Origin of the sequence: Pseudomonas sp. TREG-RG-20F-10-E-6-01 (assembly GCF_022662455.1) — a bacterium.
In the GTDB taxonomy this organism is placed as follows: Bacteria; Pseudomonadota; Gammaproteobacteria; order Pseudomonadales; family Pseudomonadaceae; genus Aquipseudomonas.
In genome coordinates, this window is the sequence record NZ_JAKNQP010000003.1 from 745,735 (window position 1) to 799,759 (window position 54,025).

The 54,025-nt window shown below is 60.1% G+C and carries 62 protein-coding genes and 1 pseudogene (1 of these 63 cut by a window edge); 38 read left to right on the forward strand and 25 right to left on the reverse strand.

Going from position 1 to position 54,025, the window contains the following annotated elements; all coding sequences use genetic code 11:
- Positions 1–326, forward strand: the end of a protein-coding gene (locus L8K08_RS13570) for a DeoR/GlpR family DNA-binding transcription regulator (protein ID WP_242197690.1). 460 nt of this gene lie to the left of the window's left edge; the window shows 326 of its 786 coding nt (coding positions 461–786); the start codon falls outside the window, past its left edge; its stop codon occupies positions 324–326.
- Here L8K08_RS13570 and L8K08_RS13575 read toward each other — a convergent pair.
- Genes L8K08_RS13575 through L8K08_RS13585 form a run of 3 tightly spaced genes read right to left on the reverse strand, consistent with a single transcriptional unit; the run spans position 291 to position 1,662 of the window.
- Positions 291–1,019, reverse strand: a complete 729-nt coding sequence (locus tag L8K08_RS13575) for a DUF72 domain-containing protein (protein WP_242197693.1) — start codon at positions 1,017–1,019, stop codon at positions 291–293. The two genes, L8K08_RS13570 and L8K08_RS13575, sit on opposite strands and share 36 nt — an antisense overlap.
- On the reverse strand, positions 1,016–1,447 hold the full coding sequence (locus L8K08_RS13580) for a DNA methylase (protein ID WP_145165764.1): 432 nt from the start codon (positions 1,445–1,447) through the stop codon (positions 1,016–1,018). The genes L8K08_RS13575 and L8K08_RS13580 overlap by 4 nt, the downstream gene beginning before the upstream one ends.
- A gap of 2 nt (positions 1,448–1,449) precedes the next feature.
- A complete protein-coding gene (locus tag L8K08_RS13585) occupies positions 1,450–1,662 on the reverse strand; it encodes a hypothetical protein (protein ID WP_119735379.1) in 213 nt (70 codons plus the stop codon).
- A gap of 202 nt (positions 1,663–1,864) precedes the next feature.
- On the opposite strand from L8K08_RS13585, the gene L8K08_RS13590 reads away from it, so the two are divergent.
- Together L8K08_RS13590 and L8K08_RS13595 are read left to right on the forward strand one after the other, a co-directional pair.
- Positions 1,865–2,368: a DUF4142 domain-containing protein gene (locus tag L8K08_RS13590; protein WP_106580144.1), complete on the forward strand. Its 504-nt coding sequence runs from the start codon at positions 1,865–1,867 to the stop codon at positions 2,366–2,368.
- Positions 2,369–2,398: 30 nt separating this feature from the next.
- Positions 2,399–2,959: a type 1 glutamine amidotransferase domain-containing protein gene (locus tag L8K08_RS13595; protein WP_242197696.1), complete on the forward strand. Its 561-nt coding sequence runs from the start codon at positions 2,399–2,401 to the stop codon at positions 2,957–2,959.
- A gap of 60 nt (positions 2,960–3,019) precedes the next feature.
- On the opposite strand, the gene L8K08_RS13600 is transcribed toward L8K08_RS13595, so the two are convergent.
- Complete coding sequence (locus L8K08_RS13600; protein WP_106580146.1) at positions 3,020–3,226, reverse strand: PLD nuclease N-terminal domain-containing protein; 207 nt, start codon at positions 3,224–3,226, stop codon at positions 3,020–3,022.
- A gap of 161 nt (positions 3,227–3,387) precedes the next feature.
- On the opposite strand from L8K08_RS13600, the gene L8K08_RS13605 reads away from it, so the two are divergent.
- The 4 genes from L8K08_RS13605 to L8K08_RS13620 all read left to right on the forward strand — a co-directional run bounded on the left by L8K08_RS13605 (position 3,388) and on the right by L8K08_RS13620 (position 5,245).
- Positions 3,388–3,945, forward strand: a complete 558-nt coding sequence (locus L8K08_RS13605; RefSeq protein ID WP_145165767.1) for an ATP-dependent Clp protease proteolytic subunit — start codon at positions 3,388–3,390, stop codon at positions 3,943–3,945.
- Positions 3,946–4,134: 189 nt separating this feature from the next.
- Positions 4,135–4,611, forward strand: coding sequence for a hemerythrin domain-containing protein (locus L8K08_RS13610; RefSeq protein WP_242197699.1), 477 nt, complete (start codon positions 4,135–4,137; stop codon positions 4,609–4,611).
- 104 nt (positions 4,612–4,715) lie between these two features.
- On the forward strand, positions 4,716–4,892 hold the full coding sequence (locus L8K08_RS13615; protein ID WP_106580149.1) for a KGG domain-containing protein: 177 nt from the start codon (positions 4,716–4,718) through the stop codon (positions 4,890–4,892).
- Between the two features lie 59 nt (positions 4,893–4,951).
- Entirely contained in the window at positions 4,952–5,245 is a 294-nt protein-coding gene (locus tag L8K08_RS13620) for a hypothetical protein (protein WP_242197702.1), read from the forward strand.
- Between the two features lie 92 nt (positions 5,246–5,337).
- Here the strand turns inward: L8K08_RS13620 and L8K08_RS13625 are convergent, their stop codons facing one another.
- On the reverse strand, positions 5,338–5,883 hold the full coding sequence (locus L8K08_RS13625; protein ID WP_242197705.1) for a putative natural product biosynthesis protein: 546 nt from the start codon (positions 5,881–5,883) through the stop codon (positions 5,338–5,340).
- A 62-nt stretch (positions 5,884–5,945) separates the two neighbouring features.
- A complete protein-coding gene (locus tag L8K08_RS13630; RefSeq protein ID WP_242197707.1) occupies positions 5,946–6,329 on the reverse strand; it encodes a DUF2946 domain-containing protein in 384 nt (127 codons plus the stop codon).
- A 179-nt stretch (positions 6,330–6,508) separates the two neighbouring features.
- Here L8K08_RS13630 and L8K08_RS13635 point away from each other — a divergent pair, with 179 nt between their 5' ends.
- The 3 genes from L8K08_RS13635 (at position 6,509) to L8K08_RS13645 (ending at position 7,994) form a co-directional block, all read left to right on the forward strand.
- Positions 6,509–7,117: an SCO family protein gene (locus L8K08_RS13635; RefSeq protein ID WP_119735385.1), complete on the forward strand. Its 609-nt coding sequence runs from the start codon at positions 6,509–6,511 to the stop codon at positions 7,115–7,117.
- Positions 7,117–7,584: a copper chaperone PCu(A)C gene (locus tag L8K08_RS13640; RefSeq protein ID WP_145165772.1), complete on the forward strand. Its 468-nt coding sequence runs from the start codon at positions 7,117–7,119 to the stop codon at positions 7,582–7,584. The genes L8K08_RS13635 and L8K08_RS13640 overlap by 1 nt, the downstream gene beginning before the upstream one ends.
- Positions 7,585–7,850: 266 nt before the next feature.
- Positions 7,851–7,994: a hypothetical protein gene (locus L8K08_RS13645; RefSeq protein ID WP_242197710.1), complete on the forward strand. Its 144-nt coding sequence runs from the start codon at positions 7,851–7,853 to the stop codon at positions 7,992–7,994.
- A 3-nt stretch (positions 7,995–7,997) separates the two neighbouring features.
- Here the strand turns inward: L8K08_RS13645 and L8K08_RS13650 are convergent, their stop codons facing one another.
- Complete coding sequence (locus tag L8K08_RS13650; RefSeq protein WP_242197713.1) at positions 7,998–8,327, reverse strand: DHCW motif cupin fold protein; 330 nt, start codon at positions 8,325–8,327, stop codon at positions 7,998–8,000.
- 140 nt (positions 8,328–8,467) lie between these two features.
- Between L8K08_RS13650 and L8K08_RS13655 the strand changes: the two genes are divergently transcribed.
- A complete protein-coding gene (locus L8K08_RS13655) occupies positions 8,468–8,953 on the forward strand; it encodes an HIT family protein (protein ID WP_242197716.1) in 486 nt (161 codons plus the stop codon).
- 899 nt (positions 8,954–9,852) lie between these two features.
- Here the strand turns inward: L8K08_RS13655 and L8K08_RS13660 are convergent.
- Positions 9,853–10,344, reverse strand: a complete 492-nt coding sequence (locus L8K08_RS13660) for a GNAT family N-acetyltransferase (RefSeq protein WP_242197719.1) — start codon at positions 10,342–10,344, stop codon at positions 9,853–9,855.
- A gap of 176 nt (positions 10,345–10,520) precedes the next feature.
- Between L8K08_RS13660 and L8K08_RS13665 the strand changes: the two genes are divergently transcribed.
- Positions 10,521–10,856: a hypothetical protein gene (locus tag L8K08_RS13665; RefSeq protein ID WP_242197722.1), complete on the forward strand. Its 336-nt coding sequence runs from the start codon at positions 10,521–10,523 to the stop codon at positions 10,854–10,856.
- Here L8K08_RS13665 and L8K08_RS13670 read toward each other — a convergent pair.
- A complete protein-coding gene (locus L8K08_RS13670; RefSeq protein ID WP_242197725.1) occupies positions 10,846–12,459 on the reverse strand; it encodes a hybrid sensor histidine kinase/response regulator in 1,614 nt (537 codons plus the stop codon). The two genes, L8K08_RS13665 and L8K08_RS13670, sit on opposite strands and share 11 nt — an antisense overlap.
- Before the next feature lie 114 nt (positions 12,460–12,573).
- Here L8K08_RS13670 and L8K08_RS13675 point away from each other — a divergent pair, with 114 nt between their 5' ends.
- Positions 12,574–13,176, forward strand: coding sequence for a response regulator transcription factor (locus L8K08_RS13675; RefSeq protein ID WP_242197728.1), 603 nt, complete (start codon positions 12,574–12,576; stop codon positions 13,174–13,176).
- On the opposite strand, the gene L8K08_RS13680 is transcribed toward L8K08_RS13675, so the two are convergent.
- A complete protein-coding gene (locus L8K08_RS13680) occupies positions 13,173–13,607 on the reverse strand; it encodes a GNAT family N-acetyltransferase (protein WP_242197731.1) in 435 nt (144 codons plus the stop codon). The genes L8K08_RS13675 and L8K08_RS13680 overlap by 4 nt on opposite strands.
- Positions 13,608–13,854: 247 nt before the next feature.
- Between L8K08_RS13680 and L8K08_RS13685 the strand changes: the two genes are divergently transcribed.
- The 4 genes from L8K08_RS13685 to argE are packed head-to-tail and all read left to right on the forward strand — an operon-like array spanning position 13,855 to position 17,408.
- Positions 13,855–15,144, forward strand: a complete 1,290-nt coding sequence (locus L8K08_RS13685) for an NAD(P)/FAD-dependent oxidoreductase (RefSeq protein WP_242197734.1) — start codon at positions 13,855–13,857, stop codon at positions 15,142–15,144.
- A 23-nt stretch (positions 15,145–15,167) separates the two neighbouring features.
- Entirely contained in the window at positions 15,168–15,578 is a 411-nt protein-coding gene (locus tag L8K08_RS13690; protein ID WP_010171793.1) for a RidA family protein, read from the forward strand.
- Positions 15,579–15,588: 10 nt separating this feature from the next.
- The gene (locus tag L8K08_RS13695) at positions 15,589–16,266 is read left to right on the forward strand and encodes a DUF1028 domain-containing protein (protein ID WP_242197738.1); all 678 of its coding nucleotides are present in this window, start codon (positions 15,589–15,591) and stop codon (positions 16,264–16,266) included.
- Entirely contained in the window at positions 16,263–17,408 is a 1,146-nt protein-coding gene (gene argE, locus L8K08_RS13700) for an acetylornithine deacetylase (protein ID WP_242197741.1), read from the forward strand. Before L8K08_RS13695 ends, argE begins: the two co-directional genes overlap by 4 nt.
- A gap of 71 nt (positions 17,409–17,479) precedes the next feature.
- On the opposite strand, the gene L8K08_RS13705 is transcribed toward argE, so the two are convergent.
- Positions 17,480–18,559 (reverse strand): LacI family DNA-binding transcriptional regulator, encoded by a 1,080-nt coding sequence (locus L8K08_RS13705; protein WP_242197744.1) that lies wholly within the window; start codon positions 18,557–18,559, stop codon positions 17,480–17,482.
- Between the two features lie 321 nt (positions 18,560–18,880).
- On the opposite strand from L8K08_RS13705, the gene L8K08_RS13710 reads away from it, so the two are divergent.
- From L8K08_RS13710 to L8K08_RS13720, 3 genes are read left to right on the forward strand one after another with little or no spacing between them, the layout of a single operon-like run.
- Positions 18,881–20,203: an MFS transporter gene (locus tag L8K08_RS13710; protein WP_242197747.1), complete on the forward strand. Its 1,323-nt coding sequence runs from the start codon at positions 18,881–18,883 to the stop codon at positions 20,201–20,203.
- 23 nt (positions 20,204–20,226) lie between these two features.
- Positions 20,227–21,213, forward strand: coding sequence for a dihydrodipicolinate synthase family protein (locus L8K08_RS13715; protein ID WP_242197750.1), 987 nt, complete (start codon positions 20,227–20,229; stop codon positions 21,211–21,213).
- On the forward strand, positions 21,203–22,132 hold the full coding sequence (locus L8K08_RS13720; protein ID WP_242197752.1) for a PfkB family carbohydrate kinase: 930 nt from the start codon (positions 21,203–21,205) through the stop codon (positions 22,130–22,132). Before L8K08_RS13715 ends, L8K08_RS13720 begins: the two co-directional genes overlap by 11 nt.
- On the opposite strand, the gene L8K08_RS13725 is transcribed toward L8K08_RS13720, so the two are convergent.
- Entirely contained in the window at positions 22,129–23,040 is a 912-nt protein-coding gene (locus L8K08_RS13725; RefSeq protein ID WP_145165787.1) for a LysR substrate-binding domain-containing protein, read from the reverse strand. The two genes, L8K08_RS13720 and L8K08_RS13725, sit on opposite strands and share 4 nt — an antisense overlap.
- A 250-nt stretch (positions 23,041–23,290) precedes the next feature.
- Between L8K08_RS13725 and L8K08_RS13730 the strand changes: the two genes are divergently transcribed.
- The 3 genes from L8K08_RS13730 (at position 23,291) to L8K08_RS13740 (ending at position 26,950) form a co-directional block, all read left to right on the forward strand.
- A complete protein-coding gene (locus L8K08_RS13730; protein ID WP_242197755.1) occupies positions 23,291–24,706 on the forward strand; it encodes a cytosine permease in 1,416 nt (471 codons plus the stop codon).
- Positions 24,707–25,109: 403 nt separating this feature from the next.
- Positions 25,110–26,549: an ATPase domain-containing protein gene (locus tag L8K08_RS13735; RefSeq protein ID WP_242197758.1), complete on the forward strand. Its 1,440-nt coding sequence runs from the start codon at positions 25,110–25,112 to the stop codon at positions 26,547–26,549.
- A gap of 23 nt (positions 26,550–26,572) precedes the next feature.
- Complete coding sequence (locus L8K08_RS13740) at positions 26,573–26,950, forward strand: response regulator (protein WP_145165790.1); 378 nt, start codon at positions 26,573–26,575, stop codon at positions 26,948–26,950.
- Between the two features lie 169 nt (positions 26,951–27,119).
- On the opposite strand, the gene L8K08_RS13745 is transcribed toward L8K08_RS13740, so the two are convergent.
- The 4 genes from L8K08_RS13745 to L8K08_RS13760 all read right to left on the reverse strand — a co-directional run bounded on the left by L8K08_RS13745 (position 27,120) and on the right by L8K08_RS13760 (position 31,168).
- Positions 27,120–27,524 (reverse strand): hypothetical protein, encoded by a 405-nt coding sequence (locus L8K08_RS13745; protein ID WP_242197761.1) that lies wholly within the window; start codon positions 27,522–27,524, stop codon positions 27,120–27,122.
- 321 nt (positions 27,525–27,845) lie between these two features.
- Positions 27,846–28,178: a hypothetical protein gene (locus L8K08_RS13750; protein ID WP_242197764.1), complete on the reverse strand. Its 333-nt coding sequence runs from the start codon at positions 28,176–28,178 to the stop codon at positions 27,846–27,848.
- A 307-nt stretch (positions 28,179–28,485) separates the two neighbouring features.
- Positions 28,486–29,181, reverse strand: a complete 696-nt coding sequence (locus tag L8K08_RS13755; RefSeq protein ID WP_242197767.1) for a hypothetical protein — start codon at positions 29,179–29,181, stop codon at positions 28,486–28,488.
- 1,063 nt (positions 29,182–30,244) lie between these two features.
- Positions 30,245–31,168, reverse strand: a complete 924-nt coding sequence (locus tag L8K08_RS13760) for a LysR substrate-binding domain-containing protein (protein WP_242197770.1) — start codon at positions 31,166–31,168, stop codon at positions 30,245–30,247.
- A 111-nt stretch (positions 31,169–31,279) separates the two neighbouring features.
- Between L8K08_RS13760 and L8K08_RS13765 the strand changes: the two genes are divergently transcribed.
- From L8K08_RS13765 to L8K08_RS13775, 3 genes are read left to right on the forward strand one after another with little or no spacing between them, the layout of a single operon-like run.
- A complete protein-coding gene (locus tag L8K08_RS13765) occupies positions 31,280–31,768 on the forward strand; it encodes a heme-binding protein (protein ID WP_242197774.1) in 489 nt (162 codons plus the stop codon).
- A gap of 57 nt (positions 31,769–31,825) precedes the next feature.
- Complete coding sequence (locus L8K08_RS13770) at positions 31,826–33,340, forward strand: MFS transporter (protein ID WP_242197777.1); 1,515 nt, start codon at positions 31,826–31,828, stop codon at positions 33,338–33,340.
- A 31-nt stretch (positions 33,341–33,371) separates the two neighbouring features.
- Complete coding sequence (locus tag L8K08_RS13775) at positions 33,372–34,055, forward strand: HAD hydrolase-like protein (RefSeq protein ID WP_242197780.1); 684 nt, start codon at positions 33,372–33,374, stop codon at positions 34,053–34,055.
- Positions 34,056–34,291: 236 nt separating this feature from the next.
- Here L8K08_RS13775 and L8K08_RS13780 read toward each other — a convergent pair whose 3' ends face one another.
- Positions 34,292–35,188, reverse strand: coding sequence for an AraC family transcriptional regulator (locus L8K08_RS13780; RefSeq protein WP_242197783.1), 897 nt, complete (start codon positions 35,186–35,188; stop codon positions 34,292–34,294).
- Positions 35,189–35,326: 138 nt separating this feature from the next.
- On the opposite strand from L8K08_RS13780, the pseudogene L8K08_RS13785 reads away from it, so the two are divergent.
- The 6 genes and pseudogenes from L8K08_RS13785 (at position 35,327) to L8K08_RS13810 (ending at position 39,651) form a co-directional block, all read left to right on the forward strand.
- A pseudogene (locus L8K08_RS13785) lies at positions 35,327–36,070 on the forward strand (SDR family oxidoreductase).
- Positions 36,071–36,088: 18 nt separating this feature from the next.
- Positions 36,089–36,490: a VOC family protein gene (locus tag L8K08_RS13790; RefSeq protein ID WP_242197786.1), complete on the forward strand. Its 402-nt coding sequence runs from the start codon at positions 36,089–36,091 to the stop codon at positions 36,488–36,490.
- The gene (locus L8K08_RS13795) at positions 36,487–37,464 is read left to right on the forward strand and encodes a saccharopine dehydrogenase NADP-binding domain-containing protein (protein ID WP_242197789.1); all 978 of its coding nucleotides are present in this window, start codon (positions 36,487–36,489) and stop codon (positions 37,462–37,464) included. The genes L8K08_RS13790 and L8K08_RS13795 overlap by 4 nt, the downstream gene beginning before the upstream one ends.
- 681 nt (positions 37,465–38,145) lie before the next feature.
- A complete protein-coding gene (locus L8K08_RS13800; protein ID WP_242197792.1) occupies positions 38,146–38,439 on the forward strand; it encodes a fructose-bisphosphate aldolase in 294 nt (97 codons plus the stop codon).
- Positions 38,440–38,715: 276 nt separating this feature from the next.
- Positions 38,716–39,207: a GNAT family N-acetyltransferase gene (locus tag L8K08_RS13805; protein ID WP_242197795.1), complete on the forward strand. Its 492-nt coding sequence runs from the start codon at positions 38,716–38,718 to the stop codon at positions 39,205–39,207.
- Between the two features lie 18 nt (positions 39,208–39,225).
- A complete protein-coding gene (locus tag L8K08_RS13810) occupies positions 39,226–39,651 on the forward strand; it encodes a GNAT family N-acetyltransferase (RefSeq protein WP_242197798.1) in 426 nt (141 codons plus the stop codon).
- On the opposite strand, the gene L8K08_RS13815 is transcribed toward L8K08_RS13810, so the two are convergent.
- On the reverse strand, positions 39,638–40,135 hold the full coding sequence (locus L8K08_RS13815; RefSeq protein ID WP_242197801.1) for a hypothetical protein: 498 nt from the start codon (positions 40,133–40,135) through the stop codon (positions 39,638–39,640). The genes L8K08_RS13810 and L8K08_RS13815 overlap by 14 nt on opposite strands.
- 3 nt (positions 40,136–40,138) lie before the next feature.
- Complete coding sequence (locus L8K08_RS13820; protein WP_178119754.1) at positions 40,139–40,678, reverse strand: GNAT family N-acetyltransferase; 540 nt, start codon at positions 40,676–40,678, stop codon at positions 40,139–40,141.
- 154 nt (positions 40,679–40,832) lie between these two features.
- Between L8K08_RS13820 and L8K08_RS13825 the strand changes: the two genes are divergently transcribed.
- Positions 40,833–41,726 carry an AraC family transcriptional regulator gene (locus L8K08_RS13825; RefSeq protein ID WP_242197804.1) on the forward strand — a complete coding sequence of 298 codons (894 nt, stop codon included), beginning with the start codon at positions 40,833–40,835 and terminating at the stop codon, positions 41,724–41,726.
- Here the strand turns inward: L8K08_RS13825 and L8K08_RS13830 are convergent.
- A complete protein-coding gene (locus L8K08_RS13830) occupies positions 41,668–42,255 on the reverse strand; it encodes a LysE family translocator (protein ID WP_145165802.1) in 588 nt (195 codons plus the stop codon). The two genes, L8K08_RS13825 and L8K08_RS13830, sit on opposite strands and share 59 nt — an antisense overlap.
- Positions 42,256–42,487: 232 nt before the next feature.
- On the opposite strand from L8K08_RS13830, the gene L8K08_RS13835 reads away from it, so the two are divergent.
- Complete coding sequence (locus L8K08_RS13835; protein WP_242197807.1) at positions 42,488–43,075, forward strand: TetR/AcrR family transcriptional regulator; 588 nt, start codon at positions 42,488–42,490, stop codon at positions 43,073–43,075.
- A gap of 45 nt (positions 43,076–43,120) precedes the next feature.
- On the opposite strand, the gene L8K08_RS30350 is transcribed toward L8K08_RS13835, so the two are convergent.
- Together L8K08_RS30350 and L8K08_RS13845 are read right to left on the reverse strand one after the other, a co-directional pair.
- Positions 43,121–43,246, reverse strand: a complete 126-nt coding sequence (locus L8K08_RS30350; RefSeq protein WP_242197810.1) for a winged helix-turn-helix transcriptional regulator — start codon at positions 43,244–43,246, stop codon at positions 43,121–43,123.
- Positions 43,243–44,127, reverse strand: a complete 885-nt coding sequence (locus L8K08_RS13845) for an NAD(P)/FAD-dependent oxidoreductase (RefSeq protein WP_242197813.1) — start codon at positions 44,125–44,127, stop codon at positions 43,243–43,245. Before L8K08_RS13845 ends, L8K08_RS30350 begins: the two co-directional genes overlap by 4 nt.
- 144 nt (positions 44,128–44,271) lie before the next feature.
- Between L8K08_RS13845 and L8K08_RS13850 the strand changes: the two genes are divergently transcribed.
- Entirely contained in the window at positions 44,272–44,709 is a 438-nt protein-coding gene (locus tag L8K08_RS13850; RefSeq protein ID WP_119735419.1) for an Rrf2 family transcriptional regulator, read from the forward strand.
- 4 nt (positions 44,710–44,713) lie between these two features.
- Here L8K08_RS13850 and L8K08_RS13855 read toward each other — a convergent pair whose 3' ends face one another.
- The 3 genes from L8K08_RS13855 to L8K08_RS13865 all read right to left on the reverse strand — a co-directional run bounded on the left by L8K08_RS13855 (position 44,714) and on the right by L8K08_RS13865 (position 48,444).
- Positions 44,714–46,159 (reverse strand): mechanosensitive ion channel family protein, encoded by a 1,446-nt coding sequence (locus L8K08_RS13855; protein ID WP_242197815.1) that lies wholly within the window; start codon positions 46,157–46,159, stop codon positions 44,714–44,716.
- 136 nt (positions 46,160–46,295) lie between these two features.
- Positions 46,296–47,162, reverse strand: a complete 867-nt coding sequence (locus L8K08_RS13860) for a pirin family protein (protein ID WP_242197819.1) — start codon at positions 47,160–47,162, stop codon at positions 46,296–46,298.
- A gap of 76 nt (positions 47,163–47,238) precedes the next feature.
- Positions 47,239–48,444 (reverse strand): multidrug effflux MFS transporter, encoded by a 1,206-nt coding sequence (locus L8K08_RS13865; protein ID WP_242197822.1) that lies wholly within the window; start codon positions 48,442–48,444, stop codon positions 47,239–47,241.
- Between the two features lie 101 nt (positions 48,445–48,545).
- On the opposite strand from L8K08_RS13865, the gene L8K08_RS13870 reads away from it, so the two are divergent.
- The 3 genes from L8K08_RS13870 (at position 48,546) to L8K08_RS13880 (ending at position 53,196) form a co-directional block, all read left to right on the forward strand.
- A complete protein-coding gene (locus tag L8K08_RS13870) occupies positions 48,546–49,652 on the forward strand; it encodes an efflux RND transporter periplasmic adaptor subunit (protein WP_242197825.1) in 1,107 nt (368 codons plus the stop codon).
- Positions 49,653–49,654: 2 nt separating this feature from the next.
- Positions 49,655–52,738: an efflux RND transporter permease subunit gene (locus L8K08_RS13875; protein WP_242197828.1), complete on the forward strand. Its 3,084-nt coding sequence runs from the start codon at positions 49,655–49,657 to the stop codon at positions 52,736–52,738.
- Positions 52,739–52,848: 110 nt separating this feature from the next.
- Positions 52,849–53,196 carry a hypothetical protein gene (locus L8K08_RS13880; RefSeq protein WP_242197831.1) on the forward strand — a complete coding sequence of 116 codons (348 nt, stop codon included), beginning with the start codon at positions 52,849–52,851 and terminating at the stop codon, positions 53,194–53,196.
- Positions 53,197–54,025: the final 829 nt, after the last annotated feature.

Consider the following 54,025-nt stretch of genomic DNA (forward strand, 5'->3'; position numbering starts at 1 on the left):
CTGCCACCTTGTCCACCAGCGGCCACGAAGCCGTACGGCTGATCCAGAGCATCAAGGCCGACCTGCTGTTTACCGGCGTGTGCGCGTTGCATCCGCAAGTGGGCATCAGCTCGTTGCATTTCGACGAAGTGGCGGTCAAGCAAGCCTTGCTCGACAGTGCCTCCCACGTGGTGGCGGTGACCATGGCCGACAAGCTCGGCGCGGTGGAGCCCTTTGTGGTGGGCCCGTGCAGCCGCATCCATACGCTGATCACCGAGTGGCACGTACCGAGTGTCGAAGCCTATGAGCAGTTAGGGCTGGAAGTGCTGCGCGTGGAGGTTGAGTAAGTACAAGGCATCGGCAGTGGCATGACCGCTGGCGGTGTTGTCGAAGATGCACCAGGTGGGAGTGCCTGCTGCAACGGACTGGCTCAGTTGCTGCGAGAATGCCTGCACGCGCTCCGGCCCATACGCGCTGTGATAGATGCGCGGCGAGCCGTGCAGTCGCCAATACTGCACGCCCTGCCAGCCGGTGCCCGCGTCGATGACCGGTGGGTCGGCGACCACACGGCCTATGTGTAAATCCTGCAATAACGCCTCGGCTTCAAGCCAGCTGGCGTGGCGCGGTTCCAAAACCACGGCACCCGCAAATCGTTGGCGTAACGCCGTGAAAAACGGTGCAGCAATCGCCGCGTCATAGCCAAAAGACGGTGGCAATTGAATCAGCAGGCAGCCCAGTTTTTCACCCAATCTGAGGCACTGCTCGACGAATTCATCCAGCGCGGTTTCGCAGCGTTGCAAGCGCAATTCATGGGTGATGCGCTTGGGCACCTTGACCGAAAAACGAAACGCCGGCGGTACCGATTGCGCCCAGCGCTCATAGGTCTTGGGCAGGTGCGGGCGATAAAACGAACTGTTGATTTCCACTGCGTTGAAACGCGACGCGTAACGTTGCAGGTGTGTACCCTCGCCCGCAAAAGCCGGCCACTGTTCACGCGGCAAACTCCACCCCGCGCAGCCCACATACAGCGCTGCCTTCAAAACAGCACCTTGGCGGCGTCGCGCATAAAAATCTCGATGGTCTTGGGCCCGACGCCTGCAAATTCACCCAAGCGTTTTTCGAAGGCCTGACGGTCTTCGCTGGCGCTGCGAATATGGCTGATCTTGCCGCCATACTCGGCATTCAATTTGGCACTCAGGTCGAGCAAACGCTGCGCCGTGGTTTCGTCATAGCGCACGTAATGCGCGCGTCCAAGCATCGACACCAACTCCCTGGAGGTGCAGTGCTGCAACTTGCGCGCGGTATCGCGGCCTTGCTCTTCGACAATCACCTTGTACGCCTGCGCAGCAATTGGCGCCTGAATGCGCTTGCCCATCAGGAAGCTGGCGATAAACCACTTGAACAGGCTGGCGTCGTCTTCAGGCCTTAACTCAATGCCCAACTGCGCAGCGGTAATCGACCTGGCCATGCTCAGTGGCCCAACTTGCGCTCAGCCTTGGCGGCTTGCTCGTTGATGGCGTCGGTCTGGCGTTCGATGTCCTTGATCGACGTGGGCGTGAGTACCTTGTCGACACTTTCGGTTTTCGGGTTCGGGCGTTCCAGCGTGTGGCCCTTGTCGGCTTTGTCGGTGCCTTTCTGGGCGTCTTCGGAACTGATCGGGGTTGGGGTTTTATCGGCAGTCACAGTTTGTCTCCAAGCAGTTGAAGGCCCACAAAAAATAGCGGGCGCTTATGCAGCAGAGCCTGTCGAATTTCGATAGTTCAAGGAAATTGGCGTGCATGACCACCGGAGAAAAAACCGCGAATTAATTTAAACCTTTTGCCGAGGCTCCCCCTCAACAGTCAGGTACGGCATCACGCCACTGTTGATTTCAAGGAGATCCACCATGACTACTCTGCTGATGAAACAAATGGGCCTGACCTTTGTGCTGGTTGCAGGCTCGATTTCCACGGCCATGGCCGCAACGTCCAACAGCTTTGTCGACGACGCCGCCCAAGGCGGTATCACCGAGGTGGAAGCCGGCAAGCTGGCCCTGGAAAAAAGCAGCTCGGCCGACGTAAAGACTTTTGCTCAGCACATGGTCACCGACCACACCAAAGCCAATCAGGAACTGACGGCATTGGCGAAAAAGCTGGATATCGAAGTACCCGATGACGCCGCCCTGACCGACAAGGCCAAAAAAGCCATCCTCGAAATGCGCGACGAGTCGTTCGACAAGGCCTACGCCAACAACCAGGTCGCCGCTCATGAAAAAACCGTCGAATTGTTCCAGAAAGAAGCCGCTTCCTCGGACAACGCCGAGCTGAAAGCCTTCGCCGCCAAGACCCTGCCGACCCTTGAAGCCCACCTGAAAATGGCCAAGGAGCTGCAAGCCAAACACGACCACTAAACCATCCCCTGACCCAGGAGACACTCGACCATGAGTTCGCAACTCAACGGCAAGAAAATCCTCATCATCACCTCCAATACCGGTATCGAACGCGATGAGCTGGTCAAGCCACTGGAAGCGCTGCGCGGTTATGGCGCCACGGTGACTCACGCGTCCAGCAAAGGCGGTACCACCCAGACCTTCGTCGGTGACACCGAGAAGGACAAAACCGTGGAATCCAACGTGCAATTGTCGGACGTGGCAAGCAGCGACTTCGACGCTTTGGTCATCCCTGGCGGCACCGTCAACGCTGACACCTTGCGTCAGGATGCCGACGCGCTGCGCTTGATCAACGACTTCGTCAAGGCGGGCAAAACCATCGCGGCGATCTGCCACGGGCCATGGACGCTGATCGATGCAGGCGTGATCAAGGGCAAAACCCTGACCTCGTACAAAAGCGTGCGGATCGACCTTGAAAACGCCGGCGCCGCCGGCTGGGTGGATGCCCAGGTCAAGGAATGCAAGGCCAATGGCTGGACCTTGATCACTTCGCGTACTCCGGATGACTTGCCGGCGTTCAACGAAGCAATTGCCAAAGCTGTTGCGGGCTAAACCACCCGCTTGAACGTAAACAGGCGCCCAATGGGCGCCTGTTTACGGTCTTGAATGGGCTCAGCTTTTACGCTGTTCAGCCATCTCACGTTTTGGCCCGAACAAGGCCCAGACGATCAGCCCGAACAGCGGCACGAAAATCAGAATGATCAACCACAGCCCTTTGGTCTCCCAGCCACCGGTGCTGCGTAATACGACGTTGATCGCCCATAATTCCAAGATCAGCAGAATCACGGCCAGAATGATCCAGATAGTTTCCAATTGCATAGCTCACCTCCTGAGGTCTATGCATTAGGTCAAGCAGATGGCCTGAGGGTTCCATTCGATTTTCAGCAAGGGCTCACGCCCAACGGTTGCAGCTAATCCTGCGCGACCTTCTAGACTCAACACTGAATCACCTCGCCTGCACTGAATTAAGGAGGTTCAGGATGACCGAGCACGTTATCCACTTTCACTGCCAGATCGACCAGAGCACCACCGAGCGCTTTCGCGACTGTTGCCTGGACGCTATCGGCGAAGGCGCCAGTTCCCTGCTGCTGAACCTGTCGACCACCGGTGGCAGCACCAATTTCGGCTTTACCCTCTACACCTTTCTCAAGGCGTTGCCGGTGCCCTTGTGCGCGATCAACGCGGGCAACATCGAGTCCATGGGCATCATTATGTTCCTGGCGGCGAACCGACGCATCACCACGCCGCACTCACGGTTTTTGATTCACCCGATGAACTGGTATTTCAGCCAGAGTTCAGTGGACCACCAGCGTCTGCGTGAATACCTGTCGAGCCTGGATAACGACCTGGCGCGCTACGTGAAAATCTATGAATTGGAGACCACTCAAGCCGAGACCCAGCTGGATATTTTCAAGTGCCTGTCGGCTGAGGAAAAAGTCATCGCCGCGCATGAATCGCTGGCCTATGGCATTGCCCACGAGGTGCAGCAGGTGGTGTTTGCCGAAGACATCAAGCATTGGAAAGTCAGCGGCGCCTAGAAGCGGCGTATTGCAATCTGCTGCCTGGCAAACCATGCAAGGTGCACGAATGCGCGGCCTTGCAGGTTTCCCTATCTCATTGATTAATATGGTTTTATTAAAGTTATCCAAGTTGGTACAACTGATGCAACCTCCAAGTAACGAGGCGTGCACTTCGACACGCCCGAATGCTATCCGTGAGGTTCCACCATGAATGCAATCGACCTTCTCAAGGCTGACCACGAACGCGTCAAGGCGCTGCTGACCCAACTGAGCGAGTCCACCGAGCGTGGCGTCAAGAAACGCACTGAATTGCTGGCCAAACTCGAGATGGAGATCAGCCTGCATACCCGCCTCGAGGAAGAGATCCTTTACCCCGCGTTCCGCAAGGCCGGCGGTAAAGAGCAGGACATCATGTACCACGAGGCCAAGGAAGAGCACCGCACCGTCGACGCCCTGGTGCTGCCCGACCTGAAACAGACCGAGCCTTCGACCACTGAATTTTCCGGGCGCGTCAAAGTGGTCAAGGAACTGTTGGAGCACCACATCGAAGAAGAGGAATCCGAGATGTTCCCGCAGGCCAAGAAGCTGTTGGGCAAGACCGTGCTCGAAGCCCTTGGTGCAGAAATGGAAGCGATGAAAGCCGCGCACAAGAAAGCCCTGGGCGCCAAGCCGATCGCGGCCTGATGCCCGTTCGTCGCATGCCCGCGAACTATTTCAAACTTTGATTTCGATTGAGCATTCCCAATTAAGCGACACCGTTGATTCATTCATCGAAGAGGGATTTTGAAATGGCTACCAGCGGAAAAACCACGACAGGTGCAGGCGGTAAAGCCAAGCCAGATACTGCCAAGAAAAGTGGCGGTCAAGGCTCCGGCGGCAATTTTGCCAACGACCGTGAGAAAGCTTCTGAAGCCGGCAAAAAAGGCGGAGCCCACAGCTCCGGCGGCGGCGCCAAGAAGTCTTGATTGAAGCACCACCGGGGCCCGGGTTTCCCGGGCTTCGGCCCACGCAAGGGGATTGAGTCATGAAGACCAGTATTTCCCACAGGATGTTGCTCATCGTCGGCTTTTCAGCGTTGCTGGCAAGCCCTGCTTTCGCCGCCTTTGGCGATGCCATCGCCCCCGCCGCCAATTCGCTGAGCGGCAGCAGCGCAGCAGGTTCCGCGCTGCCGCCAGGCACCTATCCGAGCAGCCCCTCCGACAGTGACAAAAAGGCTGAAACGCCGCCCAAAGAGAAGGCCTCGACGAGCGGGAATTCACACAAGCAACCCGACGCGAAAAAGACTCAGAAAAAGATTCCGCGCAGCAGCAGCAACTAGCTGCTTAACAAGGGCCAGGCGAAACGCCTTGCCGCTTGCCTTTCGCCCATGGCCACGGCGTGGCCTGGGACCCGCCGTGGCCTCTCAAGGACTCAGGGCACTGGCAACCAACCGCTGAAATCACCCTGACGGTTCAACGGGCACCAGCCGAAGTCGTCCAACGGGGCTGGCAATGGCTGATGTTCGACGCTTGCCAACGCACTGCCCTTCCAATCGAAAATCCTCGCCCCTCGCCATCCCACGACCACGCCCTGCGCCTGGCTTCGATCGGTAGTGATCCAGCGCGCCGCCGCGGCCGCCATGAAAGCCTCGATGGGCTCCTCATCAATCTGTGATCGATACCCCGAGGCGAGCAGCCAGCGGCAAACGTTAAGGTGGTACGTCCAGTCCAGCGGCGGCTGGTTGTGATAGGCCCAGGTCATGAAGCTGCGAAACAGGTTCAACCCTTCCGGTGGATCCAGCTTGAGCAAGGCCGGGCAGATATCGAACAAGGTGTGCCAATACGGCAATAAACGCGCATCCAGGTGCACGAAGCAGCGCGAATTGCTCGGGTAATCAGCCAGTGTCGGTTCGGCGCGCATACGCCGAGATGCCTTGCTGACCAGGCGGCTGGCGCCTGCAGGCAATACAGAGATCATGAAATACACTCACAGTCGTGACGATAGAACGCCTCCTGAACACAGGAAGCCCAAGGCACACGTCAGAATGCGGGGGAAGCGCGGGGGTTGGCCGAGGGCCAGGAATAACGCGGCGGCGCCTTGTTGCGCCGCTCATGGGCAGGACGTGGGGTGTGTCCGAGGCCCAACAGCCAGGCCAGCCCGATGAGGAACACGATGGCCACGGTCACGGCAGCGCATACCGGGCAGGCAAAGTAGTTCGAGATGTTGCCAGACGCCGGGTTACCCAACCCTTTGTCGGAAAGTGGCGCCTGGCTACCGTCCACCGAGCAGAACGCACCACCGATGCCGTTGAGTTGCTCGCCAAGCATCTGCCCATGGCCCAAACCGCAGACGAACAGGTTCATCAGCACGCAGAAGTACAGGGCCCAGGCGATCAGCGAACGGTCGGGGTGGCTCAATTTCATGGCGGCGACTCTACCACTGAAGCCCCAAAGGGATGAAGCACGGCGCGCCCTGTGGCAGAACGTCGCAGATTACGTGGGCTGGCCTGGGTTGGTAGACTGTGCACCCGCATCATTACTCCTTTTCAAAGCCTGCCATGCCGTTGCAGAGTCATCCAGGCGTTTCACAGGATGCACAGTTGATGAGTACGTTATTCACCCGCCGCAAAGTGCTGACCGGTATGGGCCTGTTGGGCCTGGGCAGCCTGCTGGGCGGCTGTGATTACAGCCCCAAGCTGAACTTCAAGTACGGCAAGGACCTCAGTGACAAGATCATGGGCCGCACCTTCAAGCTCAAGAACACCGACGGCGAAACCGTCACCCTTAGCTCGTTCCGTGGCCTGATGCCGGTGGTGTTCTTCGGCTTTACGCAGTGCCCGGCCGTGTGCCCGACCACCCTCGCCCGCGCCGCCCAGGCCAAGAAGCTGATGGGCCGCGACGGCGAGATCATGCAAGTGGTGTTCATCACCCTCGACCCCGAGCGCGACACCCCGGCGATTCTCGACAAGTACGTCAAGGCCTTCGACCCAAGCTTCGAAGCGCTCTACGGCACCCCGGAAGAAATCGCCGTGGCCGCCAAGGAGTTCGGGATCTTTTATGAAAAGATCCCCGCCGGCGACACCTACACCCTGTCGCACACGGCCACCAGTTTCGTCTTCGACACCCGCGGCAACCTGCGCCTGGGCCTGTCGGCATCCCTTACCGCTAAAGAGTGCGCAGAAGACCTGCTCACCGTCATGGAGGTCTGCTAATGACTGCTGTTCAACACCTCAAGCGCACCCTGATCGGCCTGTCCCTGCTGGGCCTTGCGGCGCACGCCAGTGCCCAGGTGCTGGTGACCGACGCGTGGGTTCGCGCCTCGGTGCCGGGCCAGCCGTCCAGCGGCGCGTTCATGACCGTCACCGCCGACACCGACAGCAAACTGCTCAGCGTGGCAACGCCGGTGGCCAAGGACGTGCAGATCCATGAGATGAGCATGAAGGACGATGTAATGCGCATGGGTCCGGTGGACTCGGTCGCGCTGCCGGCAGGCAAAGCGGTCAAGCTCGACCCCAACGGTTACCACGTGATGCTGATGGGCCTGACCGGGCAGATCAAGGAAGGCGACCAAGTGCCGCTGACCCTGACGGTGGAGAACGCCAAGGGCGAGAAACAGTCGATTGAAGTCAAAGCGCCGGCCCGTGGACTGGACGGTATGGACCACAGCACGATGCACTAAGCCACTGCGTGGCGAATGAGCTTGTTGTGGCGAGCGGGCTTGCCCCGCGTTGGGCTGCGCAGCGGCCCCAGTCAATCCACCACAGTACATCAGTGAGCGCGCGGCGCCTGGTTTCAGGGCCGCTTCGCGCCCCAACGCGGGGCAAGCCCGCTCGCCACAACCGGCCCCTGCCAGCCCCCGCCAACGCCATATCCAAAAGATCTGCCCTCATCACTTTCTCTATATCTGCAAACACACCCGATAGCCTGATTCTGCGCCGCGAAAGCGTGGCGTACTGCCGGATCAGCAACGCCAGGCCCAAGCTGCTGGCGCCGATCACCCTGGTGCGGCGCGCGTTCAACCCGTCGGCGCCGCTGCAGAACATTATTGACCTGGCGCGGGCGTCTGCTCAGGTGTATCGCAAAGGGTGAGGCTCAATCCACGATAAACAGCTTCGCGCCGGTGAGGGTGGATGAGCGATGCCCTTCCATGTCATTGCCCACCTGGTAACTCATCCCGGCCGTCAGGGTGAACTCGCGGCCGTCTTCCAATTGCGTGTGCAACTCGCCTTCCAGACACAGCAACACATGCCCGCGCCAGCACCAGTGATCGGCCAGGTAACCGGGCGTGTATTCGACCATGCGCACGCGGGTGGTGCCGAAGTGGCAGGTGCGCCACAGGGCACTGCCGGTGACGCCTGGGTGCAGTTCGGGTTCAAGGGTGGACCAGTCGGTGATGGCAAACGGGACAGCGGTCAGTTGCATGGTGGGCTCGGTCGTCAGTTAACGTGGCTCGACCCTATCCGCCCGCCACGCGCAGCGATAGACACAGATCGCCGGCTTTTGTGGGATACAGGGGCTCGCGCTTGTTATCCTGCCCGCCCGGCTCTCATGGATGCGTGCTTATGCCGATCGACCCCGCTTTCATCCTTCACGACACCGAGCACTGGCGGCTCAACCATCACCTGGCGTCAACGCTGCCGGGCTACCTGATGCTGGGTGCCAAGGCACCAATCGACTCGCTCGCCGACATGCCGGAAGCCGCGCTGACTGAGCTGGGCGGCTTGCTGGCTAAAACCCAACGGGTGATCGAGGCGCAGCTGCAGCCCAAATGGCTGTACATCAGCCGCTATGGGCACATGCCCGGCTTCCCGCTGCACTTTCACTTCATCCCGGTGTACGACTGGGTCGAGCAGGCGTTTTGGCAGGACCCGCGCTACCGCGTGCTGCAAGGTTTTGGCGCACAGGCGCCAGCGCAGACGCTGACCGACGGCGCCGAGTTGACGCTGTTTGTGTGGCGCGAGTTTGGCGAAAGCCCAACGCCGCCGGCGGTTCAGGGGGACTCGGTTAAGCAGGTTATCGAGCGACTGCGCACGGCCTTCCAAGCCTGACCCCAATCCCCTGTGGGAGCTGTCGAGCTTTAGCGAGGCTGCGAAGGCGGCGGCACTGCCGAAATAATTGTTACCTGAACCTCCGCTTTCGCAGCCTCGCCGGGGCTCGACAGCTCCCACAGGGACCGCGCCCATGCCCAGACGCCACCGAGGCTTCGTTTGATCCGCTGCGCACGCCCCTTCAAGCCCGCCCCCGTTCCCCTGTGGGAGCTGTCGAGCTTTAGCGAGGCTGCGAAGGCGGCGGCACTGCCGAAACAACGGTCGCCTGCCCCACCGCTTTCGCAGCCTCGCCGGGGCTCGACAGCTCCCACACGGACCGCGCCCATGCTCAGACGCCGCCGAGGCTTCGGCTGATCGGCTGCGCACGGCCTTCCAAGCCTGCCCCCGATCCCCTGTGGGAGCTGTCGAGCTTTAGCGAGGCTGCGAACGCGGCGGCACTGCCGAAATAATTGTTGCCTGAACCACCGCTTTCGCAGCCTCGCCGGGGCTCGACAGCTCCCACAAGGAGCGCGCCCATGCCCAGACGCCGCCGAGGCTTCCGCTGATCGGCTGCGCACGCTCCTTTCAAGCCCGCCCCCAATCCCCTGTGGGAGCTGTCGAGCTTTAGCGAGGCTGCGAAGGCGGCGGCACTGCCGAAATAATTGTTGCCTGAACCACCGCTTTCGCAGCCTCGCCGGGGCTCGACAGCTCCCACACGGACCGCGCCCATGCCCGGACGCCGCCGAGGCCTCAGTTGATCGGCTGCGCACGCCCCTTCAAGCCCGCCCCCGTTCCCCTGTGGGAGCTGTCGAGCTTTAGCGAGGCTGCGAAGGCGGCGGGACTGCCGAAACAACGGTCGCCTGACCCACCGCTTTCGCAGCCTCGCCGGAGCTCGACAGCTCCCACAGGAATTGCCTGTGTTAGCCGGAGCTAGTCGCGTCTTCAGCAATCAGTCGCTTGGTCATCGGTATACACGCCAGGGTCAGCCCCGACGGCGAGTGATACACCGCTTGTTTGTCGCCCACATAACCGCATGCTCTGTAGAAGCTCGCCGCGTTGAGCGTCGAATCCAGCACCACGTGCTCAATGGCCAGTTCCCGCGCAACGTTTTCCAAGTGATCAAGCATCGCCTTGCCATACCCGCGTCCGGCGAATTCAGGGAGCACAAACAGCGCGCCCACTTCGTGGTTATCCGGGTCGAGCATCCCGGTGACCACGGGCTCGCCATTCACCCAGCCCAGGTAAAACGGTTTGTCCATCAGCGCGCTGTAGCCGTCTTCGGCGCGGCCGCGGGTCCACAGCAGCATCTGTTCGCGGCTGTAGACGCCGATGCATTGGCTGCGGATGGCCAACAGGCGAATGTCGAACGCCGCCTGGGCGTCCGCTTGGGTGGCGCGTTTAATCTGCAGCATGCTTCTCTCCGTCCATGACCTCATCGTGCCATTAGCACACTTGTGCTAATCGACCCCTTTGCCCGTCGGCGCTATATTCCACGGCACTTCCACCGCTCCCCCCGGCACCGCACGCCTGTTGCGCGAGGGTGCCTTGCGCGCTGGAAAAACCCTGACAATCCCAAGGAAGAAGCCTCATGAACCTGCACGCCTGCGTTACCCGTCTCACCCTGCTTGGCGCCCTGATCATCGGCATAGCCGGTTGCAGCAACGTCAAGCCCAATGAAGACCATCTCAAGACGCTGTCGGAAACCAACCTCGGTGAGCCGGTCAAGCGTATCTCCAACGTGCGCAATGACTCCATGACCACCTACTACATCGCCAGTACCGCGTCCGGTGATTACAACTGCACCGTGCCCAGTGGTGCCAGCGGCGGCTTGTTCACCGTGGCCAGCTTTGGCCTGATGAAACCCAGCGCCTGGTGCATGCCCAAAGGCGCCAAAGGCGGTCAAGCCGCACCGTTCATGCAGTGACGGTTGGCTGGCTGAGGTCACGCAGCGTGCCGCGTAGCTCTGCAGGCCGCACCGGTTTGGACAGAATCGCGATCTTGCGGTCATGCAGGGCAGCGTGGATTTTTTCCACGTCGTGCCCGGTCAAAATCAGCGCCGGCACCGCCCAGCCGCGTTGCCGGCGCAGGGCATCGATGCACTCGATGCCGGTGGCGTGGTTGCCCAGGTCATAGTCGGCGACGATGATGTCGCAGTCGCTGACCAGGCCCTGCCCGCTGGATTCGGCCTGCACCTCGCAACCCCAGCGTTCCAGCAAGGCCTGGGTGGCCAACAGCACGTTGTGGTCATCTTCCACCAGGCAGACTTTCAGACCCGTCAGCAAGCCGGCCTGGCGCGGGTCGTCTCGCGCAGCCGGTTGGCGCGGCGCCGTCGCCAGTGCCAGGCCGTACAGGCTCACGGAAGTGCCATGGCCCAGCCGCGAACGCAGGCTCACGTGCACGCCCATCAACTGCCCCAACCGCTTGACGATGGACAGCCCCAGGCCCACGCCTTCGACGTCCTTGTCACGCAGTTGGCGCACCCGATAAAACTCTTCGAAGACCTTCGCCTGATGTTCCTCGGCAATGCCCCGCCCCTGGTCATGCACCTGCACCGACACGCCGCCGTCGCGAACGCGCGCGCCAATCAGTACCGGGCGCTGCGCGCCATATTTGAAGCAATTGGAGAGCAGGTTTTGCACCATCGTCGCCAACATCGCGGGGTCGACCTGCACCCAATACGCACACGGCCGCAGGCGCAGTTCCACGCCGGCCCAGTGCGCCGCCTCGGCGTGCTGGTGCACCAGGTCGGCGAGGAATTCGCCCAGGTGAATCACTTGGTATTTGGGCAACAGCCTGCCGTTGTCGAGGGTGTAGAGGTCGAGAATCGAACGGAACAGCTGCGACACGTTGAGCAGCGAGCGGTCGATATTGTCCACCAACCGCTGTTCGTCATGCCCAAGCTTTGCCTCACGCAAACACGCCGTGAACAAACCGATGGAGTGGATCGGCTGGCGCAGATCGTGACTGGCCTGGGCCAGGAACCGCGATTTTTCGAGGTTGGCCGCGATGGCTTCTTCAGAAGCCTTGCGCGTGCGTTCGAGCAAAATATGCGCGTACACCGGGATCACCGTGCTGGTGATCATCAGCATCAGCACCATGAACGGTTGCGCCTGCCACAGGGGAGTCAGCCGGTACACGATCAGCAGCGCGAGCAACGCCAGCCCCGTGGCAATCGCCAGGTAGCGCGAGCCGTAGCGCATGCCGTTGCCCAGGTTGACCCACACCATCACGGCATACAGCGGCAATGCCGCTTCACCGCCCACCACCAGCCCGAACGAGGTGCCGGTGTAGTCGTGGATCATGCCCAGCACCCGCCGCGTCGGGTAATGCCCGGGCCAGCGCGCGATGACCTGGCGCAGCGCGATGGAGGCCAGCAGGAACGCCACGATGTACAGGATCACCGGCACGTAGGTGTCCACCGACTGACCGGGAAAGAACCCCAGCGCGCCGATGTAAACAATCGCGATGGCGGCCACCACGATGCGCAGGTTGGCCTGATCGAGTTCGGAGTTGGTCTCATGACTCATGGATGACGTCCTTGTGCGGCAATCGATCTGTCCGGTACGTGCCAGCAGCGTCCCTGTGGCGCGGTGCTAAAGTAGCATGTCACAGCACTCTCTTGCCCAAGGAAGGCGCACACCATGACTGGCCGAATCATCATAGCCGACGACCACCCGATGTTTCGCGAAGGCATGCTGCGCACCGTGCAGCGCCTGCTGCCCGAGGCCGTGGTGCAAGAGGCCGGCGACCTGGACGCGGTGCATGCCTTGACCCGCGACGGCAGCGATATCGACACACTGATCCTCGACCTGCGCTTTCCCGGCCTGACCTGCATGAGCCAGCTGGCCGAGCTGCGCCAGCACTTGCGGCGCACCACCTTGATCGTGGTGTCGATGGTGGATGACCCGGCGCTGATCGAGCAGGTGATGGCGCTGGGTGCCGATGGTTTTATCGGCAAGAACATCACCCCGGACGAAATCGGCCAGGCCCTCCTGGCGATTCGCGACGGCGAAGTGCTGGTCAAGTTCGCGCCCTCCGGCCTGCTGCCCCTGGGCACGCACACCCTCACCGCGCGCCAGCAAGAAGTGCTGCGCCTGATCGCCCAGGGCAAGACCAACAAGGAAATCGCCAAAGCCCTGGCGATCTCGCCGTTCACAGTGCGCATTCACGTGTCGTCGCTGCTGCGCAGCTTGAAGGTGCCCTCGCGCGCGGCGGCGGCCGTTAAGTACTCAGCAGAACTCTAGGCGTTTTCGTTGCCGGGGCGCGTGAAGGAGTAACGGTCGATGTCCGTTCGCAGCGTCCAGCCCTGCCCTTGCCAATACGCGGCGGCATGGGTGTTGGTCTTGAACACGTCGAGGTGGCATTTGCCGATGCCCAGTTGCTCCAGCGCACCGAGGCAGCGCTCGACCAGTGCCTGGGCGATGCCTTGGCGGCGATAGTCCGGCAGCACCAGCAGGTGTTGCAGGTAGCCACGCCGGCCATCATGGCCGCACATCACGCAGGCGATCACCCGGCCGTCAGCTTCAGCGACAAAACTCATCTCAGGGTTGCGCGCCAGGTAGCGTTCGGTAGCCTCGCGGGAGTCGGCATCGCGCAGGGAAATGCCAGGGGTGTTTTGCATGAGGGCGAGGACGGCGTCGTAGTCGGAAGGGGTCATTGCGCGAAGCGCGGGCATGGCATAAACCTTGTGGGAGCGGGCTTGCCCGCGATGGCGTTGGGTCAGATATGACGCCATCACCCGGCAGATTGCAATCTCGGGCAAGCCCGCTCCCACATTTGATCTGTGGGGTTACGCACACCGCTCTGCATCCGATATTTATGCTCTGTTCCCAGCTTAATAATATTTTATTAAAAATCGCCCTCCCCCTAGCCTTGACGCCATGCCCAAGCTGAATCCAACTGCATTACGCAAGGACAGACACATGACGCAAGCAATAACAAAAACAGACACCCTGGTCGTGGGAGCCGGTCAAGCTGGCGTGGCCATGAGCGAGCACCTGAGCAAGCACGGTGTGCCGCACCTGGTGCTGGAGCGCAGCCGTATTGCCGAGCGCTGGCGCACCGGGCGGTGGGATTCGCTGGTGGCCAATGGGCCGGCCTGGCATGACCGTTTTCCAGGCCTTGAATTTGATGACGTCGCCGCCGATGGCTTCGCGCCTAAAGAGCGCGTGGCCGATTACTTTGAAGCCTATGCGCGCAAATTCAACGCGCCGATCCGCACCGGCGTGGAGGTGAGCGCTGTGGTGCGCAATGTCGGCCGTCCGGGCTTTACCGTGCACACCAGCGAAGGCGTGATCGAAGCCAACCGCGTCGTCGCCGCCACCGGACCGTTCCAGAAACCGGTGATTCCAGCGATTGCGCCCAAAGACACCGCGCTGCACCAGATTCATTCCGCCGACTATCGCAACCCTGCGCAACTGCCCGCCGGTGCCGTGCTGGTCGTGGGTGCCGGCTCGTCCGGCGTGCAGATCGCCGATGAATTGCAACGCTCCGGCCGCCAGGTGTACCTGTCGGTCGGCGCCCACGACCGTCCGCCGCGTGCCTACCGCAACCGCGATTTCTGCTGGTGGCTAGGCGTGTTGGGCGAATGGGATCAAGCCGCGATGAAGCCTGGCCGCGAGCACGTGACCATTGCAGTGAGCGGCGCCCACGGCGGCAAGACCATCGATTTTCGCGAGCTGGCCCAGCAAGGCATGACCCTCGTCGGCCTGACCCAATCCTTCAATGGCAGCACCGCCACCTTCCAGGCGAACCTGGTGGAAAACCTGGCACGCGGTGATGAGAACTACCTGGCCCTGCTGGATGCGGCGGATGCCTACATCGAGCGCAATGGCCTCGACCTGCCGGTGGAACCCGAAGCACGCCGCGTATTCCCCGACGCCGAATGCATCAAACAGCCGATCCTGGAACTGGACCTGGCAGAGGCCGGTATCACCTCGATCATCTGGGCCACCGGCTTTGCCGTGGATTACAGCTGGCTGAAGGTCGATGCCTTTGACGCCGCCGGCAAGCCGCAGCACCAGCGCGGCGTGGCCCCCGTGTCGGGGATCTACTTCCTCGGTTTGCCTTGGCAATCGCGCCGTGGCTCGTCGTTTATCTGGGGCGTTTGGCATGACGCCAAGTACGTGGCCGACCACATCGCCATCCAGCGCCAATACCTTGAGTACCGTGAACCCGCACCGGTTGTTCAACCGTCATTTGTCAGCGCCTGATCACTTTTTTTTGGAGTTTTTTGATGCCTACTCACACGCGTATCCGCATGTTCAACACCAAGGAAACCTACCCCAACCAGAGCCTGGACAACGACCTGTGCCAGGCCGTGCGCGCCGGCAATACGGTGTACGTGCGCGGCCAGGTGGGCACTGATTTTGACGGCAACCTGGTTGGCCTCGGCGACCCGCGCGCGCAAGCCGAGCAAGCCATGCGCAACGTCAAGCAACTGCTTGAAGAAGCCGGTTCCGACCTGAGCCACATCGTCAAGACCACCACCTACCTGATCGACCCGCGCTACCGCGAGCCGGTGTACCAGGAAGTCGGCAAGTGGCTCAAAGGCGTGTTCCCGATTTCCACCGGGTTGGTGGTGTCGGCCCTGGGCCAGCCGCAGTGGCTGATGGAAATTGACGTGATCGCCGTCATCCCCGAATAAGGAGCCGCACATGACCTTTTCAATCGTCGCGCGCTGCGCAGACACCGGCCAGCTGGGCATCGCCATCAGCTCATCGAGCATCGCCGTGGGCGCGCGTTGCCCGTGGCTGCGGCCCGGTGTGGGCGCGGTCTCGACCCAGAACATCACGCTGCCGGCCCTGGGCCCGGACGTGCTCGACCTGCTCGAACAAGGCCTCGCGCCGGCCGAGGCCGTCGACCAGGCCCTGACCCGCAACGGCTACAGCCAGTACCGGCAATTGACGGCGATTGATCACCTGGGCCGCAGCGTGCATTTCAGCGGCAGCGAAACCCTCGGCACGCACCACGCGGTGGCGGGCGAACAATGCGTGGCGGCGGGCAATATGCTCGCTGACCGCGTGGTGATCGAGGCGATGGTCACAGCCTTCGAGCAAGGCGAAGGCCAACTCGCCGACCGCCTGCTGGCCGCCATGCACGCGGCCATCGCCGCCGGTGGCGAAGCCGGCCCGGTGCACTCTGCCGCGTTGGTAGTGGTGGGCGAACTGACGTGGCCGATCATCAACTTGCGGGTGGACTGGGCCGATGCACAGCCGATCGGCGAACTGCAAAAACTGTGGGACGCCTACCGCCCACAAGTGCAGGACTACATCGACCGCGCGCTCGCCCCCGACCGCTCGCCCGGCTACGGCGTGGCCGGGGACGAGCGATGAGCCCCAGCCGCCAATTGCTGCAGACGCTGGTGGGCTTTGACACCACCAGCCGCGAATCGAACTTGCAGTTGATCGCGTTCGTGCGCGATTACCTGGCCGAATTCGGGGTGACCAGCGAACTGGTCTACAACGCGCAGCGCAGCAAGGCCAACCTGTTTGCCAGTGTCGGCCCCACGCAACTGCCGGGCATTGTGCTGTCGGGGCACACCGATGTAGTGCCGGTGGATGGCCAGCCGTGGACCGTGCCGGCGTTTGAGTTGACCGAGCGCGACGGCAAGCTGTTTGGTCGCGGCACGGCGGACATGAAGGGGTACATCGCCTGTGTGCTGGCGCTGGTGCCGGCGTTGGTGGAAGCCGACTTGCGCCTGCCGGTGCATATCGCCCTGTCTTATGACGAGGAAGTCGGCTGCCTGGGCGTGCGCTCCTTGCTGGCGGTGCTGGAGCAGCGGCCGGTGAAGCCGATGCTGTGCATCATCGGCGAGCCCACCGAACTCAAACCGGTGCTCGGCCACAAGGGCAAATTGGCGATGCGTTGTGATGTGCATGGCGAGGCCTGCCATTCGGCGTATGCGCCGTCTGGCGTGAATGCGATTGAGCATGCCGCCGAGTTGATCGGTGAGCTGGGGCGAATAGGCCAGCGACTGCGCGAGCAGCAGGACCCGCGCTTTGATCCGCCGTTCAGCACGGTGCAAACCGGGGTGATTTCGGGTGGCAAGGCGCTGAATATCGTGCCGGCAGACTGTCGGTTTGATTTTGAGATTCGCGCCTTGCCGTCGCAGGACCCAGGCGACGTGGCGTCAGCGCTGCGGGCCTACGCCGAACAGCAGGTGCTGCCCCGTATGCAAGCGGTGAGTGCGCAGAGTGCGATTCGGTTTACCGAGTTGTCGGCGTATCCGGGGCTGGTGACCGATGAGCGCAGCCAGGCAGCAGAGCTGATCGCCGCGTTCAGCGGTTCGCGGGATTTCGGCACCGTGGCGTTCGGCACCGAGGGCGGATTGTTTGATGCGGTGGGTATTCCCACGGTGGTGTGTGGGCCCGGGAGCATGGACCAGGGGCACAAGCCGGATGAGTTTGTCAGTGTGGCGCAGTTGCAAGGCTGCGACGCCATGCTGCAACGGATGCTGGACTCGATTCGCGCCTGAGCCGCCGGGCTGTCAAACCCGCACCTCAACGGTGAGGGGGAGCCCTTCCCCTCTCACCCTCAAGGGTGTGTTCAATCCTGGCGTGGCGCTGCGCCCGTCGACTCGCGCTCAATGAGTTGCACCTCCAGCATCGGCGGCGCCTCACAGGCAAGCCCGGCAAGACGATCAATCAGGTACTGCGCGGCCATTTCGCCGATCTGCCGGTCGGGCACCTGAACGGTGGTCAAGGCAGGCCGACTGTGGGCCGCGATCTCGATGTCGTCGAACCCGCAAATGGACAATTGACCAGGCACCGCAATGCCCAGCGCCTGGGCTTCCAGCAATGCGCCGATGGCAAGCATGTCGTTACCGCAAATGATCGCGGTGGGCGCCGGTTGTTGGCTCATGATGTGTTGAAGGCTGGCCCGGGCAAACGCGACGCGCCCCTCGTTCAGGCTCTGGGCGCGAATGGCCTGATGCTGAGGCCGCAGGGCCAGCCCTTGCTCGGCCAGGGTGGCGTGCACGGCCTGCAGCCGGGCCTGGATGCGGCCGTTGTCGGTGACCGACTGGAAAATGATGCCAAACCGCTGATGCCCCAGCGCCAGCAGGCGCCGGGTAATCATTGCGTAGGCCTGCCCATGGTCAAACCCGGCGCAAGGGTGCCGCGCACCGGCGCGCTTGCCAAAGGTGACCACATACGGCGTGCCTTTGGCATCCAGCTGATCAAATAACGCATCGGGGTAATCATCCCCAAGCAGTGCCAGCGCATCGACGCCACGCGCCAGCATGCCTCTGGCCTGACGATAACCTTCGCCCGGGTCATACGCCGAGCAGGCGACAAACACCGCCAGCCCGTGAGCGCCCAAACGGTTCTGGAACGCCTGCAACTGCTGGTGAAATTTCTCGTGCTCCAGGGTCGGCACGATCACACCGATGGTGTACGAGCGCCTGGAAACCAACGAACGCGCCGCCGCGTTGGGCACCCAGTCCAGTTGATCGATGGCCGCGCGTACCTTGGCGCGGGTTTTCTCACTGACGCGTTGCGGCTCATTCAAATAGCGCGAAACGGTTGCGGTGGACACATTGGCGATCCGGGCGACATCGGCGAGCACCGGTTCCTGGGTACTGTGCGCATGAGGCGTGTCGCGGGGCGTGGTGGTTGCGGCGGGCATAGGTGGCTTCATGTCAAAAAGTAAGCGTTACGCACAACCTAAGCGGGCACCTCGGCACAGTCAATGAATCGTTGACAGCCAGCAAACTGAAAACCTAGGATGTAAGCGCTAGACAAAAAATAAACATTCTAAACATCAGTGTTTATATTGGGCACTCCGCGTTAACGATTCGAGGGCCCAGAGACGATTTTTGTCAGGATGACAAACGATTACATAATGCCATGTGCTGCCACGTCAGCCGGGAAGGCGGGAAGCCGGGAAGCCGGGCCAACGTGCCGGGTCAGCGCACGCTGTCAAAAACAATAAAAAGAGACATCCATCATGATTCAGACACCTGCACACCCGGTTGCGCCACCGCGCATTCGGCGCCAGCAAACCCTCGCCCTCAGCCTGCTGGTGCTCAGCGGCATCATCAACTACCTGGACCGCGGCACGCTGGCCGTTGCCAATGAGTTCGTGCGCGCCGACCTTGATCTGTCGCTGGGCGAAATGGGCATCCTGCTCTCGGCTTTTTCCTGGAGCTATGCGCTTTGCCAACTGCCCGTCGGCGCCCTGGTTGACCGCGTCGGGCCACGCTGGTTGCTGGGCGGCGGCCTGGTGCTGTGGTCCCTGGCCCAGGCGGCTGGCGGCCTGATGTCGAGCTTCGGCTGGTTCTTGCTCGCCCGCGTGCTGCTGGGGATCGGTGAGTCGCCGCAATTCCCGTCTGCCGCGCGGGTGGTGAGCAACTGGTTTCCACTGCGCTCACGCGGCACGCCCACCGGCATCTTCAACTCAGCCTCGCCGCTGGGTATCGCACTGGCCCCGCTGTGCCTTTCGGCGCTGATCGCGGCACTCGACTGGCGCTGGGCGTTCTACCTCACCGGCGCCGCCGGGCTGTTGGTCGCCGTGGTGTGGCTGGTGGTCTATCGCGACCCGGTCAAAGACACGCTCACCGAAGAGGAGCGTCGCTACCTGTACAGCGATGAACCCCACGTCACCACCCCCAAGGTCACGTTTGCTGACTGGCGCGCACTGTTCTGCCACGCGACAACCTGGGGCATGATGCTCGGCTTCATGGGCTCGGTGTACTTGAACTGGGTCTACCTGACCTGGCTGCCCGGCTACCTGCGCAGCGCCCGGCACATGAGCCTGGAGATGAGCGGCGTGGCCGCTGCCATTCCGTTCCTCTGCGGGTTTATCGGCGCGCTGGTCGCCGGCTGGGTGTCCGACCGCATCACCCGACGCAGCGAGACGGCGGTGCTGGGACGCCGCAACGCGATGGTCGTCGCGATGGTGGGCATGGTGATCTTCACCATCCCGGCGGCGCTGGTGGAGAGTAATGTCATCGCCGTGGCCTGCATTTGCGTGGTGATCTTTTTGGCCAACGCGTCATCGGCGTGCGCCTGGTCTTTGGCCACCGCCGTCGCGCCAGCCAATCGCGTGGCTTCACTGGGGGCGATCCAGAACTTCGGTGGCTTCCTGGGCGGCGCACTCGCGCCGATCATGACCGGCTATATCGCCCAGACCTGGTCGTTCGTGCCCGCACTGCTGACCGGCGCCGCCATCGCCATGATCGGCGCCCTGTCGTACCTGTTCCTGGTACGCCACCCCATCCCCGATACCCCGCCAGTCTGCGCGGTCACCGCCGTGGCGGCTCACCCATGAACATTCATCCAGAGGACGCCTCTATGCCCCGCCCTGCCCAACCTGTCATCGAAGGCATCGTGCCGGTGATGCTCACGCCCTTTGACGAGACTGGCCACATTGACTTCCCCGGCGTCGACCGCTTGATCGAGTGGTACCTGGGCCTTGGTTGCGACGCGTTGTTCGCCGTGGCGCAGTCCAGTGAGATGCAATGGCTCAGCCTCGACGAGCGCACCCAACTTGCCCGGCATGTGGTTGAGCGAGTGGCCGGGCGAGTGCCGGTGGCGGTGTCCGGCCATATCAGCGACTGCCTCGACACCCAGGTGCACGAGCTTAATGCGATGGCCGCCAGTGGCGCCGACGCAGTGGTGCTGGTGACCAACCACCTTGACCCGCAACGCCAGGGCAGCAAGGTGTTTCTCGATAACCTGCACACCCTGCTCGAACGCCTGCCCGCTGACGTGCCCCTGGGCCTCTACGAGTGCCCGGCGCCCTACCGGCGCTTGCTCAGTGACGAGGAGCTGCAGGCCTGTATCGACAGCCAGCGCTTCATCATGCTCAAGGACGTGAGCTGCGACCTGCAAGTGGTCAAGCGGCGCGTTGCCTTGGCGCAGGGCTCGTCGCTGCGCATTCTCAACGCCAATGCGGCGATCGCCTGGGACGCCATGCAAGCCGGGGCTGCGGGCTTCAATGGCGTGTTCACCAACTTCCACCCCGACCTGTATCGGTGGCTGCGCCTGCATGGCGCCCAACACCCGCCACTGGCTGAAGAACTCGCGACCTTTCTGGTGCTGGCGGCCACCACAGAAGGCATGGGCTACCCGGCCCTGGCGAAAATCTACCACCAGCGGATCGGCACCTTTGCGTCCATACGTTGCCGGGTGATCGACTACGACGTGCGCGAACGCCATTGGGCCTTGGACGCCGTGCTCGATAAAATCGTCGCGGGCACCGAACACTTTCGCGCCCGAATCCGCGCCCTCGATACCCCGCAGGCGAGACTGCCGGGAGAACCGCGCCATGGTGGATAACCGTGTCATCTGCGTGGGTTGCGCGCTGTGGGACACCATTTTCAGCGTCGATCACATCCCGTCGCGCGGTACCAAGATTCTCCCCCGCCAGGCGGTCCAGGCCGCGTCAGGCATGGCCACCGCCGCCGCGGTGAGCATCGCGCGCCTGGGTGGCCCGGTTGCCCTGTGGGCGCGTATCGGCGACGACGCCACCGGCACAATGCTCATCGAGGACCTGAGCCAGTCCGGCGTCTGCACCGCATGGATTCGCCAGGTGCCTGGAGGGCGCACGCCGTTCTCGACCATCCTGGTGGACCGTGATGGCGAGCGTCTCGTCGTGCCGTTCATCGACCCCACACTGGAAGCCGACGCCGCCTGGCTGCCACTCGAGGACATCGCGGGCGCGGCGGCGGTAATGGCCGACATGCGCTGGCTGCAAGGGGCTCACGCAGCCTTCAGCGCCGCCCGGCGGCTGGGCGTGCCGACCCTGCTGGATGCCGATGTCGCCGCCGTGGAAGACCTCAACGCGCTGATTCCCCTGGCAGATCATGTGCTGTTTTCCGAGCCGGCCTTGCAGTTGCTGGCTGGCAACGTCCCGCCCGAAGAGGCATTATTGGCCCTGGCGTCGCGCTGCGAAGCCAAGGTGATCGGCGTCACCCTGGGCGAACGCGGCTCGCTGATCTGGCAGCGCGAAGGGTCGAGCACTGCGGTGCAGCACTTCACGACACCCCACATTCGCGCAATCGACACGCTCAACGCCGGGGATGTCTGGCATGGCACCTATGCGTACGGCCTGGCGCACGGCTGGACGCTGGCCGAGCGCGTGCGCGCCGCGAGCGTTGCCGCGGCGATCAAATGCGAAGTGTTTGGCGGGCACCGGGGCGCGCCGACCCTGGCGCAACTGGAGGCGCGCCTGGGCGCAGAAACGTCGCCGTACTAAGCCAGCAACCGCGCGAGCTCTTCGCGGCAGTAGTCGACGAACAGTTGCACCGGTTTGGTCAGCGGCGCGCGACGCAACCAGACTGCCGATAACCCTGAGCCGGTCACCGTCTCCGCCAACGGCACACACACCACCTTCTGGCCATCGTAGGTGTATTCGGTAAAGGGTTTGGTCACCAGAATCGAAAACCCGAACCCCCTGCCCACCATGCCCCGCACCATCTCGATCGACGGCGAGCTGAACACGATATTGGGCGTCAGCCCGCGCTCTTCAAAGATGCTCACGAAGTAGGTACGGCTGGGCAGCACATCCAGCAAGATCATGGGCTCCAGCACCAGGTCCGCCAGCGATACCCTGGCCTGCTGCGCAAAACGGTGATCCGCCGGCAGCAAGGCATACGGCTGTTGCGGCGGCATCAGCGGCGTGGTTTCAATCGTGCCGCCCAGGTCATGCTCGAACAGCATCGCCACATCGATACTGCCGGCCGTCAGGGCCTGCACCAGCTCTTGCTGCTCGCCATCACGAATACGGATTTCCACCCCGGGCCAGCGCGCCTTGAAGCCCGCGATCAAACGCGGCAAATACAACGGCGCCACCGTTTCAAAGCAGCCGATATCGATCTGCCCCGCCACCACATCATTGTCGGCCAAGGCGTTCTGCTCGAACTCATGCGCGACCCGCAACAGCTCCAGCGCCTTGCGATAAAACCGCGCGCCGCTGGGCGTGAGTGAAACACCCTGGGCGTGATGGCGAATAAACAACTGCACGCCAAAGCTGTCTTCCAGCTGCTTGATCGCGGTGGAGACCGACGGCTGCGCGATATACAGCTTGCGCGAGGCCTCGGCGACGCTGCCGCACTCGGCCGTGGTCACAAAATATCTGAGCTGGCGCAGGTTATAGGCAGCCATCGGGACCTCCAGAAACGTGGGACTTCACCCCAAACAAGTGCGCGAAAATCGGCTTTTTCGCACGGCTTCAAGCCCCTGCAACATACCCGAGCAAAAAATCCGGCGAGATACTTTTTTTAAGGTCTATAGCAACAAACTTACTAATTTACCTCCCTGCGCCCATTGCAGATGATCACTCCAACAACAAAGCGTCGCCCACGCGTCGCACAGCGAAGTACGTCAACGTACTCACCTTGCCTTGGAGCTCGTCATGGTTACCACTGCAGCATCCTGCGCCCCGCTTATCGAAAAACACACGATTGGATACGTGCCTCCGGAAGATCGCCATGGAAAGGTAAGAGACCTGTTCACCCTGTGGTTCGGCGGCAACATCGCGCCGTTGCCCATCGTCACCGGCGCGTTGGGTGTGCAACTGTTCCACTTGAACCTGGTGTGGGGCATCGTCGCCATCCTCGTCGGCCACCTGGTCGGCGGCGTGCTGATGGCGTTGCACTCAGCCCAAGGCCCGCAGATGGGCATCCCGCAAATGATTCAGAGCCGCGCCCAGTTCGGCTCCCTCGGCGCGCTGCTGGTGGTGGTGATCGCCGGCGTCATGTACATCGGCTTCTTCGCCTCCAACATCGTGCTGGCCGGTAAATCCCTGCACGGCGTGGTCGACAGCGTGCCCGTGCCGGTCGGCATCGTCATCGGCGCCATCGGTTCCGGGATCATCGGCATCATCGGCTACCGCTTCATCCACGTGCTCAACCGCATCGGCACCTGGGTGCTCGGCGCCGGCATCGTGCTGGGCTTCGGCTACACCTTCACCCACGTGCAAACCACGGACTTTCTGACCCGTGGCAGCTTCAACATCTCTGGCTGGCTGGCCACCGTGTCCCTCGCGGCGCTTTGGCAAATCGCCTTCGCACCCTACGTGTCGGATTACTCCCGCTACCTGCCGGCCGACGTCCCCGTGGCGTCCACCTTCTGGACCACCTACCTGGGCTCTGCCCTTGGCTCCAGCCTGGCCTTCATCTTCGGCGCCGTCGCCGTGCTCGCCACCCCGGTCGGCATGGACACCATGGACGCCGTCAAACTCGCCACCGGCGCCATCGGCCCACTGATGCTGGTGCTGTTTTTGCTCAGCGTGATCAGCCACAACGCTCTTAACCTCTACGGCGCGGTGCTGTCGATCATCACCTTGGTGCAGACCTTTGCGTATCGCTGGATTCCTACCGCCAAAAGCCGTGCGGTGATCTCGATTCTCGTGCTCGCTGCCTGCGCGATGGCGGCGGTGTTTGCCTCCAAAGACTTCATCGGCCACTTTGTCGACATGGTGCTGGTGTTGCTGGTGGTACTGGTGCCGTGGACAGCGATCAACCTGATCGACTTCTATGCGATTCACAAAGGCAAGTACGACATCGCCTCGATCTTCCGCGTGGATGGCGGGATCTACGGCAAGTACAACCCACAGGCGCTGCTGGCGTATGCCATCGGGATTGCAGTGCAGATTCCGTTTATGAATACGCCGCTGTATGTAGGACCGATTTCCGCACACATCAATGGCGCGGATTTGTCCTGGGTGGTGGGGTTGGTGGTGACGTCGCCGTTGTATTTTTGGTTGGCGAGTCGCGACAGTGCGTATAAGCGACGCATGGAGGGGGGCAAGTTGGTGGGTGGGGTTTGAGGTAACAGGCTGAAGTATTTTTAGAGCACTGAATGGACCATCCCTATCGTGGCTTTGCGGCTGCGGTATGGGTGGTTTTTTCGTTTGGGCTGGGGTTGCAGGAATGAAGGCTGTGCGAGCGCGCTTGCGTGGCGTTTGATTAGCCCGTTGAGGGGTGGTGGCCAACGATGACCTTAGTTCGATCCGATGGGTGGTTCAGTCTGGCAACGCCGCTGAAACGCAGCCGGCTGCTTAGTCTGCTTTGGGCCATAAGTTGCCACTCGTGAGGGGTTCTTTCGACATAACAACGGCGACTGGCGCGACAACTTTCCATTTAACCCTAATGGCTCCCGAGCCGAAATGGAGTAGCATTCCCTCCATCAGCTTGGTTTAAACAGATTGTTTTTCGGATCAGGGTCGCATTGTGGAAAAGCTAAAACGCCTTCAAAGCGGAATAGAAGGGCTCGATGCTCTGCTCAAGGGCGGATTGGTCGAGGGTGCTTCATATATTATTCAAGGACGCCCAGGGTCTGGAAAAACTATCCTTGCCAATCAGCTTGGGTTCCATCACGCGAACAATGGGGGCCGGGTTCTGGTCGCCACGCTGCTGGCAGAGTCACATGACCGTCTTTTTCAATTTCTTTCTACGTTGAGCTTTTTTGATTCATCCAAAGTCGGTGCCGAAATTCAATTTGTCAGCGCCTTCGACACGCTGGAAAACGACGGTCTGGATGAAGTCGTCAAGCTGCTTCGGCGTGAGATAAGCCGCCAGAAAGCCACGGTGATGGTAGTAGACGGGCTGCTCAACGCGCGCTCTAAAGCCGACTCGCCCATAGACACCAAAAAATTCATTTCAGAATTGCAAGGGCACGCCGCCTTCGCCGGTTGCACGGTGCTGTTTCTGACCAGCTCCCGACTTGATGACGGAAGCCCTGAGCACACCATGGTGGATGGCGTCATCGAGATGGGCGAAGAGCTGTATGGCACTCGCTCGGCGCGTCGTATCCACCTGCGTAAAACCCGTGGCAGCGGAGCAATGACCGGTCTTCATGAGTGCGAAATTACCGAGCATGGCTTGGTGGTTTATCCCCGCCTCGAAAGTCTTTACAGCCACCCGTCCGCCCCCGACAGCGCCGACATGACGCGCATCGCCAGTGGCGTTGATTCACTGGATGGCATTTTGGGCGGAGGCCTTTACAGTTCCAGTGTGTCTCTTGTCATCGGGCCCTCCGGGATTGGTAAAACGACGCTGGGTCTGAAGTTTCTGTCCGAGTCGACGGTGGATATGCCAGGGCTGCATTTTGGCTTCTACGAGAGCCCACAACGGTTGCGGCTCAAAGGCCAGTCACTGGGTATCGATATCAAAGCCATGGAAGACAGCGGCGCGCTGAGCATTGCCTGGCAGCCAACCACCGAAGGCCTGCTGGATGGGCTGGGCGCACGACTGCTGAGCATCGTTGAGGAAAAGGGCATCAAGCGCCTGTTCATCGATAGCCTCAGTGGCATGACGCGAGTCTCGACAAATCCGGCGCGGATTACTGACTTCTTCAGCGCCCTGATGAACGAGCTGCGGTCCAGGGGCGTGACGGTATTTGCTTCCTGGGAAATGCGCGATCTGTTTGGCTCCGAAGTCAGCGCACCGAGCTCTGACCTGTCCAGCATCGTCGATAACCTGATGCTGATGCGGTTCTCTGAGAATCGGGCTGAACTAAGCAGGACGTTATCCATTCTTAAGGTACGAGATAGCGCTTATGACCCCTCGCGATTTGAGGTCGTCATCCAAGATCAAAATGTTTTTCTGAGAAAGGCTTCAAGACATGAACCTTCAGTTATCACTGAGTCATCACCTGGTTCAATTTCTTAAGCTTTCGAGTGGGTTGAACTAACATGACCACCATTCTGGTCGTCGACGACGAGTATTTGATCGCTGATATTCTCAGCTTCGCGCTGGAGGATGAGGGGTTCATGGTGGTAACGGCCAGCAACGGTCGAAAAGCACTCGAGGTGCTGGACAGAGAACGCCCTGCCCTGATCATTACCGACTTCATGATGCCGGTGATGGACGGCCAGGAGTTCGCCACCGCTGTCCGCGCCCTTCCTTCAGCTAATCATTTACCGATCATTTTGATGAGCGGCGCTCAGGCGCACATTGGCATGCAGCGATCGGACTTGTTTGATGTTGTGTTGCCAAAGCCCTTCAATATCGATTTGATCATTGCCGAAGTCAGGAAGCTGTTGTCCTCTGATCAATCAGTCGTTCTGTGAGGCATGACGTGGGTGGGCATTGAACGTATTTGCCCGCCCAGTTGCCTTTAACTGAAGCTGACCATCGCACTGCAAGGTTATGAGCGGCGTAGAACGACCCGCGGCAGGCCAGGTGAAGTCTGCGACGCTTTGTCTGAGAACTTAAAATGAACTGTGTCGACATGAGTTGTCAGGTGGCATCCGCCAAGTAGTAAAGGATGTACCCGCAATACATAAGAGCACCGGCCGCCACCTCTGCGTCAAAGCACGTTTTGAGTGCATCCTCATCAGCAAAACCGTACGCCGACAACTTGTCGCCGGCAAAATCAGCAAGTCGCCACACGTCGAAACCATCGATCTCACCGTGGGCCCCAAAGTCGAAGTCCACCGTACCGGTGGGGAGGCTGACCGCGCAGCCGTAGCCGTGCTTGAAGTAACGGACGCCGCCTTCAAGCTCGCCGTGCTGAGGAATATTATTTACCACCCAATCCACATTCGTCGCGGGCAGCGGGATGCCAAACCGCTGCATCATGGCCACCGCGACGCCGACACTTGCCTGGTAGTCGCTGATCAAAATGGCGAGTTGATTATTCATACCGCCTCACTGTTATAGATGTCCGTGATGGCCAGAAAAATAGTTGGCCCGTTCGGTAGTGTTGGCGCTCGATAGCAACCCCGTGCGTTCAGGGCGTGAACCGCGCCCGAACTGTTCAAGTTTGACTTCACACTCATCAACCATCAGGGCATCTGCAGGTAATAAACCTGTTCAATAAGCTCGACGACATTTTCACCTATCACGGTAATTCCATTTGCCCTGTTCGATACCGGCAATCATCAGGCCGCGCTGAAAAACTTTCTTCAAGAAGCCCCATGCGCAACGCCTTGATAGAGGATTCAAAGCGCCCGCACGCTTGTATCAGATCGGCCTGTCCACAACCCGTGCATTCCAGACGTCCCGATAGCGCTCGCGCCAACCCGGGCTGCCTTGATCCAGCCACGCCAATGTCGCCTCGATCGTATCCGCGCTGATGACGAAGTGATTGATATGCTCGGCAATCCGTTCCTGCGACAGGTGCAGCATGTCCAGGTAGGCATTGAAGCCGTCCGCCAACACCACGTACTCATCGCCTTGCTGGCGGCGCCCCGTCCATGCAGGTAAACCCGCGACCATCGCGCCCACCTCCTGACGCCCCTCGCGCAGGTCAAGCAGCAACAGGCTCGCACCGCCATCGCGGCCGATCGGCAACACCCCCGTAGCCGGAAGCCAGGTTGCTTGCGCAGTTGCTCCAGTTCATAAGGGTTGGATTCATAGCCTTCGCCGGGCTGCAGCCCATACAGCGAAAAGCTCAGCAACTCCTTATCGCCATTACTCATAGTGGCCAGCACGTCGTAATCCACGGTGCCGCCGTTGCACACCTTGAGAAACTGCCGGTAATCGTCCGGCAGGCGCGCACCGAGCAGCGCCTCCAGTTGCGAGATGGCATCCTCGGAGGCGCCTTCACGGGTGTCGTCAAGAATCAATCCACGGTAGTCAGTCATCGAGGGCTCGCAAAGCCTTAGTAAAAATCATAATAAAGTGCCCACTCACCGGTTTCGATGTGCTTCCAGAACATCAGGCTCCCGCTGTGGACGACGTTCAGATTGATCTTCGCGTCGGACGAAATCTGGAACACAAACTCGAAGCCTTCACCCGGGTCAACACCCGACTGGCAGAACGAGGGGTAACCGCCGATCTTGTGTTCGTAGGTGTGGGTGACCAGGTCGTAATAGCTGGGTACCTCGCCCGCGCGTACCAGCGTAAGTATGGCTTGCTCAAGGTCGGCCGGCACACCGCCGCCATCCCACAGTGGAAAGTCCTCCGGCACCGCTTGTGCTTTGAGTGGGAAGGGTTTGAGAAATGAACCGTCCACCCGCAGCGCCTTGCGAACCAACACATCATCCGCCGCATATTCACGGATAACCCAGTTGTTCCCCATCGGCTCAAAGGGCTCGGGAAGCGGATTAGACATAAACACCGTCAACACACGAACCCCTTCCAGCAGCGGGCTGCTGAAGGGCATGGCGGGCAGAAAAAATTGCGCATAGGGGAGCAATGGCTGCCCCGCCTGGTTGGTCGGCACGCCTTCATCAGGTCGGAACAGAAAGACATTGCCCAGCCAGCTTTCTTCATCGGTGCCAGAGGGACGAAAGCCGCCAGCAACGAACTTCACCGCAGGGCGGGCCAGACGTTGCTTGATAAGTTGAATGTCCATGGCGATGTAAACCGTCCTTTTTGCGACTCACGTGACAAGCGTAAAGGCCGCAGATTAGCAGTGTGAGCGAGTGGATGCCTGTGCAGTTTGTGAGCACGCTTGGACGAGTTGAGCGTTCTCTTAGCAAGTGGGGCAAGGTCCGGTTTTGGCGATGGCTGCCGTTCGCGATTGGCAGCTTGCGGCCAAAAGCAGTCATTGCGTGGACGCTGAGTGGCATACGGTAGATTCTTGACTTGTTGAGGGTTCGAATTTCTTCTTCATTGCCATATTCTTAAAACGCAATCCCATGATTTTTATATAGAAAATAGATGGTTTGTGGTTTTTTTGCGTCCAAAAAATAGCCCCATGGGACCACCATGGAACTGGCGCGTATTTTGGGTGCGTTTTTTACTCGCAAGACGGGTGCACTTCGTTCCTTTATGAACTTAGTGTTAGGCCCACTACTCCCTAGAGATGAGCGCAGATTCGTAAGCATGTCTTCAACGTTTTGAGACCGAGGGTAAGAATTGATGTCTGTTGCCAGGGGCGATGTTCATCACGCGAATAGCGTGTCGGCTCATTTACTCGCCGGGATTGCGTGCGCGCCCACCACACTTCAAGCACGGAGGCGTGAGATTCGCACGCATGACCTGATTTTTAAGCTTCAACTTGAGGAGACTATTTCCAATCTTGATGCAGACAATCTACGAATCTTGTTCAGAGGGGCGCTTGAGAAGCGCCTCCGTGAAATTTTGAGCGAGTAAAAAATTTGGTATTGCCTAGGTCGACATAACGCCGCTTATGTTCAAAAGGCTCCTACACGTTAGCCCGGTGTGGGGGCCTTTTTTAATGGCTGCGGTAACCAATGCCCCCTACACTGGCCTACCAGTGCCCCTTGTACTGGTAAGCGCATAACCCGCGCTTAAACGCTCTTGGCCGGTGCAAGCAGAGGTTTGGGCAATGCCTTGGTTGAGGGGCTGGATGAGAATGAGGACACGCTGATTGGTGTCTCCTGTACTGATCCAGTGGAGGAGCCCCTGGAGGAGTAACCATCTCGCCATATGGCCCACGGGAAATTTAACCTTCAGAGCATTTCTTTCTGTGCCCTCCGCAGAGGATCGCCGTTCCACACGCGTTCATCGGTCTCAAGGATCTGGCTAATCAGGTTGCACACAATCGGTAGCCTCTCATGGCGGCGAAACAAAGCTCCCACCTCTGAAAAAATGGGAGGCCCAGCTATCTCCCTAAAGACCACATTTGGCAGTTGAACAGTTTGAATCAGAACGCTGGGAATGACTGCTATACCAACACCCAGTGCCACCTGTGTCAGCACTGCGACCAGACTTCCGGGAGCCGAACCAATGTATGGATCGAATCTCCCGCGCTTGGCCACTTCACGCAACCCTAACCCTTGTTCAGGTAGCACAAACAACTCGCCAGCAAGCGCACTCGGGCGAATGTCATCAACTGCCTTTGCCAGGATATGGTCCGCTGGCAAAGCAACGCAGAATCGGTCTCGGGCCAAAATACGGCTGGAGATTGCGTCGGGCAAATGCACCGGCATCCGTACAAAGGCCACGTCAATCCGACCGTCCTCGAGAAGTGCCGTGAGCTGCTCGGTAGGGAGTTCCTTGGTGTTCACCATGACGTCTGGCCACTGATTGCGAAAGCGCTGGATCTGGTCCTGGAGTACCCCAAAAAAGGCGGCTGAACCCACGTATCCGATTTCCACTCGGCCAACCTGGCCTCGGCCTGCACGTTGGCCCACGTTAACAGCTCTCTCGAATTGTTCGAGAGTAGCGCGGGCTTCTGTCAGAAACGCTTCCCCAGCTGGCGTCAAAGCGACAGATCGCTTTGTTCTATTAAAAAGCCGAGCTTCTAACAAGCTCTCCACTTCCTGAATCTGCGCAGTGAGAGTTGGGGCAGAAACGCCCAGTTGCTCGGCCGAGCGTGAAAAATGTAAATTTTCCGCCACTGTTACGAAAGAGCGGAGATGGCGAATGTCCATGGCAGCGGAACCTAGTATTCAGTTTTTCTGAATTATAAAGCCATCAAGCTTTGTTGTACTGAATTATTTCCCCTGTTCCAATCATTGGACTCACTACATTAGGAGTTCACCATGTTCCGCCTTCCTCACATCGCGACTGCCTTGGCTCTTTCTGGAGCGCTTGCTCTGCTCTCTCTGCCAGCAGCAGCATCGGATTTGCCTAGCCAGCCAGTTCTGACGCTTGCCGCCGCTCAACAGATCCTCACAGCAGCGCAAACACAAGCGCAAAAGGCTGGTTGGCCGTGCGTGATCGCAGTCGTCGATAGTGCTGGTTTGCCTATTCTCCTCGCTCGAATGGACAACGCCGCTGTCCCAGCGGGTGTAGAACTGGCTCCCGGAAAAGCTCGTACAGCCGCTCTGTTCCGACGTCCCAGCGGCGCGCTAGAAGATGCCGTCAACGGCACCCGACCTGCCGTCATCACCGCCCAAGGCTTTGTGCTGATGCGTGGTGGTTTTCCGATCATCATCAACGGACACACCGTTGGGGCTGTAGGGGTATCTGCGGACACACCACAGCACGATGAAGAGATCGCTCAAGCCGGGCTAGCTGCATTCAAATAAACGGCCGTTTCAAAAAGTGCAGTTACCGCTCCCACTATCAGAAGAGACTGTCATTCCATGAGAAAAGAAGCGGCCATACTGGTTGTCGCGTCGGCGGGCTGTGCCATGACAGTTCTAGATACGAACGTCGTAGGCATTGTTTTGCCAACCATTGCCAGGGATCTTCAGGCATCGTTTGCAGAGGTCGAGTGGGTCATAAGCACCTACGTGCTCTGCTTCGCTGCCCTCCTGCTTCCGGCTGGCTCCATCGCTGACCGGTATGGCCGACGACGCGTCTTTCTGTTCGGAATAGCGCTCTTTGCAGTCTCTTCTCTGGCCTGTGGTTTGGCGCCTTCAGCGTCAGGCCTTTATCTGGCGCGAGCGGTACAGGGAGTCGGAGCCGCTTTCCTGCTTGCTCCTGCCCTAGCCATCATCGGACACACTTTTCACGATGAAAAAGCGCGCAGCCACGCATGGGCGATATGGGGCGGCATCATGGGACTCACAATGGTTGTCTCGCCGCTCATTGGTGGAGTGATCAGTAGTTCACTTGGGTGGCGCTGGGCTTTCTATATCAACATCCCAGTCTGCTTATTGCTGGCGGCAGCGGTCGTGACGCTGGTGGATGAATCTCGTGACCCCATTCCGAGAACTCTGGACATCCCGGGAATTGCGCTTTTCGCGCTAGGGATGTTCAGTGCCACATGGGCACTCATAGCCGGTCCCAGTCATGGCTGGTCCAGTATCCCTGTCCTCGTGAGCATGATCGGGGGCCTGCTGTTTTTCGCAGTCTTTGTCTGGGTCGAAAAACGCCGCACCCACCCAATGCTTGATCTCGAATTGTTCACAGCCAGGCCCTTCGTTGGCGCAGTACTCGCGATGCTAGCCTATGCCTCATCTGCTCAAGTCATGGCATCGCTGTTACCGCTCTTTCTACAAAATGGCCGTGGCAACGGAGTACTCCAAGCGGGTATCGCCATGCTTCCATTTGCCATTGCGATGCTGATTTTCCCCCAAGTAGGTAGGCGACTTTCGCCTTACCTTGAGAGCGCGGGCATCCTGGCACTTGGCCTCTTAATCGTTGCACTGGGTAACCTTATTCTGATGTTCGCCGCCATTCAGCAGGGAGAACTATTGCTGATTTCCGGCATGGCTATTTTGGGAACTGGTGGAGGATTGCTGAATGGCGAAACCCAGAAGGCGATCATGGGCACAGTTCCTCGGAGTCGCGCCGGAATGGCATCCGGCATCAGCACCACATCCAGATTTACCGGCATATTGCTGGGTTTCGCCGGGCTGGGAGCGGTACTCGCCAGCGGAGTGAAATTGGCGATCGAAAGCAGGCTGATAGACGCGGGAGTGTCTGCTAAACCCGGATTTTCCGAATACGTGATGGCAGGCGACTTCGAACGTGCTATCGCAATGTATCCCCACGACTTAACCAAAACGCTGAATGGGCTCGCTCAGCAGAGTTACAGCCAGGGATTCGCGGGCGCATTTGTGATTGCCGCTGTGTTCTCGCTACTCGCATCCGGTGCGGTGTATGTGCTGATGCGTAGCAAAAAAGGCCATAGCCAGAGCCCTGCCATCTAGTCACAGCCCTGCAAAACGTGAGTAAAGATATATGTCGATAAATGAACTGAAAATTGCACACCCGATTCAGGCCGATGCGATTATTTTTGACCTTGACGGTACTCTCGTTGACTCTGCGGACGACATGACAGCGCAGCTGAACGCAATTCTGATCGAGCGGAATCTTGAGCCAATTTTGGTCGCAACAACTTCATTATTCCTCGGTGACGGAATGCGGTCATTTGCCAGGCGAGCGTTCTACTTGCGTGGAATAAATGACATGGAAGAAGCGATTGATACCTTCATCTCGCGTTACGAACACACTGACCATCCGATGACAAAACCTTATGAAGGGGTAATTGAAACCCTTAGCGCGTTGCGAGAAGCGGGGTGGCAAATATCTGTCTGTACGAATAAGGACGAATCGATTGCCATCGATATTCTCAAGCAAACCAACCTGTTGAAATTTATGGATGTGGTCTGTGGCGGGGATACCGTGTCCTTTAAGAAGCCTGACCCCAGACACCTGGGTGCATTGGTAGCGCGGGCCGATTACCGAAAGCTCCCCAAGATAATGATCGGAGACAATAGGAACGATTTTGAAGCCGCACGCGGATACGGAATACCGTTTGCTTTTGCCCGTTGGGGCTATGGATCTCTGCCTGACGATTGCAAAGCCCTTAATCTCACAGAATTCAGAGATATTCTCGACATCGTTGGCTTGCCTGGCCACTGAGCGGCAGCTAAGGATCGACTCCCATCCTCGTCGGTCTACCAAATTCCGGGTTCTTAGCAGGTAACAAGGTCAGAGGTTTTCCAATGGTGTTCATGGTGGATTCCTCCTCCTCAGGAGAGGACAAGGGTGGATCAGGTACAGTACTCCGTCATCGATATTCGTCCCAGAATTGCCGCTCACTGATTTGGCTTCAATTGACTCCGTGCGGCACTGCGCGGAAGGGTTCAGTTGAGTGCTCACGTCACCCTGACGTCTCTCGTATCCCCGAGGATCCGCCCCGCATCTTTTGCAGGGGGTAGCCCGAACACCCGAGCATAATCGCGACTGAATTGCGTGGCGCTTTCGTAGCCAACCTCGAAGGCCGCAGCCATGACGCTCTTGGCATTTGCCACCATCAGTGTTCGCGCCTGGAGCAAGCGCACGCGCTTCTGATACTGCAAGGGGCTCAAATTGGTAACAGCCTTGAAATGGCGATGAAATGCCGAGACGCTCATCGATGCTCGTTCTGCCAAGCGTTCTACGCCGATGGGCTTGGCAAAGTCGCGGCGAATCCATTGAATAGCCATGTTAACGCGGGCCATTGCGGTATCAGGCGCTGCGATCTCTCTGAGCATCCACCCATGCGGTCCCTGTAGGACGCGGAAGATGATCTCCCGCTCGTAAACCGGGGCCAAAGCTGCGATGGCATCTGGATCGCCCATCAGTCGGAGCATTCGTATCCAAGCGTCCATCAGCTCGGTCGTAACTGAGGCCACCGAAAAGCCGGGATTATTTTCCATGCGGACGGCAGGTTTGGGCAAGTCGCCGAATAAGGTCGACAGGACTGCCGGATCAAGCGTCAGACTGACTGCCAGATACGGCTCGCCTGATGCGGCGGGATGTACTGAACCCACGGCTGGTAGGTCGATGGACATGACAAAGTAGGTCGCAGGATCATATCTAAGCGTGCGGTTACCCACCGTCATGCTTTTGCTGCCTTGCAGAATCAGATTGATCATAGGGTCATAGACCGCCGCGAGCAGGTGCTCGGGGATCTTGCCCTGAACCATGGCTACGCGCGGGATGCCTGTTTCGGTTCGGCGGTTTTCAGCACCGGCCGCCAGTGATCTAAGTTCTTTGAGTTGGTTGTCCATGATTAGCATGCTGAAGGTATAACGACTCCTCGTGCAAGCAAAAAGCAGAAACAGGCATGTTTAGAGTAGGAACGGATATGACCCCCTAGGCGCTGATTATTACTCTGGACGCACATTCCAACCACAGAGGAAACAGACATGGGCGTCATCGTGATCACAGGCGGCAGCCGCGGAATCGGTGCCAGTGCCGCCGAGCATATTGCCAAATAAGGTATGGGCGTCATCCTGACCTATAACGCCAACCCCCAGGCGGCGGCTTCGGTTGTGGAGCACATCAAAGACGCAGGTGGGAAAGCCATAGCGCTAAAGCTCGATGTCTCGGATGTTGGCAGTTTCGAGGCATTTCGCGAATCAGTAGTGGTAGCTCTGCGGGAGACGTGGAATGCCACAACGCTGAGTGGCCTGGTCAACAACGCCGGCTATGGCTTGTTCAACCCGTTGGCCTCCGTCAGCGAGGCGCAGTTCGACGACTTGTTCAAAGTGCATCTTAAAGGCCCGTTTTTTCTCACTCAGGTATTGCTGCCGCTGCTGGCGGAAGGCGCCAGTATCGTCAACCTGACCAGCGCCACTACTCGTGTAGCCACCGCCGGAGTTGCACCGTACGCCGCGTTCAAGGGCGGGCTCGAAGTGCTCACCCGCTATATGGCCAAAGAGTTTGGTGAGCGGTACATACGGGCCAATGCTGTATCACCGGGTGCTATCCGTACTGAGCTGGGCGGCGGGCTGAACGACGAGTTCGAAGCGATGCTGGCGGCGCAAACAGCGCTTGGAAGGGTGGGTGAGCCCAAAGATGTTGCGCGGGTTATTGCCATGCTGCTGTCCGAAGAGGGCACTTGGATCAATGCCCAGACTATTGAAGTCGCCGGCGGCTACAACATCTGAACATACGGGGGGTACACCATGCTTGATCATATTTTTTTGTCGGTAAGCGACATCGCACGCTCTATCAGTTTCTATGATACTGTACTGAAGCCGCTGGGCATCACCGCGCGTTTGGACTACGACGGCAAGGACGGCCCACCGGGGCATCCAGACCTGAAAGGTTTTGGCAGCAATGGCCGAATGTTTTTCTGGTTGCGTGAAGGTGTATCTGGAGGGCGGGCTGTGCACGTTGGTTTCGTCGCGAACAACAAGGTAGAAGTTGATGCTGCCTACGCCGCGGCCATAGCGCAGGGCGCCATCGATAATGGCGCGCCGGGCGCCCGCTTACACTACGACCCCGATTACTACGCAGCCAATGTCCTGGACCCGGATGGGTACAGCCTGGAATTCGTCTATAAAAAATGGCAACACGTCCAATGAGCGCACTTCTGATCTACGGAGCCACGGGCTACACCGGTCGTATGGCGGTCAAGCGGGCAAAAGCGCTTGATCTGAATTTTGAAATCGCAGGGCGCAGCAAGCAGCAGCTTGCGATCCTTGCAGCGCAGTTGGACGTGCCATATCGAGTGTTCGATGCTGGCGCAGTTCTCGAAACTGATCTGTCTGGCATCTCGGTATTACTAAACTTCGCGGGGCCATTCGCGCAAACAGCAGAGTCATTGATGAACGCCTGCATCAAGTCTGGGGTCGACTATCTGGACATCACCGCCGAGATCAACGTTTACCGGCTAGCTGAGAGACTGGGCGTTCAAGCCGCTGCCAATAAGGTCATGCTTTTGCCAGGCGTTGGTTGGGACGTCGTCCCCACTGATTCGCTGGCGGTGCAGGTTGCTAGGCGCGTTGAAAATCCGCTTGCAATGAGCATCGCACTTCAGGTCCCAGGATCAATGTCCCGTGGGTCGGCCATGAGCGTTAGTGAGATCATCGGTGCAGGCCTACTCGCAAGGGTGGACGGCGAATTGGTTATGGCGCCCGATGCGACGCCACGGGACTTTGACTTTGGTCAGGGGCCGGTCCTTTGCGTGCCGCTTTCTTTCGGTGACCTGGTCACAGGCTGGCATTCGACGGGCATTCCTAATATCGCGATGTATGTGCATATCGCGGGCGATGCGTTTCCAGAAGGTGATCTGTCGCAACTGCCTGACGGACCCACGGCAGAGCAACGGGATGCGCATCGCGCCCGCGCAGTGGTTGAGGTCATAGACGCTGATGGAGTAACCGCAACGTCTGCGATCGAAACCGTGAACGGCTATTCCTATACGCCATTGGCAGCGGTGGAAGCTGCGCGCCGGGTATTGAACGGTGAACGGCGCCCGGGATTTGCGACACCGGCCACGGTCTTCGGAGATGGATTTGCCGAGAGCATTGCCGGGACGGTAATTACCGACTTCTAACGTGGTGTTGGCGATTCAAATGGCCGCTGTACGCTCTGTAGCGGAGGCCGTGCGGACCACATATCGCAGCATCGCACGCAGACGGCAGGCCAAAAAGCCGTGAGTACGCTCGGTTGAATTACGAGGCGCTTTTATACCCCACCGTATTGGTGACCGGCCGCTTCTGGCCGCTTCTGGCCGTTTGCGGCCGTTAACGTTACCGTTGACGAATCCTCGGCTATTTGCGCCCGATTGTGCCAGGAGTCAACCAGCCAGTTCCGCCAATAATGTGCGCAATCTTGCTGACAAACGTCGAAGAAAACGACGGGCCAAATAGAACGCAAATGGACGAGCACGTTCGTGATCCAGCCAAGATCTCCTAAATGATGGATGGGTGAAATTGATGCCTCGAGGTGTGACATATCCTCCGGGTTGCGCCCTAACCAGTGGCGCATTATAGTTCGGCCCGTCGTCGACCCAGGTCAGCGACAGGGTTTCGCAGCCCTAAAACTATTACCAGTACCGTCAAACCCGACGCAGTCGATTCACGTCTGCCTCTCGTTTTATGGCGGTTGTGCGTGGGAGGCCTTCGGGTCTGCCGGGTTATGGTAATAGTCCCCCGGTCTGCGAACCCGCGCACAGCTGCCACCCATTTGTTTCGCAGCATAAGGTGGCAATTTTTCTTTTTTAAGGACTATTACCATGACTAATCAACACCCGCCCCGCCGCTTCACCCCCATGTCCCAGACCGCAACCGAATACCCTGTCCTCCTCATCGACAGCGACGCCCCGCTCAGCGAGCTCCACGCTTGCGCCAGCGAACGACTCAACGCCGCCCTCGCCTACCTGCACCTGATGGCCTGCTCCAATGTGTCCGACTATGCCGAGCACGACATCAATACCGTCGCCAATACCGCCAGGATCATGGTGCAGGATGTGGCAGATGTGTTTTCGGTGATTGAGAAGCGGGGGTTTGATGTGCCTGTTGTGGCTTGATGAAAGGTGAGTTGTGAGAAAACCCGCTTCGGCGGGTTTTCTGGTTTTCGGCGGTCGGTTCAAGCCCACGTTTTTTTGTGGTGAGCGGGCTTGCCCCGCGTTGGGTTGCGCAGCAGCCCCGAAACCAGTCCCTCAATTTGCCTGGCGTACCGCGTTTGTTTTGACTGGGGTTGCTTCGCAGCCCAACGCGGGGCAAGCCCGCTCGCCACAATCCGTGTCAGGCAGTTGATGTTTCTTTATGATGTGGCCTTTCGCTTAACGTCCCAGGAAATACCGATGCCCGCCCTCACCTTCCGTAACGCCCTTCCCGCCGATGCCGCGCGCTGCTTTGAAATCGAAATCAGCGCTTACGAAGGCGATGAGGCCGCGACCCTGGAGAAAATCGCTACGCGCATTGCGCAGTACCCCGAAGGCTTTTTGATTCTGGAGGCGGATGGCGAGGTGGTGGGGTTTATCAACTCTGGCTGCGCCCATCAGGTGGTGATGTCGAACGAGGCGTTCAAGGAGTTGGTGGGGCATTCGGCCGAGGCGCCGAATGTGGTGATCATGTCGGTGGTGGTTGACCCGGCGCAGCAGGGCAAGGGCTATTCCAAGCGGTTGATGACCGAGTTTGTGCAGCGCATGCAGGCCACGGGCAAGCAGACGATTCACTTGATGTGCAAGGAGCAGCATGTGCCGTTGTACACGCGCATGGGTTACAGCTATGTGCAGCCTTCGCCTTCTGACCATGGCGGGATGGCGTGGCATGAGATGGTGATGGCGCTCTGACCAAGGGAGTTTGCGGTGATGACTGCTTTGCGTATTGAAATCAGCGATCAACCCAACCCCGACGCCGAGCGCCTGCTCGGCAACGGTCTCGCCGCGTTCAATGAAGCGATCACCGGAGCCAACGACCGCCAGCCACTGACGGTGCTGGTCAGAGATCCGGACACCCGGCAGATCCTCGGCGGCATCACCGGCAAAACCTCTTTGGGCATGGCCTTCCTCGACCTGTTCCACTTGCCCGACTCCCTGCGCGGCTCGGGCTTGGGCAGCCAATTGCTGCGAGCCTTCGAAGACGAAGCCCGGCGCCGGGGTTGCTTGAGTGCGGTGCTGTACACCCTGAGTTTTCAGGCACCGGCGTTTTACCAGAAGCAAGGGTGGGTGCGGTTTGGCGAGGTACCGTGCATGCCTGCGGGCAGCAGCCGGGTGTTTTTGTCTAAGGCGCTTTGATGGTTTGCCAACCGAGGCCGGCAAAGTGTTGCGTAAATTCGAGTAGCTCGCGGTCGATGGCTTCGGCATGCCCATGCACCCCGCTATCCGCCAGGCTGTACGCATCATCAAAATACCCGCACGCCTGCAGGGTGCCGGGTAAGTCGTAGCCTGACCGGACCCATAGGCGATAGATGCCCTCGGCCAGGCGTCGCCCGAAGGCGGGGTCGCGGAGAAGTCGGCTGTGCGCAACCGACAGCACATAAGGCAGCATTTCGTCTTCGGTCATGGCCGGCGCGGCGACTTGCAGGAGCTGGCCCATGACCGCCTCGCGACTCGACCTGGTCATGAGCGCAAGTTCTATCAGCGCATACGGAGGGTGCTGCAGTGTCGCCAATGTCGCATCCGCCCATTGAATCACCGCGGCCACATCGATAACGCCGATGTCCAGGGCGCCCCTGAGGTAGGCGACGGTAACACCCAAGGCGGCTTCAGCCTCGCTCATCATTCACCCGCCTGCGCTCAGGGCTTTACCAAACAACCGGTTCTCGTGGGTTTCCCCCTGGAACGTATAGGTCGGCGAGCCCAGCAGTTCGTAGCCGCGCCGCGGGTAAAAACCCAGTGCCCGTTCATTGCCGACCCACACCGTGGCCCACAGCAGTGAAGCCCCGGCCAGCGCCGCGTGTTGCTCGGCCGCTTGCAGCAGTTGATAGCCGATACCCCGGCCGGTGAAGCGCTCCTGGATGTACAGGCGTTGTAGCTCGGCAACGTTGGAGGATGGAAGCATCGCGTGCTCGGCGCGCAGTTTGACTTGAGCAAAACCGACGAGGTGGCCGTTGGTTTCTGCCACCACCAGGGCGCAGCCGGGTTCGGTCATCAGCCGCGAGATGGTAGCCGGCGCAAAGGCTTGCAGCGCTTCGGTGGCGATGGCGCTGCGAATGCCTTCGGTCGCGTAGGTGTCGAGAAATACCTGCATGCCCAGCACGCCGATGCATAAGGCATCCTGGGGGCTGGCAGCGCGAATCTGGATGGGCGAAGACGATGTCATATGCGGCTCTAGGACTGAAAACGGCGTGAGCAGGGTTTTAGCATAAATGGACCTCGGCCGGCGTATTCCATACGCCAATGGGACTTCCAGGCTGACGGCCCTGGCGGTCTGTGTAATGATCGCCCTTCGTTCCTCAAGGGATGGAGCCACCGCCATGTCGCTGAACACCTCCGCTGACCCCGCGCAAGCGCCGCGCTTCTGGCGTGATGAGCGTTTGCCGTTCATCGAAGCGCGGACCATCGCCGACGGGCGCAAGGTCACTTATACCCGTCACGCCCACGAGCATTTTTCCATCGGTGCGATTACCACCGGGCGCAGTTATTACCACTACGGCGCGCAGACGTTTGAAATCAGCGCCGGCACGGTGGTGTTGATGAACCCCGGCGATGTGCATGCGTGCAATCCGATCTACGACCAGCCTTGGTCGTATCACATGATTTACCTCGACACGCCTTGGCTGACCGACCTGCAATACCAGCTGGGTTTCAGTACCGATCAGGGTTATCGGCCGTTCAACACGCCCCACACCCGCGATCCGGTGCTGTTCAACGGTCTGATCGAGCTGTACGCAATGCTGTTGGATGAGCACGCCGAACTGCTGCAAAAACAGAGCGCGCTGGTAAGTTTTTTTACCGAGGTGCAACAGCGTTTGAACCCTCCGTTAACGCCGGTGCGGGAGATCAACCACAAGCTGGAGCGCGCCGCCGAGTACATCCGCGCGCACTGCACCGAGGCGTTGAAGCTCGAAGAGATTTGCCTGGCGGCCGAGCTGTCGCCGTCGTATCTGATCCGTGCGTTCAAACAGTATTACGGGCTGACGCCGCATGCCTTTCTGGTCAACCGGCGTATCCAGTTTGCCCGGACGCAATTGCGCAACGGCGAGTTGATCGCTGACGTGGCGCTGGCGGCAGGGTTTGCCGACCAGGCGCATTTTCAGCGCGCGTTCAAACAGCATTTCGCTGCTACGCCGGGGCAGTACCGCGACTTGCTCAAGCCATCAGCAAATAACCCACACTGGCCACCAGCAACGCGGCCATTGAGCGGTTGAACAGGCGTACGCCTTGCGGGTTGCTCAGGTAGCGTCGCAAGAACGTCCCGGCGTATGCCCAGCACGCCACCGACAGGTAGCAGATCACCAGGTAGAGCGCCGCGAACAGCCACACTTGGCCCGCGTCGCCGTCCGCCACAAACAACCCCATCCCTGCCACGCAGGCCAGCCAGGCTTTGGGGTTGAGCCATTGCATGATCGCGCCGTAAAGCATCGACGGCGCGGTGGCGGTGCCGTCGGCGTCGAGCCGGCCATCGTCCACCGCCAACTTCCAGGCCATGTACAGCAAAAACGCGACACCGCCCCACTGGATCAACTGGGTCAGGATCGGCCAGCGCACCAGCACTTCATGCAGGCCCAGGCCGATCAGCACCAGCAGCAGCGTGAAGCCGACGGCGGCGCCGAACACGTGTTTCTGGCTGGCGGCAAAGCCGAAGCGCGCGCCGGAGCTGAGCGCGACCACATTGACGGGGCCCGGTGTAATGGACGTGGCCAGGGCGAAGGCGGCCATGGAGAGGATCAAGCTCATTGCGGTTCCTTTTTGTTATGCCAAGCGGAGATGGCACCACGGTAAACGACCCACTGAACGCGGTATTGAACAAAATGCCCCTGAGCCTTGGATGCATTGATCCATTACCCGCGCTGAAGGGCCCGGCGTTGTGCAATGCCGCACTGTTGGGCTTCCTCGACAGCAAATAGACCCTGTACCCTGTCGACGCGCGCGGAATGCGCGCCCACAATGACCCGCCACCAGGACGCTAATGCCCAACCCCATTCCCCGCCGGCGCGATGCCGCCGTCACCCGCGAAGCCATTGTGTTGTCTGCGCGCAAAGCGTTTGCCCTATCCGGCTACGATGGCACCGGGCTGGGCGACATCGCCGCCGGCGCGCGGGTCACCATGATGCTCGTCAACCGCTACTTCGCCTCCAAGGAGCAGCTGTTCGCGGAAGTGATCGCTCAGGCGTTGGCCAGCCCGTACCCCCTGACGCAAGGCAACCTGAGCTCGGCAAATTTCGGTCGTACCCTGGCGACTGCGCTGGTCAGCATCACCGAAGCCGGCAGCACGCCGCTGGAAGGTTTCCTGATCATGCTGCAGTCGGCATCGAACAAACGCGCCGCCATGATTGGCCGCGAGCACCTGGAAAATGGCCACCAGGCCGCCCTGGCCGCCGCGCTCAAGGGCGCGCATCACCAGGAGCGTGCAGCGTTGATGTTGGCGCTGGTGTCAGGCGTTCAGGTGATGCGCCAGATGCTCGAGCTGTCGCCACTGGCCAAGGCCGACCCGCAGGTGTTGATCGACTTGCTGACGCCCCTATTCCAGCAACTGGTGGATGGCCAACCCGCCTAGCTCACCTGCGCGACGATGTCGTCAACGCCCAGCGTACCGACATGCTCAGGCTCGGTACGCCTCGCCCCCTTGGGCCAACGTGGCGAGCACCGGCATCAGCGCGCGGCCTTTGTCGGTCAGTTGATATTCACTGCGCGCGCAGCTGTCCACCCACAGCGCGGCCGACCTCACCCGTTGATCAACGAGAAGTGCGCGCCGACGCCGGCGCGTACGCCCTCGCCCACCGCCAGCGCCACGGAGCCGCCCGCCAGGGCGACATCACCACAGGCGAAGACGCCGGCCACCGAGGTCTGGCGCATGTCGTTGGTGTGCACATAAGCCCCGGTCGGGCCGTCGACCAACTCGCAGGCCAGGTGCTCGGCTAACGGGCTGATTCGAGTACGCGACTGGGTGAATAGGCCGTCCAGCGCAATGACCCGCCCGTCCGCCAGTTCCACATCGGCGCGTTCGCCGCTGATGCGCGCAACCTGTGCGCGCTCCACCATCACGCCACGTCGATCCAGCTGCGCCTGTTGCTCGGCATCCGGGGTGAATACGCCATTGGTGAACAAGGTGGTGGCGCCCCAATCCGGCAACATCAGCGCGTGATGCATCGCCAATGCCGAGGTGGCCAATACGCCGATGCGGCCTTGATCGAGTTCATAACCGTGGCAGTAAGGGCAATGAAACACGCGTGTGCCCCAGCGTTCCTGCAGGCCTTCGAGGGTGGGTAGCTCGTCGACCACGCCGGTGGCGAGGATCAGGCGTTTGGCCTTTAACTCGCCATTGCACTGGGTGCGCACACTGAAACCGCCCTGCTGCGCGACGGCCGTCAATACGCTGTCCTGCACCCAGGTGACCGTCGGGTACTCCATCAGTTGGCTGCGGCCCTCGGCTGCGATGACATCGGGTGACTGGCCGTCCTGACCGAGAAAACCGTGGGAGGTGGCGGCAAACCGATTGCGCCGCTGACCGGCATCGATCATCAACACCTTGCGCCGCGCCCGCGCTAATTGCAGGCCCGCGGACAGGCCGGCATAGCTGCCGCCCACAATAATGACGTCGTGCACCATGAACGTGACCTCGTGTGTTGAGCACAGGGTTATCCGTGCGCTTTCACGACACACCATAAGTTACGTAAAAATACCGCGTCAAGCGTCTCGCAACTTTTCAGGTTACGAACGATACTTTGCGCCGACTCGACTGGGGATTATTTGATGAGAAACGACACCCGCCTCTCGCGCATGCTGCATGTGCTGATCCATATGGGCCGCCATGAAGAGCGCGCCACCTCGGAAACCATCGCGCAGATGCTCGGCACCAACCCGGTGGTGGTGCGACGCACCTTGGGGTTGCTCAAGGAAAAGGGCTATGTGCGCTCGGAAAAAGGCCATCAGGGCGGTTGGACGCTGGGCAAACCCTTGAGCGACATCACCTTGCTGGATATTCACAACGCGCTGGGCACGCCGTCGATATTCGCCATTGGCCTGTCCACCGACCACCCGCAGTGCCTGGTGGAACAGGCCGTAAACGCGGCCCTGACGGACGCGTTCGACCAGGCGCAGGCGCTATTGATGGCGCGCTTGGGTGATGTAACGCTGGCGCAGTTGGCGGATGATTTTGACCAGCGCTACCGCGTCGCGATGGCGCCCTGAGCGCTTACAAGCCGCGATTGCGCAACCACTGCAAAAAGCCTTTTTTAACCGGCACCACCGGCGCTTCCTGGGTCATGGCCTGCGCTGCGTGCACGCGAAAATCCAGCAGCGCCTTCATCGCTTCGCTGATGTCATGCCGCGCGTCCAGGCAGGGTTTGAGGTATTCCTTCTCGATGCGGTACAGGGTGCAGAAGGTCTTGGCGGAAAAGTCCGCCAGCGTCGCCTGGTCGGACAGAACCCCCGCCTCGCCAATCACTTCGCCCGGCCCCATGCGCCCGGCTTCGAATTTGTGACCGCCCTTGATCAGCATCACCGAGACCACACCGGACTCGACGATAAACAAATGATCGCTGACCTCCCCCGCCGGCAGGATCATCTCGCCAGCGCGATAGGTGTGCAGCGTCATGTTCTGGCTGAAGGTGTCCTTCTCCTCCTGGCGCAGCGTGGAGAAAATCGACGAGCGCTCCAGCAACGCGCGTGCGCCGGACAACGCCGGCGGCGCGCCGCTTTCGGTGGCGGACAGCAACCCTACACCCGCCGCCTGCAGGTGCCTGAAAGCCAAATCGTAAAGCTGGTTGCGCACTTCGCGCTTGAGGGTCATGGCCGGTACAAAGCCGCTGATTTCGTACTCGACGCCGCCACTGGCGGAGGTCTTGAACGCCACGCTCGGCGCGGGGTTGGCCAGCAGCGGCCGGCACCCTTGCATCGCGCGCTCGAGCGCCTCGATCACGATTTGCGGGCGCGCATGCGGGCTGACTTGCAGGCTGACGGCCAGGCCAAACATGTCGGCGGGGCGTGAGAAGTTGATGATCTTGGCCTTGGCCGCCAGGGAATTGGGGATCACCGCCATGCTGCCCTGGGAGGTCTGCAGGCGTGTGGCACGCCAGTCGATATCGGTGACGCGGCCTTCGGTGCCGTCGATGGAGATCCAGTCATCCAGCTGATACGGCTTGGTGGTGTTGAGTACGATCCCGGAAAACACGTCGCTCAAGGTGCTTTGCAACGCCAGGCCGACGATGATCGCCACCGCGCCGGAGGTGGCGAGTACGCCCTTGACCGGCAGGTCGAGCACGTAGGCCATGGCGGCGATGATCGCAATCAGGAAAATCACCGCGCCCATCAAATCCTGCAGCAAGCGCCCGCCATGGCCGACCCGTTGCATCATCACCGCACCGAGCAATACCGTCAGGGTCCGTGCGGCGAACAGCCACCAGCCGATCTGCAAGGCAGTAGCCGCCAGGTGCAAGGCGGTGTTGTCGGTATAGGGTGCGAGCTGCATGGGGTTCATGCCGTCGTTGAACAGCACGGCGCTGTACACGGCAAAGATTGCCAACCGCGCCGCCAGCTTCCAGTTGGCGAGGTTGACGGAAATCAGCCGCCACACGGCAATGTCGATAAAGATCAGCGCCACGGCGCACAACATCGGGTGATCAGCGATAAATGAGGGCATCCAGGCGACTCCAGGGCGAATGCTCAGAAGATCGCATGAATCGGGAAGGCAGCAAACAAAATGTATTGGGAAGGGCTTGCTGTGGCGAGCGGGCTTGCCACAGCAAGCCCGCTCCCACAGGGTTTGCGGTGGGCAGTCAGGCGTGCATTTGCCCGAAACGACCGGACTGGTAGTCGGCAAATGCCTGGTGGATTTCCTGCTCGGTGTTCATCACAAACGGGCCATGGCCGACGATGGGTTCATCAATCGGTTCACCGCTGAGCAGCAACACCTTGGCATCGTCATTGGACTCCAGGGTGAGTTGATCACCGTCGCGTTCGAACAACGCCAGTTGCCCCTGGCGTGCCACTTCCTCGCCATTGACCAGCACGGTGTCACGCAGGATCACCAGCGCAGTATTGCGCCCGGCGTGCAGGTCCAGCGTGACCGCTTTGCCGGCGTTGAGCCGCAAGTCCCACACGTCTATCGGCGTGAACGTACGCGCCGGCCCTTGAGTACCGGAAAATTCACCGGCGATCAGGCGCAATTGCCCGGCGTCGTTGGCCAACGGCAGCACCGGAATGTCGCCGTCGACGATGGTCTGGTAACCGGCGTCGGCCATTTTGTCCTTGGCCGGCAAGTTGACCCACAGCTGCACCATTTCCAGCGCCCCGCCGCTGCGGGCAAAGGCTTCGGAATGGAATTCTTCATGAATGATGCCTCGCGCGGCGGTCATCCACTGCACATCGCCGGGACCGATCGTGCCGCCGGCGCCGGTGGAATCACGGTGCTCGACTTCGCCGTCGTACACGATGGTCACGGTTTCAAAGCCGCGATGCGGGTGTTGGCCTACACCGCGACGTTGTTCGGTGGGGCTGAAATCGGCGGGGCCGGCGTGGTCCAGCAACAGGAATGGGCTGATGTGCTTGCCCATCGCGTCGTAGGAAAACAGCGTGCGCACCGGAAAGCCGTCACCGACCCAATGGGCGCGGGGGCTGGTGTAGATGCCGATGATTTTTTTCATGGTGTACCTCCAAAGTGCCTACACCATAAGTCCGTCGGCTTCTGAACACTAGCCGGCAAAAGCAGCCCTGATCGTCCTACGTATAGGACAGTCCCTTGACCGGACGTTGGCGCAGCAGGTGGAACGCGACAAACGCCAACACCGCAAAGCTGGCCTCAATGACGATCATCGGCGTGGCACTGCCATCGCGCAAATGGCTCAGCAACAGGCCGCTGCAGGTCGCGCCAAACATCTGCGCAAACCCCATCAGCCCAGCGGCCAAGCCCGCACGGTGCGCGTTGGGCATTACCGCGCCCGTGACCGCGCCGGGGAGCACCAGGCCACCGCCCAGGGTCACCAGTGCCACCGGAAGGTCCAGACCCAGCACCGACAGGCCGAACAGCTCGTAAATCAGCACCGCCGATAGGCCGCCGATGGCCACCAGTGTCACGCCCATCGCCACAATCCGCTGCGGCCCCAGGCGCATGATGTTGCGCCGGGTGTAGGTGGAACCGACGATCAGCATCGACACAATCACGCCAAAATTGATGCCGTACTCAAGGCTGCTGAAACCCAGCAGGTTGATAAACACTGCCGACGAACCCGCAATCACCGAGAACATCGCACCATAGGTGCACGCCAATGCCACGGCGTACGCCCGGTATTGACGGCCCTTTAGCAGATCCAGGTATTGCCCGCCGAGGGTACGCCAATGGCCGGCCGTGGGATCGAGGCAGTGGTTGCTCTCGCGAAAGAACAGCACAGCCAACACCAGCACCACACTGCCGATGATCAGGGCCAAAACAATTGGCGCGTGCCAGCCCAGCAGCTTGATCAGCAGCCCGCCGATCATCGGCGCGACGACAATGGCGTAGAGCATGCCGATCATGGTCAGCGCCAGGGCCGGCCCGGCTTCGGCTTGCCACACATCACGCACCACGGTGCGCGCCAACACCAATGCGGCGCAGGCGCCGAGGCCTTGCAACACGCGGGCGGCAATGAATTGGCCGATGTCGTTGACCAGCAGCATCGCCAAGGTCGCCAGCACATACAGCGCCAGGCCGCCGATCAACACCGGACGACGGCCGATCCGGTCCGACAACGGCCCGAACAGCAACTGCCCGAGGCCGAATGCAGCTACAAACGCCGACAACGCCATCAGCGCCGAACCGGCTGGCGCCGCCAGCGCCTGCTCGATGGCGCCAAGGCCAGGGATGATCAATTGAGTCGACACTTCACCCAGTGCCGTTAGGGCCACCAGTAAAAACAACAAGCTTCGCGAGGGGGCCGGGGTGTTTGCCATGGGGAGTATCCGGGGGCTGGATTAATTTATATTTCGACCATAATATGCGTAAAAAATTATGTCCATAATTTTTTATTCACTGGTTACCCCCGGAGCCCGTCATGACCCCTCTTCCCCTGCGTCTTCTCACGCCCTTGGCCCTGTTGATCCTCCTCGGTGGCTGCAACAGCAAGGCCGACACCGCCGCCGAAGTACCGCCGCCCCGCCCCGTGCTCGCAGCCAAAGTCGAAGCCGCCGGCACCCAGCAAAGCGCCTACACCGGCGTGGTGGCTGCGCGCACAGAAAGCGACCTGGGCTTCAGGGTCAGTGGCAAGGTCATAGACCGCAAGGTCGACCCCGGCCAGCACGTCTCCCGTGGCGATACCTTGCTGGTGCTGGACATCGGCGACTTCGAGCTGGCCCTGCGCTCGGCCAAGAACCGCGTGAACGCGGCCCAGGCGCAAGTGCGCCAGCGCCGCGATGATGAAAACCGCTACCAGCGCCTGGCCAGCACCGGCGCCGTGTCGCGGCAGATTTTCGACCAGTCGGCGACCAACCTGCGCGTCGCCGAAGCTGAGCTGGCTTCGGCGCAATCGGACGCCAGCCAGATCGAAAATCGCCGCACCTACTCGGTGCTCAAGGCTGACGGCGACGGCATCATCACCGACGTGCGCGTGGACCGCGGCCAAGTCGTCGCCGAAGGGCAAATCGTCGCGCGCCTGGCCCATGACGGCGCTCGCGAAGCCATCGTCAACCTGCCGGAAAACCAACGCGACCACGCCTCACAAAAAGCCTTGGCGTTCCCCTTCGGCGCGCCGGACCAGGCCGTGACTGCCACCCTGCGCGAGCTGTCCGCCAGCGCCGACCCGACCACCCGCACCTACCGCGCGCGCTACGTGTTGCACGGCGCCGTTGACCGTTTCGCCCTTGGCTCGACAATCACCGTCCGCCTGCAAGGCGATGGCCAGGCCCAGCAAACCCGCGTGCCCATCGGCGCGTTGCAGGACGCCGGGCAAGGCACCGGCGTGTGGTTGATTGGTGCTGATGACACAGTCAGCTTCGCCCCCGTCAAAGTCGCCAGTCTCGGCCAGGAAGACGCCCTGCTCGACAGCGGCCTCACACCCGGCCAGACCATCGTCGCCCTGGGCGCGCACTTGCTGCACAGCGGTGACGCGGTGCGCCTGCTGCCCGCCCAGGTGCTGGCCCTCAATCGCAAACAGGACCACTGAGCATGCGCGGCATCAACCTCTCCGAACTGGCGGTGAAACACCGCGCAGTCACGCTGTTTCTGATCATCGCGATCCTCGCCGCCGGCATCTTCTCGTTCGGTCAACTGGGGCGCGCCGAAGATCCTTCATTTACCGTCAAGGTCATGACCATCACCGCCGCCTGGCCCGGCGCAACCGCACAGGAAATGCAGGAGCAAGTCGCCGACCGCCTGGAAAAGCGTCTGCAGGAACTGGACTACTACGACCGCGTCGAGACCATCGCCCAACCGGGTTTTGTGTCGATGCGCATGACCTACAAAGAGTCCACGCGCCCCAGTGAAATCCAGGACCTGTTCTACCAGACCCGCAAAAAACTCAGCGATGAAGCGGCGAAACTGCCCAAAGGCGTAATCGGGCCGTTCTTCAACGATGAATATTCCGACGTGTATTTCGCCCTTTACGCACTGGAAGCCGAGCACTTGCCACATCGCCAGCAAGTGCAAATGGCTGAAGAACTGCGCCAGGGCTTGCTCAACCTGCCGGGCGTGAAAAAGGTCAACATCCTCGGCGAGCAGGCCCAGCGGATCTTTGTCGAGTTTTCCTACGAGCGCCTGGCTACCCTGGGCATCAAGCCCGATCAGATCTTCGCCGCCCTCGCCGCGCAGAACGCCGTAGCGCCATCGGGCTTCGTCGAAACCGCCGGCGCCCGCGCCTATATCCGTATCGACGGCGCCTTCGACAGCCTCGCGCTGATCGAAAACGTGCCGCTGGAAGTCAACGGTCGCGTGCTGCGCATTGCCGATGTGGCCACCGTCAGTCGTGGCTATGAAGACCCGCCCAGCTACCGGATTCGCCATCAGGGCGACCCGGCGCTGATGCTCGGCGTGATCATGGAAAAGCACTGGAACGGCCTGGAGCTGGACAAAAGCCTCAAGGCCCAGGAAGCCAACATTCAGGCCGATCTGCCGCTGGGCGTGAACTTCGCCAAGGTCTCCGACCAGGCAAAAAACATCAGCCTGGCCGTGAATGAATTCATGCTCAAATTCTTCGTCGCCCTGGCCGTGGTGATGGTCATCAGCCTGCTGGCGCTGGGCTTTCGCGTGGGCCTGGTGGTGGCCGCCGCAGTGCCGCTGACCTTGTCCGTGGTGTTTGTGATCATGCTGCTGACCGGGCGTGAATTCGACCGTATTACCCTGGGCGCGCTGATTATTTCCCTGGGTTTGCTGGTGGACGACGCGATTATCGCCATCGAGATGATGGTGGTGAAACTGGAGGAAGGCTTCGACCGGATTCACGCCGCCACCTTTGCCTGGAGCTCCACCGCTGCGCCGATGCTGACCGGCACGCTGGTGACGATCATCGGCTTTCTGCCGGTGGGTTTTGCACGCTCGGGCGCCGGGGAATATGCCGGCAATATCTTCTGGATCGTCGGCTTTGCGCTGATTTCATCCTGGCTGGTGGCGGTGGTGTTCACACCGTACCTGGGCGTGAAATTGCTGCCGCAGATCAAACCGGTGCCGGGCGGCCACGACGCCATTTACGCCGGCCGTTACTACCAGAAACTGCGTGGTGTGGTCCAAGCCTGTGTGCGCAGGCGCTGGTGGGTGACTGGCTTGGTGGTGGCGGCCTTTGTGCTGTGCGGCTTAGGGATGGGCGTGGTGAAGAAGCAGTTCTTCCCCAATTCCGACCGTTCCGAACTGATCCTTGAGGTGTACATGCCGCCCGGCAGCGCGTTCAAAAGCACCGAGGCGGTGGCGGCGCAGCTGGAGAAAGCCCTGCTGCAAGAGCCACAGACCCGCCTGGTCGACACCTATGTGGGCGGCGGTGCGCCGCGCTTTTTCCTGTCGCTGAACCCCGAGTTGCCCGACCCGGCGTTTGCCAAGCTGATTGTGCAAACCCCGGACTCGCATGCCCGTGATGCGCTGAAACTGCGCATGCGTGAGCGCATAGCCGCCGGTGAGTTTCCGGCTGCGCGCGTGCGTGTCACGCAATTGCTGTTCGGCCCGCCCGTGCCGTTTCCCGTGGTGTTTCGTGTGTCCGGGCCAAATGTGGATGTGCTGCGCGGCGTGTCCGAAGATGTGCGTCGCATTGTCGCCGCCAACACGCTGACCAAGGACGCCTTTCTCGATTGGGGCGAGCGCACCAGCGGCTATCGCCTGGTGCTGGATCAGGACCGCCTGCGCCTGCTGGGTTTCACGCCTAACGAGGTCAAATCGCAGCTCAATGCCTTGCTCAGCGGCAACCCAATTACTGAAGTGCGCGAAGGCAATCGCACCGTCTCCGTGGTCGCTCGCGCTCAGGGCAACCAGCGCGAAGACCTCGGCAATCTCAACAATATGACCCTGACCAACAGCGCCGGCACCTCGGTGCCACTGGCCCAGGTCGGGCATTTTCAGGCGGTCATGGAAGAACCGATCCTCAAGCGCCGCAACCGCGCAAGCACCGTGGAAGTGCGCGCCGACATCATCGACGGCGTACAACCGCCCGACGTGGAAATGGCCGTGTACAAAGACCTGCAACCGCTGATCGCAAAGCTGCCGGCCGGTTACCAGATCGACATCGGCGGCCCGGTGGAAGAAAGCGCCAAGGCCAACGTCGCGCTGGCGGCACTGTTCCCGATCATGATCCTGCTGACCCTCACAGTGATCATGTTCCAGGTGCGCTCGTTCGGCGTAATGTTCATGGTCTTCGCCACCGCGCCCCTGGGCCTGATCGGCGCGGTGCCGACCTTATTGCTGTTCAACCAGCCGTTCGGGTTTAACGCGATTCTGGGCTTGATCGGGATTGGCGGCATCCTGATGCGCAACACGCTGATCTTCACCGACCAGATCCGCCAGAACCAGGAGCACGGCATGGCGATTCACGAAGCGATTATCGAAGCCACCGTGCGCCGCGCAAGACCGGTGATTTTGACGGCACTGGCGGCGGCCCTGGCATTTATCCCGCTGACGCTGTCGGTGTTCTGGTCGTCCCTGGCTTATGTGCTGATTGGCGGGGTACTGGTGGGTACGGTGTTGACGCTGTTGTTCCTGCCGGCGCTGTGCAGTCTGGTGCTTGGGCGAGAGAGGACAAGGACTACCGAAACCTCCCACGCAACACCCGGATAAGCTCTACAGATACCACCTGAAAACCTCGGCAAAGTCCTTCGCCTGATCACACAGTGCGAGGGATTGCAGATGGTTTTTTCCGTTAAAGCCACCGTTATTGGGGCTGTCTTTTGATCGCCGCCACCCGCCAACACATTGGCCTTCTGGTACTGGCCGTGATGGATTCCGAGACGCGAGACGTCGAATCCGTTCTCAGCGATTTCAAACGCTGCCTCAATACCTACGAGCTCTGGGCCGAAAGCTACGTCAGCTTTTCGGCACTGGATGTCGATCAGGTATTCAAAGTCGGGGATGAGGTGGCACTCGTCGCGCCGATCAACCGCTCCATCCTGCCCAGCTCGGCCGTTGCGGCCTGCAAGCAAGACGGCCCCCTGACTCTGGTGCACATGTTCCATGGATTCCCGATTTGTACCCCTCGGCAACACGCCAGTGGTGTTGCAAACCATCGACTCCCATGAATGCCCTACTCGAACGACTTAAACACTATAAGAGAGAAGCAGCCTCTGAAAAACCAATACAAGACCATTAAAGACCTGCCCCTAACATTACATATACTTCGACAGCCTCGCAGCACACATACTTTCTACAGCGATAATCTGACTGGATCGCATGCATTTCTTTTGAGGGTGACATTTATTTTTCAAATCTATCATTTGCTCCAAACCCATAAAAATCAAACTATAATAATAGGACCCCGCAGATTGATTCGATCAAGAACAATAAAGACTCACTCCATAGAAAATTTGATCACCGATTATCTAGCGCGAGTGAAAAGCGCAACAGCTCTACTTGAGAACTCATTCGGAGTCAAAAATATCCTGGGTCTATGGCGCTCTAAAAAAATCCCCCAGCGAGGGCCAGTCACCGCCGGCGTAACCTACGAACTACATGGGATTGGTTGCTGTGTTTACTTATCCGAAATATGTATCGACTTTGATTATGGCCCTGACGGAAGAGTCGACGGCTTCGACGCATGGCGACTGTACATGTACGCGTGCGAGTTGCCACATAAATACAAAAAATACACCAACAAAGAATTCTTGGAACGCGAATTCACTGAGTACCTAAAAGAGGGAAAAGCCAAAAAAATCGAAGGGTCCACATCTAATTTATACTTTATACAGCCTTGAAAAGCGTTGAAAGACTACCTCTAAATAGACTATTCGATCTTTACCTGTGGCGAGCGAGCTTGCTCGCGTTGTGTTGCGCAGCGCAGCAGCAGCAGCAGCCCCAACAAGGGCGACGCGGTTCTACAGCCAAGTCCGCGTCGCCAGTTTCGGGCCTGCT

Excerpts from the sequence above, each read along its gene's own strand:
- L8K08_RS13580 (WP_145165764.1), bottom strand. The coding sequence starts at position 1,447 with ATGGCCAGGTCGATTACCGCTGCGCAGTTGGGCATTGAGTTAAGGCCT.
- L8K08_RS13590 (WP_106580144.1), top strand. The coding sequence starts at position 1,865 with ATGACTACTCTGCTGATGAAACAAATGGGCCTGACCTTTGTGCTGGTT.
- L8K08_RS13595 (WP_242197696.1), top strand. The coding sequence starts at position 2,399 with ATGAGTTCGCAACTCAACGGCAAGAAAATCCTCATCATCACCTCCAAT.
- L8K08_RS13600 (WP_106580146.1), bottom strand. The coding sequence starts at position 3,226 with ATGCAATTGGAAACTATCTGGATCATTCTGGCCGTGATTCTGCTGATC.
- L8K08_RS13605 (WP_145165767.1), top strand. The coding sequence starts at position 3,388 with ATGACCGAGCACGTTATCCACTTTCACTGCCAGATCGACCAGAGCACC.
- L8K08_RS13610 (WP_242197699.1), top strand. The coding sequence starts at position 4,135 with ATGAATGCAATCGACCTTCTCAAGGCTGACCACGAACGCGTCAAGGCG.
- L8K08_RS13615 (WP_106580149.1), top strand. The coding sequence starts at position 4,716 with ATGGCTACCAGCGGAAAAACCACGACAGGTGCAGGCGGTAAAGCCAAG.
- L8K08_RS13620 (WP_242197702.1), top strand. The coding sequence starts at position 4,952 with ATGAAGACCAGTATTTCCCACAGGATGTTGCTCATCGTCGGCTTTTCA.
- L8K08_RS13625 (WP_242197705.1), bottom strand. The coding sequence starts at position 5,883 with ATGATCTCTGTATTGCCTGCAGGCGCCAGCCGCCTGGTCAGCAAGGCA.
- L8K08_RS13630 (WP_242197707.1), bottom strand. The coding sequence starts at position 6,329 with ATGAAATTGAGCCACCCCGACCGTTCGCTGATCGCCTGGGCCCTGTAC.
- L8K08_RS13635 (WP_119735385.1), top strand. The coding sequence starts at position 6,509 with ATGAGTACGTTATTCACCCGCCGCAAAGTGCTGACCGGTATGGGCCTG.
- L8K08_RS13640 (WP_145165772.1), top strand. The coding sequence starts at position 7,117 with ATGACTGCTGTTCAACACCTCAAGCGCACCCTGATCGGCCTGTCCCTG.
- L8K08_RS13650 (WP_242197713.1), bottom strand. The coding sequence starts at position 8,327 with ATGCAACTGACCGCTGTCCCGTTTGCCATCACCGACTGGTCCACCCTT.
- L8K08_RS13655 (WP_242197716.1), top strand. The coding sequence starts at position 8,468 with ATGCCGATCGACCCCGCTTTCATCCTTCACGACACCGAGCACTGGCGG.
- L8K08_RS13660 (WP_242197719.1), bottom strand. The coding sequence starts at position 10,344 with ATGCTGCAGATTAAACGCGCCACCCAAGCGGACGCCCAGGCGGCGTTC.
- L8K08_RS13665 (WP_242197722.1), top strand. The coding sequence starts at position 10,521 with ATGAACCTGCACGCCTGCGTTACCCGTCTCACCCTGCTTGGCGCCCTG.
- L8K08_RS13670 (WP_242197725.1), bottom strand. The coding sequence starts at position 12,459 with ATGAGTCATGAGACCAACTCCGAACTCGATCAGGCCAACCTGCGCATC.
- L8K08_RS13675 (WP_242197728.1), top strand. The coding sequence starts at position 12,574 with ATGACTGGCCGAATCATCATAGCCGACGACCACCCGATGTTTCGCGAA.
- L8K08_RS13680 (WP_242197731.1), bottom strand. The coding sequence starts at position 13,607 with ATGCCCGCGCTTCGCGCAATGACCCCTTCCGACTACGACGCCGTCCTC.
- L8K08_RS13685 (WP_242197734.1), top strand. The coding sequence starts at position 13,855 with ATGACGCAAGCAATAACAAAAACAGACACCCTGGTCGTGGGAGCCGGT.
- L8K08_RS13690 (WP_010171793.1), top strand. The coding sequence starts at position 15,168 with ATGCCTACTCACACGCGTATCCGCATGTTCAACACCAAGGAAACCTAC.
- L8K08_RS13695 (WP_242197738.1), top strand. The coding sequence starts at position 15,589 with ATGACCTTTTCAATCGTCGCGCGCTGCGCAGACACCGGCCAGCTGGGC.
- argE (WP_242197741.1), top strand. The coding sequence starts at position 16,263 with ATGAGCCCCAGCCGCCAATTGCTGCAGACGCTGGTGGGCTTTGACACC.
- L8K08_RS13705 (WP_242197744.1), bottom strand. The coding sequence starts at position 18,559 with ATGCCCGCCGCAACCACCACGCCCCGCGACACGCCTCATGCGCACAGT.
- L8K08_RS13710 (WP_242197747.1), top strand. The coding sequence starts at position 18,881 with ATGATTCAGACACCTGCACACCCGGTTGCGCCACCGCGCATTCGGCGC.
- L8K08_RS13715 (WP_242197750.1), top strand. The coding sequence starts at position 20,227 with ATGCCCCGCCCTGCCCAACCTGTCATCGAAGGCATCGTGCCGGTGATG.
- L8K08_RS13720 (WP_242197752.1), top strand. The coding sequence starts at position 21,203 with ATGGTGGATAACCGTGTCATCTGCGTGGGTTGCGCGCTGTGGGACACC.
- L8K08_RS13725 (WP_145165787.1), bottom strand. The coding sequence starts at position 23,040 with ATGGCTGCCTATAACCTGCGCCAGCTCAGATATTTTGTGACCACGGCC.
- L8K08_RS13730 (WP_242197755.1), top strand. The coding sequence starts at position 23,291 with ATGGTTACCACTGCAGCATCCTGCGCCCCGCTTATCGAAAAACACACG.
- L8K08_RS13740 (WP_145165790.1), top strand. The coding sequence starts at position 26,573 with ATGACCACCATTCTGGTCGTCGACGACGAGTATTTGATCGCTGATATT.
- L8K08_RS13745 (WP_242197761.1), bottom strand. The coding sequence starts at position 27,524 with ATGAATAATCAACTCGCCATTTTGATCAGCGACTACCAGGCAAGTGTC.
- L8K08_RS13755 (WP_242197767.1), bottom strand. The coding sequence starts at position 29,181 with ATGGACATTCAACTTATCAAGCAACGTCTGGCCCGCCCTGCGGTGAAG.
- L8K08_RS13760 (WP_242197770.1), bottom strand. The coding sequence starts at position 31,168 with ATGGACATTCGCCATCTCCGCTCTTTCGTAACAGTGGCGGAAAATTTA.
- L8K08_RS13765 (WP_242197774.1), top strand. The coding sequence starts at position 31,280 with ATGTTCCGCCTTCCTCACATCGCGACTGCCTTGGCTCTTTCTGGAGCG.
- L8K08_RS13770 (WP_242197777.1), top strand. The coding sequence starts at position 31,826 with ATGAGAAAAGAAGCGGCCATACTGGTTGTCGCGTCGGCGGGCTGTGCC.
- L8K08_RS13775 (WP_242197780.1), top strand. The coding sequence starts at position 33,372 with ATGTCGATAAATGAACTGAAAATTGCACACCCGATTCAGGCCGATGCG.
- L8K08_RS13780 (WP_242197783.1), bottom strand. The coding sequence starts at position 35,188 with ATGGACAACCAACTCAAAGAACTTAGATCACTGGCGGCCGGTGCTGAA.
- L8K08_RS13790 (WP_242197786.1), top strand. The coding sequence starts at position 36,089 with ATGCTTGATCATATTTTTTTGTCGGTAAGCGACATCGCACGCTCTATC.
- L8K08_RS13795 (WP_242197789.1), top strand. The coding sequence starts at position 36,487 with ATGAGCGCACTTCTGATCTACGGAGCCACGGGCTACACCGGTCGTATG.
- L8K08_RS13800 (WP_242197792.1), top strand. The coding sequence starts at position 38,146 with ATGACTAATCAACACCCGCCCCGCCGCTTCACCCCCATGTCCCAGACC.
- L8K08_RS13805 (WP_242197795.1), top strand. The coding sequence starts at position 38,716 with ATGCCCGCCCTCACCTTCCGTAACGCCCTTCCCGCCGATGCCGCGCGC.
- L8K08_RS13810 (WP_242197798.1), top strand. The coding sequence starts at position 39,226 with ATGACTGCTTTGCGTATTGAAATCAGCGATCAACCCAACCCCGACGCC.
- L8K08_RS13815 (WP_242197801.1), bottom strand. The coding sequence starts at position 40,135 with ATGAGCGAGGCTGAAGCCGCCTTGGGTGTTACCGTCGCCTACCTCAGG.
- L8K08_RS13820 (WP_178119754.1), bottom strand. The coding sequence starts at position 40,678 with ATGACATCGTCTTCGCCCATCCAGATTCGCGCTGCCAGCCCCCAGGAT.
- L8K08_RS13825 (WP_242197804.1), top strand. The coding sequence starts at position 40,833 with ATGTCGCTGAACACCTCCGCTGACCCCGCGCAAGCGCCGCGCTTCTGG.
- L8K08_RS13830 (WP_145165802.1), bottom strand. The coding sequence starts at position 42,255 with ATGAGCTTGATCCTCTCCATGGCCGCCTTCGCCCTGGCCACGTCCATT.
- L8K08_RS13835 (WP_242197807.1), top strand. The coding sequence starts at position 42,488 with ATGCCCAACCCCATTCCCCGCCGGCGCGATGCCGCCGTCACCCGCGAA.
- L8K08_RS13845 (WP_242197813.1), bottom strand. The coding sequence starts at position 44,127 with ATGGTGCACGACGTCATTATTGTGGGCGGCAGCTATGCCGGCCTGTCC.
- L8K08_RS13850 (WP_119735419.1), top strand. The coding sequence starts at position 44,272 with ATGAGAAACGACACCCGCCTCTCGCGCATGCTGCATGTGCTGATCCAT.
- L8K08_RS13855 (WP_242197815.1), bottom strand. The coding sequence starts at position 46,159 with ATGCCCTCATTTATCGCTGATCACCCGATGTTGTGCGCCGTGGCGCTG.
- L8K08_RS13860 (WP_242197819.1), bottom strand. The coding sequence starts at position 47,162 with ATGAAAAAAATCATCGGCATCTACACCAGCCCCCGCGCCCATTGGGTC.
- L8K08_RS13865 (WP_242197822.1), bottom strand. The coding sequence starts at position 48,444 with ATGGCAAACACCCCGGCCCCCTCGCGAAGCTTGTTGTTTTTACTGGTG.
- L8K08_RS13870 (WP_242197825.1), top strand. The coding sequence starts at position 48,546 with ATGACCCCTCTTCCCCTGCGTCTTCTCACGCCCTTGGCCCTGTTGATC.
- L8K08_RS13875 (WP_242197828.1), top strand. The coding sequence starts at position 49,655 with ATGCGCGGCATCAACCTCTCCGAACTGGCGGTGAAACACCGCGCAGTC.